At 44.5% G+C, this 57,671-nt stretch carries 47 protein-coding genes and 1 pseudogene (1 of these 48 running past the window's edge); 24 read left to right on the top strand and 24 right to left on the bottom strand.

What is annotated here, in order from left to right; all coding sequences use genetic code 11:
* Nucleotides 1-566, top strand: the 3' portion of a protein-coding gene (locus ACBR23_RS10735; RefSeq protein ID WP_371114536.1) for a caspase domain-containing protein. It extends 1,606 nt beyond the left edge of the window; 566 of the gene's 2,172 nt are visible here — the last part of the coding sequence; its start codon lies off the left edge, out of view; it ends in the stop codon at nucleotides 564-566.
* Nucleotides 567-914: 348 nt separating this feature from the next.
* Entirely contained in the window at nucleotides 915-2,186 is a 1,272-nt protein-coding gene (locus ACBR23_RS10730) for an FAD-dependent hydroxylase (protein WP_371119487.1), read from the top strand.
* A 335-nt stretch (nucleotides 2,187-2,521) separates the two neighbouring features.
* Here ACBR23_RS10730 and ACBR23_RS10725 read toward each other — a convergent pair whose 3' ends face one another.
* Both ACBR23_RS10725 and ACBR23_RS10720 read right to left on the bottom strand, forming a co-directional pair.
* Nucleotides 2,522-2,677 (bottom strand): hypothetical protein, encoded by a 156-nt coding sequence (locus ACBR23_RS10725; RefSeq protein WP_341736815.1) that lies wholly within the window; start codon nucleotides 2,675-2,677, stop codon nucleotides 2,522-2,524.
* 270 nt (nucleotides 2,678-2,947) lie between these two features.
* Nucleotides 2,948-3,607: an SDR family NAD(P)-dependent oxidoreductase gene (locus ACBR23_RS10720; RefSeq protein WP_371114538.1), complete on the bottom strand. Its 660-nt coding sequence runs from the start codon at nucleotides 3,605-3,607 to the stop codon at nucleotides 2,948-2,950.
* Nucleotides 3,608-3,703: 96 nt separating this feature from the next.
* Here ACBR23_RS10720 and ACBR23_RS10715 point away from each other — a divergent pair, with 96 nt between their 5' ends.
* Together ACBR23_RS10715 and ACBR23_RS10710 are read left to right on the top strand one after the other, a co-directional pair.
* Entirely contained in the window at nucleotides 3,704-5,044 is a 1,341-nt protein-coding gene (locus ACBR23_RS10715; protein ID WP_371119486.1) for a hypothetical protein, read from the top strand.
* Nucleotides 5,045-5,222: 178 nt separating this feature from the next.
* Nucleotides 5,223-6,059 carry a dienelactone hydrolase family protein gene (locus ACBR23_RS10710; protein ID WP_371119485.1) on the top strand — a complete coding sequence of 279 codons (837 nt, stop codon included), beginning with the start codon at nucleotides 5,223-5,225 and terminating at the stop codon, nucleotides 6,057-6,059.
* A gap of 67 nt (nucleotides 6,060-6,126) precedes the next feature.
* On the opposite strand, the gene ACBR23_RS10705 is transcribed toward ACBR23_RS10710, so the two are convergent.
* Nucleotides 6,127-7,332 carry a glycosyltransferase family 87 protein gene (locus ACBR23_RS10705; RefSeq protein WP_371119484.1) on the bottom strand — a complete coding sequence of 402 codons (1,206 nt, stop codon included), beginning with the start codon at nucleotides 7,330-7,332 and terminating at the stop codon, nucleotides 6,127-6,129.
* Between the two features lie 281 nt (nucleotides 7,333-7,613).
* Here ACBR23_RS10705 and ACBR23_RS10700 point away from each other — a divergent pair, with 281 nt between their 5' ends.
* Nucleotides 7,614-8,096, top strand: a complete 483-nt coding sequence (locus ACBR23_RS10700) for a flavin reductase family protein (protein WP_340525592.1) — start codon at nucleotides 7,614-7,616, stop codon at nucleotides 8,094-8,096.
* A gap of 507 nt (nucleotides 8,097-8,603) precedes the next feature.
* On the opposite strand, the gene ACBR23_RS10695 is transcribed toward ACBR23_RS10700, so the two are convergent.
* Nucleotides 8,604-9,119: a peptidase C15 gene (locus tag ACBR23_RS10695; protein WP_371114542.1), complete on the bottom strand. Its 516-nt coding sequence runs from the start codon at nucleotides 9,117-9,119 to the stop codon at nucleotides 8,604-8,606.
* A 50-nt stretch (nucleotides 9,120-9,169) separates the two neighbouring features.
* On the opposite strand from ACBR23_RS10695, the gene hisH reads away from it, so the two are divergent.
* Complete coding sequence (gene hisH, locus ACBR23_RS10690; protein ID WP_341736809.1) at nucleotides 9,170-9,802, top strand: imidazole glycerol phosphate synthase subunit HisH; 633 nt, start codon at nucleotides 9,170-9,172, stop codon at nucleotides 9,800-9,802.
* A 72-nt stretch (nucleotides 9,803-9,874) separates the two neighbouring features.
* Here hisH and glgX read toward each other — a convergent pair whose 3' ends face one another.
* Together glgX and ACBR23_RS10680 are read right to left on the bottom strand one after the other, a co-directional pair.
* Entirely contained in the window at nucleotides 9,875-12,091 is a 2,217-nt protein-coding gene (gene glgX / locus ACBR23_RS10685; RefSeq protein WP_371114543.1) for a glycogen debranching protein GlgX, read from the bottom strand.
* Nucleotides 11,988-12,203, bottom strand: a pseudogene (locus ACBR23_RS10680) (hypothetical protein); the annotation flags it as partial. The pseudogene ACBR23_RS10680 and the gene glgX, both read right to left, overlap by 104 nt.
* A gap of 372 nt (nucleotides 12,204-12,575) precedes the next feature.
* Here ACBR23_RS10680 and rsmD point away from each other — a divergent pair.
* From rsmD to hpsO, 4 genes are all read left to right on the top strand, one after another.
* A complete protein-coding gene (rsmD, locus tag ACBR23_RS10675) occupies nucleotides 12,576-13,118 on the top strand; it encodes a 16S rRNA (guanine(966)-N(2))-methyltransferase RsmD (RefSeq protein WP_371114544.1) in 543 nt (180 codons plus the stop codon).
* Nucleotides 13,119-13,366: 248 nt separating this feature from the next.
* The gene (gene glmM / locus ACBR23_RS10670; RefSeq protein ID WP_371114545.1) at nucleotides 13,367-14,830 is read left to right on the top strand and encodes a phosphoglucosamine mutase; all 1,464 of its coding nucleotides are present in this window, start codon (nucleotides 13,367-13,369) and stop codon (nucleotides 14,828-14,830) included.
* A gap of 127 nt (nucleotides 14,831-14,957) precedes the next feature.
* The gene (gene hpsN / locus ACBR23_RS10665) at nucleotides 14,958-15,932 is read left to right on the top strand and encodes a hormogonium polysaccharide biosynthesis glycosyltransferase HpsN (RefSeq protein ID WP_371114546.1); all 975 of its coding nucleotides are present in this window, start codon (nucleotides 14,958-14,960) and stop codon (nucleotides 15,930-15,932) included.
* A gap of 87 nt (nucleotides 15,933-16,019) precedes the next feature.
* Complete coding sequence (gene hpsO / locus ACBR23_RS10660; RefSeq protein WP_371114547.1) at nucleotides 16,020-17,198, top strand: hormogonium polysaccharide biosynthesis glycosyltransferase HpsO; 1,179 nt, start codon at nucleotides 16,020-16,022, stop codon at nucleotides 17,196-17,198.
* A gap of 28 nt (nucleotides 17,199-17,226) precedes the next feature.
* On the opposite strand, the gene ACBR23_RS10655 is transcribed toward hpsO, so the two are convergent.
* From ACBR23_RS10655 to ACBR23_RS10610, 10 genes are all read right to left on the bottom strand, one after another.
* Nucleotides 17,227-20,874 carry a PAS domain S-box protein gene (locus ACBR23_RS10655; protein ID WP_371114548.1) on the bottom strand — a complete coding sequence of 1,216 codons (3,648 nt, stop codon included), beginning with the start codon at nucleotides 20,872-20,874 and terminating at the stop codon, nucleotides 17,227-17,229.
* Between the two features lie 397 nt (nucleotides 20,875-21,271).
* Nucleotides 21,272-23,317, bottom strand: a complete 2,046-nt coding sequence (locus ACBR23_RS10650) for an ABC transporter ATP-binding protein (RefSeq protein ID WP_371114549.1) — start codon at nucleotides 23,315-23,317, stop codon at nucleotides 21,272-21,274.
* A gap of 129 nt (nucleotides 23,318-23,446) precedes the next feature.
* Entirely contained in the window at nucleotides 23,447-23,653 is a 207-nt protein-coding gene (locus tag ACBR23_RS10645) for a hypothetical protein (protein WP_371119483.1), read from the bottom strand.
* 155 nt (nucleotides 23,654-23,808) lie between these two features.
* A complete protein-coding gene (locus tag ACBR23_RS10640; RefSeq protein WP_371119482.1) occupies nucleotides 23,809-24,246 on the bottom strand; it encodes a DUF3574 domain-containing protein in 438 nt (145 codons plus the stop codon).
* Between the two features lie 95 nt (nucleotides 24,247-24,341).
* The gene (locus ACBR23_RS10635) at nucleotides 24,342-25,421 is read right to left on the bottom strand and encodes an ABC transporter ATP-binding protein (protein ID WP_371119493.1); all 1,080 of its coding nucleotides are present in this window, start codon (nucleotides 25,419-25,421) and stop codon (nucleotides 24,342-24,344) included.
* Nucleotides 25,422-25,523: 102 nt separating this feature from the next.
* Nucleotides 25,524-26,387, bottom strand: coding sequence for a carbohydrate ABC transporter permease (locus ACBR23_RS10630; protein ID WP_341736801.1), 864 nt, complete (start codon nucleotides 26,385-26,387; stop codon nucleotides 25,524-25,526).
* Nucleotides 26,388-26,390: 3 nt separating this feature from the next.
* Nucleotides 26,391-27,299 (bottom strand): carbohydrate ABC transporter permease, encoded by a 909-nt coding sequence (locus tag ACBR23_RS10625; RefSeq protein WP_371119481.1) that lies wholly within the window; start codon nucleotides 27,297-27,299, stop codon nucleotides 26,391-26,393.
* A gap of 168 nt (nucleotides 27,300-27,467) precedes the next feature.
* Nucleotides 27,468-28,781: an ABC transporter substrate-binding protein gene (locus ACBR23_RS10620; RefSeq protein WP_371119480.1), complete on the bottom strand. Its 1,314-nt coding sequence runs from the start codon at nucleotides 28,779-28,781 to the stop codon at nucleotides 27,468-27,470.
* A 386-nt stretch (nucleotides 28,782-29,167) separates the two neighbouring features.
* Nucleotides 29,168-30,547, bottom strand: a complete 1,380-nt coding sequence (locus tag ACBR23_RS10615) for a DUF4912 domain-containing protein (protein ID WP_371119479.1) — start codon at nucleotides 30,545-30,547, stop codon at nucleotides 29,168-29,170.
* 156 nt (nucleotides 30,548-30,703) lie between these two features.
* On the bottom strand, nucleotides 30,704-30,910 hold the full coding sequence (locus ACBR23_RS10610) for a hypothetical protein (protein WP_341736797.1): 207 nt from the start codon (nucleotides 30,908-30,910) through the stop codon (nucleotides 30,704-30,706).
* A gap of 378 nt (nucleotides 30,911-31,288) precedes the next feature.
* On the opposite strand from ACBR23_RS10610, the gene ACBR23_RS10605 reads away from it, so the two are divergent.
* The 4 genes from ACBR23_RS10605 to ACBR23_RS10590 all read left to right on the top strand — a co-directional run bounded on the left by ACBR23_RS10605 (nucleotide 31,289) and on the right by ACBR23_RS10590 (nucleotide 32,664).
* A complete protein-coding gene (locus tag ACBR23_RS10605) occupies nucleotides 31,289-31,498 on the top strand; it encodes a hypothetical protein (protein ID WP_371119478.1) in 210 nt (69 codons plus the stop codon).
* On the top strand, nucleotides 31,488-31,700 hold the full coding sequence (locus tag ACBR23_RS10600) for a hypothetical protein (protein WP_341736795.1): 213 nt from the start codon (nucleotides 31,488-31,490) through the stop codon (nucleotides 31,698-31,700). Before ACBR23_RS10605 ends, ACBR23_RS10600 begins: the two co-directional genes overlap by 11 nt.
* On the top strand, nucleotides 31,690-32,067 hold the full coding sequence (locus tag ACBR23_RS10595; protein ID WP_341736794.1) for a hypothetical protein: 378 nt from the start codon (nucleotides 31,690-31,692) through the stop codon (nucleotides 32,065-32,067). The genes ACBR23_RS10600 and ACBR23_RS10595 overlap by 11 nt, the downstream gene beginning before the upstream one ends.
* 228 nt (nucleotides 32,068-32,295) lie before the next feature.
* Complete coding sequence (locus ACBR23_RS10590) at nucleotides 32,296-32,664, top strand: hypothetical protein (RefSeq protein WP_371119477.1); 369 nt, start codon at nucleotides 32,296-32,298, stop codon at nucleotides 32,662-32,664.
* On the opposite strand, the gene ACBR23_RS10585 is transcribed toward ACBR23_RS10590, so the two are convergent.
* The gene (locus ACBR23_RS10585) at nucleotides 32,661-36,230 is read right to left on the bottom strand and encodes a CHAT domain-containing protein (RefSeq protein ID WP_371119476.1); all 3,570 of its coding nucleotides are present in this window, start codon (nucleotides 36,228-36,230) and stop codon (nucleotides 32,661-32,663) included. The genes ACBR23_RS10590 and ACBR23_RS10585 overlap by 4 nt on opposite strands.
* Nucleotides 36,231-36,388: 158 nt before the next feature.
* Here ACBR23_RS10585 and ACBR23_RS10580 point away from each other — a divergent pair, with 158 nt between their 5' ends.
* Nucleotides 36,389-36,829, top strand: a complete 441-nt coding sequence (locus tag ACBR23_RS10580; protein ID WP_371119492.1) for an element excision factor XisH family protein — start codon at nucleotides 36,389-36,391, stop codon at nucleotides 36,827-36,829.
* Nucleotides 36,817-37,158 (top strand): XisI protein, encoded by a 342-nt coding sequence (locus tag ACBR23_RS10575; RefSeq protein ID WP_371119475.1) that lies wholly within the window; start codon nucleotides 36,817-36,819, stop codon nucleotides 37,156-37,158. The genes ACBR23_RS10580 and ACBR23_RS10575 overlap by 13 nt, the downstream gene beginning before the upstream one ends.
* 31 nt (nucleotides 37,159-37,189) lie before the next feature.
* On the opposite strand, the gene ACBR23_RS10570 is transcribed toward ACBR23_RS10575, so the two are convergent.
* On the bottom strand, nucleotides 37,190-37,474 hold the full coding sequence (locus ACBR23_RS10570; protein ID WP_333361938.1) for a type II toxin-antitoxin system Phd/YefM family antitoxin: 285 nt from the start codon (nucleotides 37,472-37,474) through the stop codon (nucleotides 37,190-37,192).
* 131 nt (nucleotides 37,475-37,605) lie between these two features.
* On the opposite strand from ACBR23_RS10570, the gene ACBR23_RS10565 reads away from it, so the two are divergent.
* The gene (locus ACBR23_RS10565; protein WP_371119474.1) at nucleotides 37,606-38,181 is read left to right on the top strand and encodes a Uma2 family endonuclease; all 576 of its coding nucleotides are present in this window, start codon (nucleotides 37,606-37,608) and stop codon (nucleotides 38,179-38,181) included.
* Between the two features lie 142 nt (nucleotides 38,182-38,323).
* On the opposite strand, the gene ACBR23_RS10560 is transcribed toward ACBR23_RS10565, so the two are convergent.
* The 3 genes from ACBR23_RS10560 to ACBR23_RS10550 all read right to left on the bottom strand — a co-directional run bounded on the left by ACBR23_RS10560 (nucleotide 38,324) and on the right by ACBR23_RS10550 (nucleotide 43,001).
* A complete protein-coding gene (locus tag ACBR23_RS10560) occupies nucleotides 38,324-40,204 on the bottom strand; it encodes a TolC family protein (RefSeq protein WP_371119473.1) in 1,881 nt (626 codons plus the stop codon).
* Between the two features lie 53 nt (nucleotides 40,205-40,257).
* A complete protein-coding gene (locus tag ACBR23_RS10555; RefSeq protein ID WP_371119472.1) occupies nucleotides 40,258-41,430 on the bottom strand; it encodes an ABC transporter permease in 1,173 nt (390 codons plus the stop codon).
* Between the two features lie 77 nt (nucleotides 41,431-41,507).
* Complete coding sequence (locus ACBR23_RS10550; RefSeq protein WP_371119471.1) at nucleotides 41,508-43,001, bottom strand: efflux RND transporter periplasmic adaptor subunit; 1,494 nt, start codon at nucleotides 42,999-43,001, stop codon at nucleotides 41,508-41,510.
* A 466-nt stretch (nucleotides 43,002-43,467) separates the two neighbouring features.
* Here ACBR23_RS10550 and cysS point away from each other — a divergent pair, with 466 nt between their 5' ends.
* Nucleotides 43,468-45,051 carry a cysteine--tRNA ligase gene (gene cysS / locus ACBR23_RS10545; protein ID WP_371119470.1) on the top strand — a complete coding sequence of 528 codons (1,584 nt, stop codon included), beginning with the start codon at nucleotides 43,468-43,470 and terminating at the stop codon, nucleotides 45,049-45,051.
* A 9-nt stretch (nucleotides 45,052-45,060) separates the two neighbouring features.
* Here cysS and ACBR23_RS10540 read toward each other — a convergent pair whose 3' ends face one another.
* From ACBR23_RS10540 to ACBR23_RS10530, 3 genes are read right to left on the bottom strand one after another with little or no spacing between them, the layout of a single operon-like run.
* Nucleotides 45,061-45,393 carry a DUF5615 family PIN-like protein gene (locus tag ACBR23_RS10540; RefSeq protein ID WP_371119469.1) on the bottom strand — a complete coding sequence of 111 codons (333 nt, stop codon included), beginning with the start codon at nucleotides 45,391-45,393 and terminating at the stop codon, nucleotides 45,061-45,063.
* An 11-nt stretch (nucleotides 45,394-45,404) separates the two neighbouring features.
* Nucleotides 45,405-45,635, bottom strand: coding sequence for a DUF433 domain-containing protein (locus tag ACBR23_RS10535; RefSeq protein ID WP_341736785.1), 231 nt, complete (start codon nucleotides 45,633-45,635; stop codon nucleotides 45,405-45,407).
* Nucleotides 45,636-45,669: 34 nt separating this feature from the next.
* A complete protein-coding gene (locus ACBR23_RS10530; RefSeq protein ID WP_371119468.1) occupies nucleotides 45,670-46,629 on the bottom strand; it encodes an alpha/beta fold hydrolase in 960 nt (319 codons plus the stop codon).
* 126 nt (nucleotides 46,630-46,755) lie between these two features.
* Between ACBR23_RS10530 and ACBR23_RS10525 the strand changes: the two genes are divergently transcribed.
* The 6 genes from ACBR23_RS10525 to ACBR23_RS10500 all read left to right on the top strand — a co-directional run bounded on the left by ACBR23_RS10525 (nucleotide 46,756) and on the right by ACBR23_RS10500 (nucleotide 57,491).
* Nucleotides 46,756-47,868 (top strand): AI-2E family transporter, encoded by a 1,113-nt coding sequence (locus ACBR23_RS10525; RefSeq protein ID WP_341736783.1) that lies wholly within the window; start codon nucleotides 46,756-46,758, stop codon nucleotides 47,866-47,868.
* 201 nt (nucleotides 47,869-48,069) lie between these two features.
* Nucleotides 48,070-50,565, top strand: coding sequence for an MASE1 domain-containing protein (locus tag ACBR23_RS10520; RefSeq protein WP_371119467.1), 2,496 nt, complete (start codon nucleotides 48,070-48,072; stop codon nucleotides 50,563-50,565).
* A gap of 83 nt (nucleotides 50,566-50,648) precedes the next feature.
* Nucleotides 50,649-54,356: a response regulator gene (locus tag ACBR23_RS10515; RefSeq protein WP_371119466.1), complete on the top strand. Its 3,708-nt coding sequence runs from the start codon at nucleotides 50,649-50,651 to the stop codon at nucleotides 54,354-54,356.
* Nucleotides 54,349-54,723 (top strand): response regulator, encoded by a 375-nt coding sequence (locus ACBR23_RS10510; RefSeq protein ID WP_341736780.1) that lies wholly within the window; start codon nucleotides 54,349-54,351, stop codon nucleotides 54,721-54,723. Before ACBR23_RS10515 ends, ACBR23_RS10510 begins: the two co-directional genes overlap by 8 nt.
* On the top strand, nucleotides 54,720-55,778 hold the full coding sequence (locus ACBR23_RS10505; RefSeq protein ID WP_341736779.1) for an adenylate/guanylate cyclase domain-containing protein: 1,059 nt from the start codon (nucleotides 54,720-54,722) through the stop codon (nucleotides 55,776-55,778). Before ACBR23_RS10510 ends, ACBR23_RS10505 begins: the two co-directional genes overlap by 4 nt.
* 231 nt (nucleotides 55,779-56,009) lie before the next feature.
* The gene (locus tag ACBR23_RS10500) at nucleotides 56,010-57,491 is read left to right on the top strand and encodes a hypothetical protein (RefSeq protein ID WP_371119465.1); all 1,482 of its coding nucleotides are present in this window, start codon (nucleotides 56,010-56,012) and stop codon (nucleotides 57,489-57,491) included.
* The last annotated feature ends 180 nt before the right edge of the window (nucleotides 57,492-57,671 follow it).

The following is a 57,671-nucleotide window of genomic DNA, read 5'->3' as shown; positions in this document are numbered from 1 at the left end:
GGCGATCGCCCGTGCGAGGTGTCAGTGACGATGCACTATCATCGCTGAGGGGGGAAAGTGAGAAATCTGAAAGCTTAGGTATATTAAGTGTGAATTATGGGAGCCGGATTCAGTATCGATTGTATAACAATGGCGATCGCCCAGTTTACTTTATGGTATTTGGCTCGGATAGTTCAAGACGGCTGCTAGTATTCAATTCTGATGGGGAAACCAATGTGCCAAGACCGGTGCAGGCGATCGCCCCTGGTGCAAATTTGAGTGTACCCCAGGCAGGGGCGATCGGGTGGGAAGTATCTAGGGCGATCGGGCTTGCGGAAACCTTAATTATATTTAGTGAGAGTCCCTTCGATCGCACTTTGACCGCGTTGCAAGGAGGAATGCAGCAAGCCAGGGATGCCTCGCCAATTCGAGTGTTGTTAAATCCTTTAAATGTGGCCAGGGCTGTCTTGGAAGATTTGCACGCGGCCAGCATGGCTGGGGTGCAGCAGGTGGGGATATCCACCGATGATATAGCTTTGGATGTGAATGTGTGGGCAACTCTGAGTTTTGTTTATCGGGTAGTTTAATGATTGCTGTTGATGCCATCAATTCATGGCCATTCCCATGACTCTTCCTCTGCCTCCCTTTCTCAATGCCCCCTAATTGCCCCAAACCGCAATAATTATTTACAATTAAAAAGACTATTCTCTCCCTCTGTGTCCTCTGCGCTCTCTGCGGTTAAATCATTCCGATGTAGCCGGAAACGATATTACCCAAAGTCCCCCTTAAGAAGGCGGGGACAAGAACTTACTCAAAGTCCCTCTTCGATCGGGGGATTTAGAGACTTGTCGTAAAACCCATATTTCCCAAACGTTTGGGCCTTAAGTTGACACCAATACCCAATGCCCTTTAACTTAAAAAACATCCCTTAAAAAATGGCTGTAAACCAACTTTCTGCAACCCCATCCCCCCTCCAAACAGCGGAATTAGACTATGATATCGCGATCGTCGGAGGTGGCATAGTCGGTGCAACCTTAGCCTGCGCCCTCAAAGATTCAGGCTTAAAAATAGCCATCATCGAAACCCAACTCCCCGCAGCCGCAGCAGCCAAAAAACAAGCTTACGCAGTCACCTTGCTGTCAGGAATGATTTTAGAAGGCATGGGCGTGTGGGAGAAAATATTGCCGCAAATCACCACCTTCGAGCAAATTAGCCTCTGCGACGGCGACTATCCCGGAATTGTAGAATTCCACCGCCCAGACTTGGGAAATACAGGCAAATTACCCGTACCAAAAGCCGCTTTAGGCTATGTGGGCGAGCACCGAGTCATGCTGTCAGCTTTGCAGGAATCCTTGGCAAAAAATCCGAATTTCAGTTGGGTTTGTCCGGCGGAAGTAGTGGAGGTCAAATATTTAACTAATTGTGCCGAAATTGCCATCAAACAAAACAGTGAAACTCGCACTGTTCGTACTAAATTATTAGTTGCTGCTGATGGTTCTAAATCTCGCATCCGCACAGCAGCCAACATCGGCACTCGCGGCTGGAAATACTGGCAATCCTGCGTTGCTATTACTATTAAAGCAGAAAAACCGCACAACGATATCGCCTTTGAGCGCTTTTGGCCCAGTGGCCCGATGGGAGTCTTACCATTACCAGGGAACCGTTGTCAAGTAGTTTGGACTGCACCCCATGGGGAGGCGAAAGCTTTGCAACAAATGGATGAAACAGAGTTTTTAGCTTTGTTGAAACAGCGCACGGGCGGAGTTTTGGGAAATTTGGAATTGGAGAGCGATCGCTTTTTGTTTCCGGTACAGTTAATGCAGAGCGATCGCTACGTATTGCCCAGATTAGCATTAATTGGCGACGCGGCGCACTGTTGCCATCCTGTGGGCGGCCAGGGACTAAATATGGGCATTCGAGATGCAGGGGCGATCGCCCAAATCTTGCAACAAGCCCACCAAAAAGGCGAAGACATCGGCGATTTGCGAGTATTGAAAAGGTATCACAACTGGCGCAAACAAGAAAATTTAATCGTGTTAGGATTTACCGATTTCTTAGATAGGTTATTTTCTAATACTTGGCTGCCAATTGTCGCATTTCGCCGCTTCGGATTGTGGTGTTTGCGAACAATTCCCCCAGTTAGGTTTTTAGCATTGCGCTTAATGACGGGCTTAATGGGGCGGCCGCCGGAATTATCGCAAAACTAAAATAAACCGGGTTTTTACGATTTTTTCCGACACTAACGAAATATTCTCAAAAAAACCCGGTTTCTGGGCACTGACTAACTTGTAGTAAAATTGGTTTGCAGGTTGTTTCACCCTCTAGAATCGATCAGTTTGTCCTCAAGCCCGCCGGGGATTTAAATCCCCGTCTCATAGCGCAAGTCGGTTGAAACCGACTGAATAAAATCATGAGAATTTTGATTAAAAAATAGATGCTTCAGTCCTCTTTTAGAGGACTTACGCTCTCTCGACGGGGGTTTTCAACCCCCGGCGGACTCGTGGGTGAGCGTGGAAATTGTGGCGCGGATAATAGCATTGAATTATTGCAGATTTAGCAACGATCGATCGCCATTGTGGGAAAATTGAAAAAACGGTCGATCGCACTTTTGCACAATCTCAGAAACCGGGTTTTTTCCCATCTCTTCGCCTGTCACCAAATATGCTCGCAAAAACCCGGTTTCTGGCCACTCGCGCACAATCTTTAGAAACCGGGTTTTTCCCCATCTCTTCGCCTGTTACCAAATATGCTCGCAAAAACCCGGTTTCTGGCCACTCGCGCACAATCTTTAGAAACCGGGTTTTTTCCCATCTCTTCGCCTGTTACCAAATATGCTCGCAAAAACCCGGTTTCTTTGGGCTAGTTTGTTTGTCCGCGAGTTCAACAGGGGTTGAAACCCCTGTCTCATAGCTAAAGTCGGTTGAAACCGACTGAATAATGCTACAAAATACTCGCATATTTGTTGATTTCATCTGTTTTTCAGTCCTCTTTTAGAGCATCCCACGGGCGTCGCACGCCCGTTATGAATTGATGCTAGTGATTTTGGGAATTCAGCTACTGCAAAAAAGTCCGATTCTGTCGGTCCTGGACAAAGGCACAATACTCGTATTCCTAAATCTTTGTTTTCCGCCCACAGTGATTCAGTGAAACTCAGAACAAAGGCTTTGGTTGCTGCGTAAATTGATAGGTATGGCATCGGTTGAAATGCTGCTATTGATGCTACATTGATGATACTTCCTGATTTTTTTTGACGCATTTGCTGCAAAAATAAGTGCGAAAGCTCAACTAATGCTAGAATATTTAGTTGCACCATGGCTAGTTGTTTGTCAAGGGGGCGATCGGCAAAAACACCGTAATCTCCAAAACCCGCATTGTTGACTAACAAATCTACGGTCAAATCTGTTTGATTGACGGCCTCAAATACTTTGGTTCCAGCACCAGGTTCCGTCAAATCTTGCACGATTACTTCGGCTCGAATATGGAATTTTTCTTGGAGTGTAGCAGCGAGTTGGTGCAATTTGTCTGCGGAACGAGCCACTAAAATTAGATTGTGCTGGTCTTGGGCTAATTCGGTGGCAAAAGCTGCACCAATTCCGCTAGAAGCTCCGGTGATTAAAGCAGTTGGCATGAAATTATGTCTGATATTTGATGGGGAATTTATATATTTTAACAATTATTTTGAGTGGCCACCTGTAAAATAATTAAAAGGGAATAGGTGAGTTTTATGGCGCGTCTTACCGATCGAGCTTTTGAAATTTTAAAGTCAGAAGTTGACAAATGTGCAGCGGCTGACGCTATAGCTGGCAATGTCTACAGGAGTATGGTAATCAAGCAGTTGGAGAAAATGCGATCGGAAAATGGCAGTTTCGCATCCATAGAAGAAATCCGCGCTACTTTCAAAAATGAATTTCCCAACTTCAGCGAAAAAGCACTCAAAGCCGCCGTCAAAGCCAACAAGCCGCCCGGATTGTTTGGCAAAATTATCTGGGTGGGGGTTTTTTTGGGTGCGGGGGCGGGGATAATTTGGCTAGCAAACCTACCTGTGCCCATCATTCGCAAGCCTATAGCAGATAAATTGCCCATATTATTAATGCCGAGTTTTAGCAGCATGGATTACAATTATCGGCAGGCGATCGCCCTCGTGGAACAATCGGATCAATTGGTAAATAAGGCAACTGCTGTGGCTGATTTCGACTTGGGCGACACCAAAGCAAAACAAGCGCAAAAACACCTCGATGCCTTGCCGGTTTGGTTTTTAGGTTATTATCCAGAAACCTACTGCTCTTTTTTTGGCTGTACTTGGCGCTTTAGTGTTGATGAATTTCAAGCAGCCCGCAAAAGTATCGGGCGTATGGAAGCCCAGATTTTCCAACAAAAAAATGCTTTTACTCAGCTTGGGGAAGTGGAACAAAACCTGAATACGGCAAAACAGCAGTACCAGCAAGCCAAAAATGCGGCAGATAGACAAAAAGCTAGCATAAATTGGCAAAGTGCGATCGACCAACTCAATCAAATTCCCCCAGAAACCCTAGCCGGAGAAACTGCTAGGAAAAAACTGCAAGCAGCAGAGAGAGATTTTCAAGCAATGGGCGGTGTCGCTACCGGTTCAGTGCGCGCGGACAACTTAATCGAAGCAGCCAAAGAATTTGCCTTTAGTGCCGCCTCCGCATCGCAGAAACCGCCACATTCAGCCGAAACTTGGCAAAAAATAGCTGATTTGTGGCAACAATCTATTGAACGACTCAGCCAAATTCCCTTTGATAATCCGGGCTATCTTGATGCTCAAACAAAATTAGCTGAATATCAAAATAATTTAGGCACTACACAGATTCGACTTCAAACTGAAAAAGAGTCAGTGGAAGCTTTAAATCAGGCTAAAAACTTGTTTGCTAAGTTCCAAACTAACCTAAATTCTATTAATCAAAATCCTGGTTACGCCCTGGGTTACTTGCAGGAAATTATCAACACTTTAGAATCTGTAAAACCGGGAACGACTGTTTATCCAGAAGCCCAAAAATGGCTGCAATCAGCTCGCAAAAAACAGAAAGAATGGCAACAAAAATAAAGCTGGGGAATATTGACTTTTTTCAGAAATGGGATTAGAGTCAGCATATGTATTTTTGTTGAGCGATCGCTAAAAATCTTATCAGATAGCGCGATCGCTTTTACTTTTGGCGATCGGAGCCGAGAATGAAACAGCCCTGGGGGTTGCCCGACTCCCGATGTCCTATTACCTATTACCAATGAAAGACTTAACTCGTAGACAATTTATCGCTGTCACTGCCTTAAGCGCCGGATTTGCCCTAGCAGTTCATCCTATTGCTGCGGCCGTTATCACCACTGATGCTAGCGGTTTAATCGCAGGTGAAGTCAAGATTCCCGTCAAAGATGGCGAAATTCCAGCCTACAGAGCAATGCCTGCTAATGGTAGCAATTTTCCCGTGGTAATCGTGATTCAGGAAATCTTCGGAGTTCATGCTCATATTCAAGACATTTGTCGCCGTTTTGCTAAATTAGGTTATTTAGCGATCGCCCCAGAAATGTTTGCCCGTCAAGGTGATGTTTCTAAAATGACCGACATTCAAGAAATCATCAGCAAAGTAGTTTCTAAAGTCCCCGATGCTCAAGTTATGTCGGATTTGGATGCTACGGTAGATTGGGCACAAAAGTCAGGAAAAGGCAATATTAATAAGTTGGGAATTACAGGATTTTGCTGGGGAGGCAGAATAGTGTGGCTCTACGCCGCCCACAACCCCAAAGTTAAAGCAGGAGTGGCTTGGTACGGGCGTGTGGTTGGCGATGCTACGGCTTTGACTCCAAAACAGCCGATCGACATTGCACCAACTTTGAAAGTGCCAGTATTGGGGCTTTACGGTGCCAAAGACGAGTCAATTCCCACCGATACAGTGGAGAAAATGCGCCAAGTTCTCAAAACAGGCAGTAGCGGTTCAGAAATTGTGATTTATCCAGATACACCCCACGGATTTAACGCCGACTATCGCCCCACTTACCGCGAAAAAGAAGCTAAGGATGGTTGGAAGCGGTTGCAAGATTGGTTTAAGAAGTCGGGGGTTGCATAAGAGTTGTGAGTAGTGAGTTGTGAGTGGCAGTTTAAAATTATCTTCGTCCCTCCCAACTCACTCCAAATCAAGCAATTTCTGGCTGAAACCTTTGATGGGATTTAGCTTTGATGCTGAAGAACAAAACACTAATCAAAAGTATCAAAACCACAATTGTTCTCCAGTGAACTAAAAAAGGCAGACCCGCAGCCAAAAATATGCGTCTCGGAAAAAACAGCAGAAATACTAGACCTATCATGCCGAGAGAAGCTTTTTGATTGCCGTAGCAATACAGCCACAGAGATGTTAGTATGGGGAGCAAACCAACGTAATCGTAAACATGAGTATATCCTAAAAATGTAAACGATATACCCATCAGTACAGCAAAAATATCTTCTGTGTTGATTCTATTGCGGAATACCCACAACAAAGCAGTTAAAATCAACCCCAAAATTTTGATTCCTGGTAGATTCCAGCCAAAAAAAGCCAACAGACTTTCCATGCCGACTTTATCTTGAAACCCCGGCTTATTGAAAGTTACAACTAGGTAACTATCTTGAATTCCTTGATGCCATGCTTCCAGGGTGCCAATGGGCCCGCCGTAGAATACCAAGGGATAAGCACTCATAACTACCACGGTTAGCAGGGATACAGCTAATATTTTCCAGTTGCGTTCTAACAAAAACCAAAAACCGAGCAATAAGCAGATTTGTGGCTTAAAGCTAGCTAAACCCAAACAGATCCCCGCTAATACATATTTTTGTCTTTGGCTGAAAAACCAAGCACCCATTGTAGCAGCAAAAGATATCAAAGAAGTTTGACCCATCCACACCACATGAGTGGTGAATGGGTTGCCAATAATGATGGCTGCCATTACCCAACGGCCGAGTTGATGTCCACGATGATTTGGGGATCTATTTATCGTCTCCAGTGTCATCACCACGATAGCTGCGATCGAGATCAAGTTGAGTCCTACCCAGACGAACTTGGCAACTGAGTAATCAAAGAGACCTACAAACAGACAAAATATTGCGGCTTGAGGAGGATAAAAGAAACCGCCATCCTCAAAGCCAGGAATTTCCTTGATTCCGGCTACACTTTTATTCAAAAGATCGAGCTTGTAGGGATTCAAACCCATCAACCAAGCACGTCCAGCAGCGTAAATCGTGGCACCGTCAAAATTGAGCGGGCTGTTGATATCTCTGCCAATCCCTATTATCCCAAAACAAATTAGAGATAATACGCTTAATCCGACTATACCTAAACCAAAGTTCCGCTTAAATGATTCTGTCATCAGCATATCTCCGAATTGGTTTAAAGTTTGAAGATGGAAAAAAAATACAAATTTTAACTTGATAATCTTGCAATTAAGTATATACTTAGGTTCATGTGTTATGCAAATTAATGAAAGTTAATCAAATAAATAGGGATGTAGCAGAAAATTTTGTATCAAAAAAAGCAATATTGGCAGTCTCAGCATTCGTGTCGCTCCGATCGCCCTTGAGACAGTTGGTTTGTTGGGTCTCCAAAAGTTAAACTTGGCGGTGTAGAGTTATCGATCGAACAGGTAAGCCCGTGCTAGACGAACAAGCGAAAAAGACCATCCTCCGCAAAATCCCTCATGGACTATACATCTGCGGTGTCAAAGACGGTGAAGAAGTCAACGGCTTCACCGCTAGCTGGGTGATGCAATCTTCCTTTACTCCTCCCTTAGTGGTGAACTGCGTCAAGCAAGACTCCAAATCCCACGCCATGATTAAAGCTAGTGGTGTCTTTGCTTTGAGTTTCCTGGAAGCAGGACAAAAAGAGTTAGCCCAAAAATTCTTTAAGCCCCAGCGCCGGGTAGGTAATAAATTTGAGGATGTAGAATTTTATGCCGGGGCCGAAACTGGTTGTCCGATTATTTCGGATTCTCTGGGTTATCTGGAGTGCAAGGTTGTGGGCGCTGTGGAACACGGCGATCATACGGTGTATGTGGGTGAAGTTGTGGCTGCGGGGGTTCACCGGGAGGGCGAACCGTTGCTGCTAGAAAGCACTGGCTGGAATTACGGCGGCTAGAAATTTGACAATTGGCAATTGACAATTGCCAGTTGTCAGTTGTCAGTTGTCAGTTGTCAGTTGTCAGTTGCCAGTTGCCAGTTGTTAGTTGTCAGTTGTTAGTTGTTAGTTGTCAGTTGTCAGTTGTTAGTTGTTAGTTGTCAGTTGTTAGTTGTTAGTTGTTAGTTGTTAGTTGTTAGTTGTTAGTTGTTAGTTGTCAGTTGTCAGTTGTTAGTTGTCAGTTGTTAGTTGTTAGTTGTTAGTTGTCAGTTGTTAGTTGTTAGTTGTTATAGCAATCCTAAATCATTCATGAGGATTTGTAGGGGTAGTGCCCCCGTGCCTACCCCAGCATCTAGGGGCAACCACGGGGGGATTGCCCCTACAACAATTACACAACTGATTTAGGATTGCTATAGTTGTCAGTTGTTAGTTGTTAGTTGTTAGTTAGTTGTTAGTTGTCAGTTGTTAGTTGTTAGTTGTCAGTTGTTAGTTGTCAGTTGTCAGTTGTTAGTTGTTGTTTGTTTAGGGTCATTTGTCTGTTGTGAGGCGAGTTAAAATCAATGAAAAATCGGCGACAATTTTGTCTGTATTTTTTAGTGTTAATATGGGGACGTGTACGAAAACACATTGGGTGTTCAGTTGAGAGTCAGCAAGGTGTTTTAATACTGCATAATAAAGGGCTTCACAAACAAATCTTCCGGCGTTATGACTAATTTTGATGGTGGGTAAATCACCAATTAAATCTTCAAGATTGACTGTTGTTTTCATAATTTCTTGGTCGGAGCAAGCGCAGGATTCTAGGGTTAATGTTTGGGAAATTTCTGCCATGCCACAGCAGACGATTAGATCTGGTTGGAGTTGGTTGATTTTGGCGATCGCCAAATTGGGCGCTTCCTGGAAATCTACTGGCAGTTTTCTCAAGAAACTCAGGGAGTAAGGCAAAGATTTAATCAGCGAAATTCTGCCTAATAAGTCGTCAGAAGAGTTGGATTTTTGATGAGGTTGCCAAGTGTCGAAGGATGTTAGCAAAATTTTGGTATTCATCAATAATTTTGGTAATATAGTTCCATTGATAATATAAGGCAAGTAAGTCAATGTCTGTCATTGCAGTAGTGGACTATGACATGGGCAATCTGCACTCGGTCTGTAAAGGCTTGGAAAATGTGGGTGCAGTGCCAAAAATTACGGACGATCCGGCTATGATTGACCAGGCTGATGCCGTAGTTTTACCGGGTGTGGGTTCCTTCGATCCGGCAATGCAGAATTTAAGAACCCGCGGATTGATAGAACCGATAATCAGTGCGATCGCATCGGGAAAACCTTTTTTAGGCATCTGTTTGGGTTTGCAAATCCTGTTTGAAAGTTCCGAAGAAGGTTTAGAACCGGGTTTGGGAGTGATTTCGGGAACTGTGCGACGGTTTAGTTCAGAGCCTGGGTTGACAATTCCGCACATGGGATGGAATCAATTGCAATTTGCTCAGGATTTGTCGCTGTGGCAAAATTTGCCTGCTGAACCTTGGGTTTATTTTGTGCATTCTTATTATGTCGATCCAGTCGATCCGAAAGTGCGATCGGCAATGGTGACTCACGGTAGTCAAAATGTGACGGCGGCGATCGCCAAAGATAATCTGATGGCTGTACAATTTCACCCGGAAAAGTCTTCGAGTACGGGATTGCAAATTTTGTCAAATTTTGTGATGCAGGTGAGGGAAAAAGTAGCTGCTTAAAGTCGATTAAAAACCCGGTTTCTTGAAGAAACCGGGTTTTTAGGAAAGCTGTACATTCTGAAGAATGGGAGTCTATAGTGACCGGGGGTGTCCATTTAGACATTTTAAAATCACTATCGATCGCGCTGTCACAGGAATATTTTTCCGCTTTGTATAAATGATCCCTTGAGATTCCACAAATTTCGGTTCGGCGGTGTCGAGAATGGCAATCCACTGCAAGCCCTGAAAGCGGGGAGGAATCACGAAATCGATCGCCTCCCAATAAGCATTGAAAAACAGCAAAAAACTATCATCAATAATCCGTTCGCCACGAGCATTTGGATAGGGAAGTTCTTCACCGTTGAGGAAAATTCCGATCGCCTTGGCGTGCCCTACTTTCCACTGTTCATCAGTCATTTCCCCGCCGTCGGGGTTGAACCAGGTAATATCGCTAACTTGAGAACCGTGAATCGCACGTCCTTGGAACCACTTACGGCGACGAAATATGGGATGTTCGCGCCGCAAGCCGGTTAACTGGCGCGTAAATTCGAGCAAGTCAGCATTTTTGTGCTGCAATCCCCAATCCACCCAAGAGATTTCGTTATCCTGACAATAGGCGTTGTTATTGCCGCCTTGACTTCGCCCCATTTCATCTCCAGCCACCAGCATGGGAACACCTTGAGACAACAGTAACGAAGTCAGGAAATTCCGCTGTTGGCGTTCTCGCAGCAACTGGACTTGGGGATCGTCGGTGTCGCCATCCCCAGCACAGGGGTCAAAACAGGGTGCAGATGCTCCTGCTTCTAGAGCTTGGGTGGCTGCAAATTCGATCGCCGTGCAGTTCCAGGCTCGATTGTAGTTTTCCCCATCCCGACTGTTTTCGCCATTGGCTTCGTTATGTTTGTGGTTGTAACTGACGAGATCCTTGAGCGTAAATCCATCGTGGGCGGTGATAAAGTTGATACTGGCATGGGGTCGCCGTCCGTTACTTTCGTAGAGGTCGGAACTCCCAGTAAAGCTATAGGCAAACTGAGACAGAGTTTCGTTGGTTCCCCGCCAAAAGTCCCGCATGGTATCGCGGTAGCGGCCGTTCCACTCGGACCACAGCAAGGGAAATTGACCAACTTGATAGCCACCCTCGCCGATATCCCAGGGTTCAGCGATTAACTTGACCTCGCACAAAACGGGGTCTTGGTGGATGATGTCAAAAAAGGCGGCAAAGGTATCGACGCGATCGGTTTCCCGCGCTAAAACCGTCGCCAAATCGAAGCGGAACCCATCGACGTGCATCTCCAACACCCAATAGCGCAAGCTGTCCATAATCAGCTTCAACACTTGGGGATGACAGACATTCAGGGAGTTGCCACAGCCACTATAATCCATATAGTAGCGGGGAGCGCCTTCGACGAGGCGGTAGTAAGCGGCATTGTCAAGGCCACGAAATGAGAGGGTTGGGCCCATGTGGTTGCCCTCTCCTGTGTGGTTGTAGACCACATCGATAATCACCTCAATTCCAGCAGCGTGTAAGGCTTTGACCATCTCCTTAAACTCATTCACCTGTTGACCGGTGTTGCCACTGGCGCTGTAGCCGGAGTAAGGCGCGAGATAGTTGATCGAATCGTAGCCCCAGTAGTTTCGCAATCCCTTGGCTTCGAGAAAGCCCGGACAGCCGATGAAGTGATGGACGGGGAGGAGTTCGACGGCGGTAATCCCCAAGGATTTAAGGTGGTCGATGGCGGCGGGATGGGCGAGTCCGGCGTAGGTTCCCTGCAAAGCTTCTGGAATGTCGGGATGGAGTTTAGTAAAGCCTTTGACGTGCATCTCGTAGATGACGGTTTTGTGCCACGCCAGTTGGGGGTGAGTGTCACCTTCCCAATCGAAGGATTCATCGATGACAACGGCTTTGGGGACTAAGTGAGAATCGTCTAAGGCACTATAGGATAGGTCTTCCTTTTCGTCGTCCCAGTCATAGCCGAAGATTTCCCGTCCGTGAACCACGTCTCCTGCGATCGCTTTAGCGTAGGGGTCGATCAACAGTTTGGCAGGGTTGAAGCGATGTCCCGCTGAGGGGTTGTAGGGGCCGTGAACGCGAAACCCGTACAATTGACCGGGTTTGATGCCAGGAATGTAGCAGTGCCAGATGAAGTTGTAGACTTCAGTCAGTGGCAGTCGAGTTTCCCAACCTTGTTCATCGAACAAGCACAATTCAACCCCTGTGGCATTTTCTGAAAACAGGCCAAAATTTGTGCCTTCGCCATCCCATTTTGAACCCAAGGGATAGGGTTTTCCGGGCCAAAGTTTTAAATCCATAGAATCCAAATCGTAATCCTCTCATACCACAATTAGAGCAATCTTGAGATGTGTAGTTGGGCGCAACGGCTGCAACTGCCCGATCCCAGATTTGTGCGTAGTAGTCCAGCTCTAGAGTGAATTTATATTTACTAGCATCATATCACTAACCTCCCGATGTTTACCTCGATCGCTCAAGGACTCAACTGCATGAATCTCAGACTTGTGACCAGTTCAGATGAGACTATCAAAATGTTTTGGGTGCGCTCAAATCAAATCAGCCAACCAATCCGCCAGCAGCATATCCCAAAATCTCTACCCCCATAATGCCATGAATTTTTGCCGATTTTTCGCGGAGATTATTGCTTGATGATTCTTGTTTTTGCTTCAAAAACTAGCGGAATATAGTTGAGATTCAACGCTTATGTGCTATAATTAAACTTACATTCAAACTTCTGTTTTCCCATCTAAAAAAACAGAATCTACTTTAAGATCGGAATTTTAAATGAGCTTGAGAATCTGTGGCAATCGCCAACTAAAAACCCTGCCCGGACTCGCAACTCGCCCCACACCTGCGCGAGTCAGAGAAGCTTTATTTAATATTTGGCAAGGGACGATCGCCGATTGCAGATGGCTTGATATTTGTACCGGTAGTGGCTCCATGGGTGCAGAAGCTTTGTGTCGCGGGGCTTTGAGTGTCACTGGGATTGAACAGTCGGCGAAAGCTTGTGCGATTATTCAGCAAAATTGGCAGCAAGTGGCAAAGTCATCCCAAGAATTTCACATCTTGCGGGGAAGTGCGACTGCGAAATTGGCGACTCTAGCCCGACACCAGTTCGATCGCATTTACTTCGATCCGCCCTACGCCAGCAACTTGTACGAGCCTGTCTTGAATGCGATCGCCAGCCAAGAAATGTTAGCACCCCATGGTGAAATAGCGATCGAACACAGTCGCCAGCGCGAGGCTGTCCCCATTTCCGGTCTCGAAATTTGTCGCCAAAAATTCTACGGCAATACAGCCTTAACCTTCTACACTCACAGTTGTTGAGCCATGCCAAGGGTAACTGTTGGTCTGGCGACACCGCTGGAGTGCAACTAAACTGGTATCCTAGAACCGGCCGAGCAACCTGAAAGTTTAATTAGATGGCGTATATTCACAAATAATCAAACTTTTGTCAGGGTAGTCAGGTTGCTGGAGCCATCCCAGAAATAAATCGACTTAACGCTGAAAAAAAAGACTTTCAGTTGTACCATAAACTGCAAAGTGTGAGTGTGAATATTCCTAAAGGAGTGAATATGGTTCAGACACCTTCGCGCCATCGCGGCAGCGAATTTCAGGCTGCTAACTCAGTACAGCCAGCCAAACGCCCAGAGACTATTTTGGTGGGAAACAACCTCCCCCTGCCAAATACCAAACTATTCGGCACAGACGGCATTCGTGGCAAAGTAGGAGAATTGCTGAATGCACCGCTAGCAATGCAAATTGGCTTCTGGGCAGGACAAGTTTTACGCCAAAATTCCCCCAACCAAGGCCCGGTGATTTTGGGCCAAGACAGCAGAAATTCCAGCGATATGCTGGCAATGGCACTGTCGGCGGGTTTGACAGCCGCTGGTTTAGAAGTCTGGAATTTGGGCCTGTGCCCTACTCCCTGCGTTGCCTATCTGGCAAGTGTTACCGAGTCCATGGGCGGAGTGATGATTTCCGCTTCCCACAATCCCCCAGAAGATAACGGTATTAAGTTTTTCGGTGCCAGTGGCACGAAGCTGTCTCAGCAGTTGCAAGAACAAATCGAAGCGGGCATCCGAGGGGCCAAGGTTCCCATTGCTAGCTTGACTTCCGGCTATCACCACCACCGCCCAGAGTTAGTTAAAGATTATGCCACTTCCTTGGAAGGTTCACTGCAAGGAGTGAATTTGCGCGGAATGCGGATCGTGTTGGATTTGGCTTGGGGGGCGGCCGCGCGCTTGGGTGAGGCGGTGTTCGCGCAAATGGGGGCCGATGTTATCTGTTTACACAACTCTCCTGATGGCGATCGCATTAATGTTAACTGCGGTTCTACTCATCTCGACAGTTTGCAAGCTGCTGTTTTAGAGCACAATGCTGATTTGGGATTTGCTTTTGATGGCGATGCCGATCGAGTTTTGGGTGTTGACAACCAAGGTCGATCGATTGATGGCGATTACATTCTTTATCTGTGGGGCAAGAATTTGCGGCAGCGCGAACAATTGCCAGAAAATTTAATTATTTCTACTGTAATGGCTAACCTCGGCTTTGAGCGAGCTTGGGAAGAATTGGGGGGCAAATTAATTAGAACTGCGGTGGGAGATCAGCACGTTCATGCTGAAATGGAGCGCACCGGTGCGATGTTGGGCGGCGAACAGTCGGGACACATTCTTTGCCCTCATTACGGTATCGGCGGCGATGGTTTGTTGACGGCTTTGCACATGGCTTCCCTGGTGCGGGAGTCTGGGGAATCCTTGGCACAATTGGTGGATGGCAGCTTTGAAACTTATCCCCAATTGTTGCGCAATGTCCGTGTGGACGATCGGGAAAAACGCCTGAAATGGCAGGAATGCGAGGCTTTGCAAGGAGCGATCGCCCGTGCTAAAACTGCAATGGGAGAAGAAGGACGGGTGCTCGTCCGCGCTTCTGGCACTGAACCTTTGATCCGAGTCATGGTGGAAGCTTCCAGCGCAGAATTGGCTAATTTTTGGACTGAAAATTTAGTTTTAGCAGTTCAGAAATACCACACTATTTGATGAAAATTGGGCATGGGGAATAGGGCATGGGGAATTGGTAATTGCTAATAATGTTCCTCTTCCCAGTGTACTTTCCCCATTTCTGATTTACATCAAATCGGTTAAATGATTCATAAAAAAACTTAAAATGATCATTTCTGTTGCCATCCCCACCTACAACCGCGAGCAAAGCCTGCGAGAGACGCTGGCTGATTTGATGGGGCAAGATTATCACAGTTTTGAAGTCTTAGTAATCGATCAAACTCCCATCCATGAATCCGAAACTCAAGTTTATTTAGAACAATTGGCTAATGCTGGTAGGATTCGCTGGTTTCGGGTAAATTGGGCTAATTTGCCTGGTGCTCGTAATTATGCGGTGCGGCGCGCCGTTGGAGATATTATTTTATTTATTGATGATGATGTACAGTTGCCGAAGGGTTTTTTGGCTGCTCATGCTAGTAACTATTTAGCCCAACCGGATATCGGATGTGTGGCGGGTAGGGTTTTTGACAGAATGAAATTGGGTGATTCTGGGGGTGATTTGGCGATCGAATATTTGCCACCAGAAGCGATGGATGCAGCGATTGGTTGGTATTTTATCGACTTGGTACATACTATACAACCACAGCAAGTGCTCTCGGCTAGAGGTTGCAATATGTCATTTCGCAGGGGGGTTTTTGCCGAGTGCGGTTTGAGCTTCGATGAACGGTTTGCAGGTAGTGCGGTGCGGGAAGAGTCGGATTTTTGCTTGAGATTGCGATCGACTGGTTTTAAAATTTGGTACGATCCCAATGCTTGTTTAGTTCATTTGGGAGAAGAAAGCGGCGGGTGTCACGACATAAGTACGCGATCGCTCGAATATCAAGTCACATTTTATCACAACCACTTCCTGATGGGATTGAAAAATTTAACAGTATTTCAATGCCTAAGATTTTTTGCCAAACTGTTTGACTGTCACGTTTTTGGCAATCCACCTTGCTATAAAAGTCGATCGCCCCTTAAAATCCTCAGCAGATTTGCATTTTACATTCTGGGTTTTCTCAGCGCTATCAACACGCTAATTCAGTCGATCGCCAGAGACGGACAAATCTACACCCATCAAGATAACATCAACGCTAAATAATTTTTATTCCCAATTCCCCAATTCGCCAATTCGCCAATTCCCCAATTCGCCAATTCCCCAATTCCCCAATTCCCCAATTCCCAATAAATGAGAATCCTCGTTGCCAGCCACACCTATATTGTTGACATCAATCGGGCAAAATTCAAGATTTTAGCAAACCTTGAACCTGCCATCGAAGTAACAGTTATAGTACCGCAACGCTGGAAACCAGGAGGCGTACAAAATAAAACCATAGAAAGTGAATTTTATCAAGAAGGTTCATTTAAAGTAGTACCAATTTATAACTTTAGTCAAAACAATCAAGGCTTACTCACATTTGGCAAAGATTTAATTAAGGTTTTACAGGAATTTAAACCGCAGATTATCCAAGTCGAACAAGGTTCAAAATCCCTAGCCTATGCCCAGTTAATATTACTAAATAATTTGCTCAATCTCAAAGCAAAAAATATCTTATTTACCTGGTGGAACTTATCCTATGAATTGAAATGGCCTATTTCCCTGTTAGAAAATTGCAATCTGCAAAACACCGATGGAATTATTGCCGGCAACCTAGACGGGGCTAAAATATTGCGCCAGCGGGGCTACACAGGTGCACTGCAAGTAATGCCACAACTGGGAGTAGATGAAACTTTTTTTTATCCCACTTCTAAAGATGCTGATTTATCGCGAAAATTAGGGATTCAACCTACAGATTTTGTTGTAGGCTATGTAGGGCGGTTTGTCGAAGAAAAAGGATTGTTAACGTTGGCGACAGCTTTAGCAGGCTTGAAAAAATACCCTTGGAAATGGCTGTTAGTAGGGCAAGGAAAATTGCGATCGCAAATTACCGAAAAATCTCTTGAATTGGGCATCAGCGACAAAATAATCTGGGTAGAAAGCGTTTCCCATGAAGCTGTACCCCCATACATTAACTTGATGGATTGTTTAGTATTGCCATCCCAAACAAGTTATAAATTCAAAACTTTAACAACAGTAGGTTGGAAAGAACAATTTGGCCATGTTTTAATCGAAGCCATGGCTTGTCAAGTTCCGGTAATCGGTTCCGACTGCGGCGAAATTCCCCACGTTATGGGAGATGCAGGCTTAGTATTTCCTGAAGGAAATGTAGAGAAATTGCAAGAGTGTTTGCATCAATTAATGGAGCAGCCGGAGTTGCTTGCAGATTTGGCTAAACGCGGTTACGATCGAGTCATGAATAGTTATACAAACAAAGCTTTAGCTCAACATTTATTAGATTTTTACCAAAAGTTAGTTACCTCAGATTAAAGAATAACTAACAACTAATAACCAATAACTAATGACTAACAATTGGAATTTTAATGATAAATTCAGTTCCTTTGCCGAGAGCGGAAATACAATTGATTTCACCTTGGTGTTTTTCTACAATAATTGAATGGGAAATCGCCAAACCCATCCCAGTCCCAGAACCGATCGCCTTTGTAGTATAGAATGGGTCAAATATCCGCTGCTTGACTCTATCTGTCATCCCTACACCGTTGTCAGCAATTGCGATCTCCACCAAATTACCTTCTACCTGTGTACAAATGTGGATGATTCCCGGATTTTGGCTCTGTTCTTCTACAGCATCGATCGCATTAGCTATTATATTCATAAACACCTGATTTAACAATCCGGCGTAGCAATCTACCAGCGGTAATTCTCCGTATTGTTTAATAACTTGAATTATAGGGCGATGGTACTCCCTACCCGCTACGCTAACGGGCTGAGCTTTCAGTCGGTGTTCCAAAATCATCAAAGTGCTGTCGATGCCTTCGTGCAGGTTGACACTTTTCATGTCAGATTCATCGAGACGAGAGAAATTCCGCAAGCTGCGCACAATATCCCGAATGCGAGTCGCTCCTACCTTCATCGAAGATAGCATTTTCGGCAAGTCTTCTAGCAAAAAATCTAGTTCTAAACTATCGATTTGATCCTGAATCGCTGGCGGTGGTTCAGGAAATTCCTCTCGATACATTTGCAGTAGTCTCATGAGATTTGTGGTGTATTCTTCTGTGTAGGTAAGATTGCCAAAAATAAAACTGATCGGGTTATTTATTTCGTGAGCAATGCCTGCTACCATTTGACCCAGACTTGACATTTTTTCGGCTTGAATGAGCTGAGTTTGAGCTTGCTGGAGTTTGTACAAAGCCCTTTCTATTTTAGTTGCTTGTTCTCGCGCAATTCGCGCTGAATCGAGACTTTGAGTGTAAAGTTCTGCTTGGTTAATCGCAATAGTTAATTGATTCCCGACTGCGACTAACAGTTCCACTTCCTCGTCACTCCAGCACCGCGTGATACCCGAAGTAGCGCAGCAAATTAGACCAATTCGACTCGAAGGTGTCTGAATCGGAATGTCTAACAGAGAATTGAATCCGATAGACAGGAAAAAATCCCGTTCTACCCCATCATTAACAGCCTCAAAATCGTCGATGCGAATAATTTCCAAATTGGCAATTAGTGCCGCGTGAGAACCTGTCATCGCAGTAGGATATAAACCTAACAGCGAGGGCAAATCAGGATTTTTGGCCTCGTATGTTACATTCCAAACAGGCTGTTCTGCGTCCGGCTGATACCAAATAAATAGACATCTATCGACTTGCAGCAAATCGCGAATCTGGTGTACTGTTGTTCCTAAAATAGTATCTAAATCCAGAGAAGCACGAATTTGACTCGCTAGTTGATTCACCAGTTTTTCCTGCTCAGCTAATTTGCGGAATCTCGCTTCTGACTCTTGCAATTTTCTTTGATATTCTTTTTGTTCCGTAACATCCAAACCCAAGCCAATCAACCCGATCGCACTGCCGGTGTCATCTTTTATTTTAGTTTTGATTATCTCTAAATGGTGTAATTCTCCATCAGCCAGTTGCAAAATTTCTTCACAATAAAATGAACAATCTTGACTCCATGCTTGCACATCAGATGCCATGCAGTTAGCCGATTCCTCTACTCCCAAAACTTCGGAATAGTGAGATGCAGCCAAAAATTTTGATTCAGGAATAGCCACATCTTCACAGAACGTTTTGTTAACTAACAACATCCGGCCGCTAGTATTCGTCATCCATACCCAGATGGGAGCATTATCAATAATTCCCCTCAAAGTTTGCTGTTGTTTCCCTAGAGCCACTTCGGTTTGTTTGCGTTTAATTCCCAGGGCGATGGTATCGGCTATGGATGGTAAAGCAATCTGCGTTGATTCCTTCAATTGTTGGCGACAAAACATCGCAATTACTCCTACTAATTGATTGTCAACAATCAGCGGATATCCGGCAAAAGCGACCAGTCCCTCTCGCGAAGCCCATTCTTTGTCCATGATATGGGGATGGGGATCTTCTAAAACAGCATTAGTCAGGTGGGGTTTTAGCTCTTGGGCTATTAAACCAATCTTAAATTCCCCCACAGGAATGCGACTGTGAGCACCATCTATGTGAGTATAAATCCCCCCACTTGCTTGTAGTTCCAATATATTATCATCTGGATTTAAAGTCCAAATCCGAGCAAAAGCAGCATCCAAATGGTCTACAACTGCATCGCAGCACTTTTGCAAGGTTGCAGCCAAAGTGGGATTTTGAGTGAGAGCAATTCCTACCTCTGCTGTGAATACAGACAGTTTTAATTGTGCTTCTAAAGATTGTTCTGCTTTTTTGCGATCGCTAATATCGGTGCAACTACCTACAATGCGATAAATTTGCCCCGATTTGTCCCGCAGCGGAGTCAGGTTTGTCATCAAACACACTTCTTTACCCTCGAAATTAGCGATCGCTTCGTAGGAAATTGAACTCTGTTTTTGGAGACATTCTCTGAGTTTTGTCCGAAAAAACGTTCCTATAGCTGTTCCAAACAGTTCTTGTGGAGTTTTACCCCACGCTTCCTCGGTGCTGATTCCACCCAGTAACTCGGCTGCTGGATTTAATCCGACGTAGCGAAACTCTCCGTCTTCCCCGACATCTACTACGAAAATGATGTAGTCCACACCGTCGTAAATGCTACGCAAAAATTCTGCTTTCTGTCGTAGTTGTTCTTCTGCAGTTTTGCGATCGGTAATAGGGCGAGTAACTCCTAGGATACCAATTATATTTCCTTCTTGGTCTCGCCACGGACTTTTAGTTGCTAGATATGTCTCCAGGTTCCCGTGAATGTCTTCTACTACTTCTTCGACGGTTTCCTCAATACCAGATTGGATAACTCGTCGGTCTATCTCTAAAAGTTTAGTAACTATTTTTTCGGAAAATAAATCAGTATCTTTTTTGCCTAGAATCTCTGTTTTTGACTTGCCAAAAAAAGCAGCAGTTTTCGAGTTAATCGAGACATACTCACCCTGAGTATCCTTGACAAAAATCAAGTCTTCCGTCCTGTCAAGTATACTTTCTAAAATAGAATTTCCTAGGGATTGGCATCCGGTAATGTCACGACCGACAGCATAGATTAATTCCTCTTCTCTAACAGAATTAATAGTCCAGGATATCGACTTATAAGAACCATCTTTGCATCTATAGCGGTTTTCCAATTTCTGAGAACTATTACTATCAGCTAGACTAGCAATTTTTTGACAAGTAATTTTTAGTTCTTTTGGATGTACAAACTCAATGAATTCTTTAGCTAAAAGTTCTGATTCGGAATAGCCTAGTAAGTTGGTCGTTGTGGCATTAACGAGTTTAAAATAACCGTCGAAACCAATCACGCATAGCATATCTAACGAAAAGTTAAAAAAGCGATTTTTGGCATTTATTTCATTTAACACGCGCTTTTCTTTCAGATTTTCTGTAGGAGTTAGTCCCCCTGAATCCGCCGAAAAGAACATCTTAGCTGCGGCGGACACTGCTAAAAAATGAATTGCTAGTTTACTTTGATAGAAGTTATGCAGGTTGGCTGTTATGCTAAACAATTTTGATAATAATTGTAGAATTATCCCCATTGAAAATAAACTAGGAATGCTATTTTTCATACTATTCCTCTAAATTTAGGTTAGTTATTGTGGATTGATAAACGTTTAAATCTAGATCTAAAATTACAATTCAGCAATTACCTGTTATTTATTATCTCCACCCAAGGAGTACCTCATGTTACTGACAAAAGCTATCTATCAAAATTTAATTCCTTTTTTATAATGGCACTAACTCTAGGAGATCTGCATTAGACATTTGGCGTAATATTGGCGTAATGTTGGCCTAATTCTTGTAATCAGTGGGATTGAATTAGATTGAATTAATGCTATTCACAAAAAATGAAGAAAAAATGAAGGTGTGGTTATGATTTATGAAGAAACAATGAAGAAGGACAATCTCAGGCTTTTATATATTAAGACTTGTCACAAATCTGCTGTGCAACTCCCATGTTATAAATCAGGGGTTTTGAGAATCATCGGTTGACGAGAAAGAGGAAGAAGCAGTAGCAGACAAAGCAGCCTTGCGCCCTAATTGCTGTTCCCGAATTCGCTCCAAATTTCCCGTCGGAATAGCAGCAATCAGTTGGCGGGTGTAAACTTGCTGCGGCTGGCGGTAAATGCGCTCTGCTGTGCCAATTTCTTCGATTTTACCCTTGTTCATGACGATCGCCCGATCGCTCATAAACTTTACAACACTTAAATCATGAGAAATAAAAATATAAGTTAATCCAAACTCTGTCTGTAACTCCTTCAATAAATTTAAAACTTGGGCTTGTACCGAAACATCCAAGGCCGAAACCGACTCATCACAAATAATAAACTTAGGATTTAAAGCCAAAGCCCTAGCAATACAAATACGCTGGCGTTGACCCCCAGAAAACTCGTGGGGATAGCGCCCCATGAAATTAGGATTCAAACCAACTCTCTCTAATAAATAAGCGGCGCGATCGCGCTGTTCCTGCTGATTTTTACCAACGCTATGAATCACCATCGGTTCCATCACCGCCGCCCCAACATTCAGCCGCGGATCGAGAGAACTAAAAGGGTCTTGAAAAATAATTTGCAAATCCCTGCGCAACCAGCGCAACTTGCGGGCATACTCTTTCTGTATCCGATAATTAGCCATCCATCGCCATTGAGAAATATTGTAAGCAGGAGGCGTAATTTCTTGACCTTCAAAAAAAACTTGACCGCTAGAAATCGGAATTAATTGTAACAAAGCTCTAGCCAAAGTAGATTTTCCACAACCAGATTCGCCTACTAAACCCAAAGTTTCCCCTGGATAAACCTCAAAAGAAATATCATTCACCGCCATAAACAAGCGCTTAGTTTCCCCAAATATACCAGGCACGGGGAAACCCACTTTCAAGTTATTTACAGTCAATAAAGGAGCGCTAAGATTAGGTAGCCGTGGTGCTTTTCCCGTGGCAAAAGCGGACAATCCGCCGCTGCTATCACCATCTAAATCGATATTTTTTTCCACAATTACTAACTCACCGCTAGCGTTAGTGGTGACATCCATAAAATCCGAAACTGTGGGTAAACGGCGCAATTGCTTTTCCAGAGTTGGGCGACAAGCTAATAGACCTTTTGTGTAAGGATGTTGGGGATTGCTAAAAATTTGTTCGATCGCCTCGCATTCCACAATTTTACCTCGATACATCACCGCCACCACATCAGCAATTTCAGCAATGACGCTCAAGTCGTGGGTAATAAAAATCATGGCCATACCTCTAGAGTCGCGCAACTCCCGCAGCAAAGCCAAGATAGTTGCTTGTACGGTGACATCTAAAGCGGTGGTAGGTTCATCTGCAATTAATAAAGTGGGATTGCAAGAAATCCCCATTGCAATCATCACCCGCTGGATTTGGCCTCCCGATAGTTCGTGGGGATAGCGATCGAGCATAGCCTGTTTTTGAGCGTTGATGAGCTGCATCAAATCGCGGCCTCCCGTCATTCCCTCTGGCCCCTCTGGGGAGGAATCCTGCTGTCTCCTGGCCAAACATTGCTGCTTGAGTTCCCCATCATCGGGTAGTAGCTTCACCTCTTGCAGCAGAGAAGCGGCCTTGCGTCGTGCGACGATTGGAGATAGCTGTTGGTGCAGACAAATCGCTTCCGTCAGTTGAAACCCGATGGTGTAAACGGGGTTGAGCGAACTCATTGGTTCTTGAAAAATGGTCGCAATTTGGCTGCCGCGGTATATTTGTTTTTCCTGGGAGTGCATTTCCAGTAGATTCACTGGCTGTTTCTGAGTGCCGTCTGTGCTTGAAGAGAACCAAATTTCCCCCGAAATTTGAGTTGATACATTGGGCAGTAAACCCATAATAGCTAGGGAAGTGACGGATTTTCCTGACCCGGATTCTCCCACGATTCCCAAGGTTTGGCCTCGCTTCACGTCAAAGGAAATGCCGTCAACTGCTTTGACTGTTGCAGGCCCATCGCCTGCATCGGCAGAGTCAAATTCAACCCGCAGGTTGCGAACTTCTAGGACGGTTTCACTCATGGGTGTATGGCAAGAGTTCAGGGGATGTTAGGTGGATTGTAGCAGAATCTTAGGTTTGTTAAATCTCGATCGCAGGTTTTCGGGCCTGTTCGACAAACAAGGAATTTAGGCGATCGCCTTAACTATGTGTCATTTATTACTTTCAGTATCGCGATCTACTTGTTCTTTCTGAGATTCCGGCGCTGGTTTTTGTTTATTTTGCGATTTTTTAGTTTTCTCTAAGGCCTCGGCGTAGGACCAAGCCATGCTTACCAAAAAAGCTTTGGCCATACCGTCCACATTGTTTAAATCCCGGTTTTCCGGCGATTCAGCTTTATCATTGCCATCCTTGGTCATATTTTTGTCAGCTCCTGGGAAAGTTTTGCTAGGGACTTTTTGCTGCGTGCGATCGAACCAAACAACTTGTAATTTTTATTACTTTTGCTGGCTAATTATTTTTAAGAGTAATACCCGAACTCATCATATCATAAACTGGTTTAGCGATCGATAAATTAGAAAGAAACTTGAACTTGGCTAGTTACCCGTAGCACGGACTCCTGTTGAAAATTGTCCTTATAGGTTTTAATGATTTTCTGGATATAACGCTCTTTTTCAGGAATATTTTCATAAATCAAAATAACTATTTTCGATTTTTCTCGAATCAGAATTCCCGAACTATTGAGAAACTGCCCATCAGCGTTTAATACGGTTAGTCCTTCCCGAAAGTGAGGGGTGATAACTACATTGACAAACTCTTGCCATTCTGATTCAGAAATCATCTCTCCTCCGGGTTTAGTTAAGCCAAAATATAATTCATCTTTGAGCAGAGTGGTTGGCTTGGCACTAGCATCCGCCGTTTTGGAGAGTTGAGCACGGGTAATTGTCGGGGAAACAATAGGAAAAATGAACAGCAGGGAAGCTAGGAAAATAAGGGGGAAATTTTTCTTCATAAATCTTCATATTTGTTAAACTAATAGGAATCGATCGCCCCAAAAGACTCTATGGGGAACAGGCTAGATTTGAATTTAAAATGATTTGGCAAAATTCAAAAATCAGGAAGTCTATTCCCAGTCTTGACATCAAACCAATGTATCAACCGAGGCGGAAAAACTAGCTCCACCATATTAGAAGACCACTGACGGTCTCCCGGTAGCAAAGCGCGCACTGTCAATGACTCCAAACCTTTCACTCGAATGCTAATTAGGTTTTGCATTCCCAAGTTTTCCACTAAATAAACCTCACCTTTAATAGTTGTCTCTCCAGAGTCAGTCCCATCCACAAAACAGACATTTTCGGGGCGAATTCCCAACACAATTTCAGGAGGCACTGTCGGCAAATCCGGCAAAGTAACTCCAACATCACCAAATATAGCAAAATTGCCTTGACATTTAAGCACAAACAAATTCATTTGTGGGCTACCCACAAAACCCGCTACAAATTGATTGGCGGGACGAGTATAAATCAGGTGTGGTGGGTCTAATTGCTGGATGCTACCCTTGTGGACAACTGCGACTTTGGTAGAAAGCGTCATCGCTTCTGTTTGGTCATGAGTAACATAAACTACAGGAGCTTTTTGGGAAGCAAATAATTGTTTAAGTTCCGCCCTGACTTTTTCGCGCAATAAAGCATCGAGATTGCTTAAAGGTTCGTCTAGCAAAAACACCGCCGGCTGGCGGACTAAAGCGCGTCCCAGGGCGACTCGCTGTCGCTGTCCTCCTGATAGTTTACCTGGTTTGCGATCGAGTAATTCTGTCAATCCCAGGGATGCTGCAACTTCCGTCACTAATCTGTGGATTTCGGTAGAGGAGGTTTTACGAATTTTGAGGCTCGATGCCATATTTTCGTATACTGTCATGTGCGGGTACAGCGCGTAACTTTGAAATACCATGGCAATATCCCGATCGCCTGGTCTAAGATAAGTGACATTGCGATCGCCAATTCTAATCTCGCCCCTAGTCGGCTGTTCCAATCCTGCAATTAACCGCAAAGTCGTGGATTTTCCGCACCCCGAAGGCCCAAGTAATGTCAGAAATTCTCCTTCGCTGACATCTAAACTAATGTCTTTGACGGGAACAACTTGAGGGCTGTAGGTTTTATTGAGGTTTTTTAGTTGGAGTTTTGCCATCATTTTTAATTGATATACGAACCGCGAAGGCGCGAAGGACGCGAAGGAAGAAGGAAGAAGTAAGAGTTGATAAGTGATTTGAGCCTAATTCAAAGTTCAAAACTATCCTTTTACTGCACCGGCTGTTAAACCTTGAACGATGCGCCTCTGGAACACTAAAACTAGGATAACTAAGGGTAAAGTACCCAAAACAGTAGCGGCGGCGATCGGACCATAGGGAATCTCAAATACCGAGACACCACTGAGTTGAGCCGTTGCTACAGGAATAGTTTTCAGAGATTCGCGAGTCATAAATGTTAGTGCAAAAATAAACTCATTCCAAGCAGAAATAAACGTCAAAATTCCCGTGGTTACTAAAGCGGGAAAAGTCATCGGCAGCACAATCTGCCACAGCATTTCAACGGTATTGTATCCATCCACCTTAGCTGCATCTTCCAAATCTTTTGGTAACTGCTGAAAAAAACTTCGCATCACTAAGATAGTCAGGGGTAAATTGAGCGCTGTGTAAGGAATAATTAATGCTAAATAATTATTTCCCAAATTTAACGCCTTCACAATTTCCAACAGTCCCAAAAATAGCAAAACCGCAGGAAATAGCGTCACTATCGTAATAGTCGCCAGCATAATTCTCTCGCCCCACAGTCGCAATCTTGCCAAAGCATAAGCGGCAGGTGCTCCTACAGCCAAGCACAAGAGTGTAGAAGTAATGGACACAAAAGCGCTATTTAAAATGTAAAGTCCAAAAGGTCGGCGGCGGAATAAAGACAGGTAATGCTCGAAGGTAATTCGCTTGGGAATGTAGACATTGGGAATAGCAGAAATATCTGCATTTACCTTGAAAGAAGTCAGCACCTGCCAGATAATCGGTGCGAGAAAATATGCCGCAATTAACAGCGCTGATATGGGGACAATTAATTGCTGGATGTGAAAAGGTTTTTGGGTAGGTTGTTCGCGGGCTATGGACATAATTTAATTTCCTCCGGCTGCATTGACACGGGATCTCGATAACCAGTAAACTGCGATCGCAACTGCTGCTACTAACAACAAAAAAGTACACACCACCAACGCCGCCCCATAACCAAAGTCTAAATACCTCATTACCGTGCTGTAAATGTAGATAGAAACGGTTTCAGTTCCCCCGGCTGGCCCTCCTCCCGTCATCACCTGAATCAAGTCAAAAATGCCGAAAGACTGAGCAAATCGAAACAACAAAGCAATCACAATTTGGGGCATCAGCAGCGGCAAGGTAACTTGACGAAAACTCTGCCAGCTACTAGCACCATCAATGGCATGAGCTTCATACAAATCCGCCGGAATTGATTGCAATCCAGCTAATAAAAGCAAACTGACAAACGGCGTAGTTTTCCAGACATCTGCTGTAATCACTGCCATCATTGCTAAAGTTGGATCTCCCAGCCAACTAATGCTTGTTTGAATCAATCCCAAACGGATCAAAAAGTCGTTAACTACGCCGTATTGATCGTTAAAAACCCATGCCCAAGCTACTCCCATTAACGCCGTAGGCAGTGCCCAAGGTAGCAGAGAAATTGTGCGCACAATTCCGCGCCCAGGGAAAGATTGATTTAATACTAAGGCAATGCCCATACCCAGAATTAATTCCACCACTACAGAAACAACAGTAAATACTGTGGTGTTGCTCAAAGTTTGCCAAAAACGTCCATCGCCTAACATACGATGGTAATTAGCAAAACCGGAAAAAACCAGTTTGAGTTCAGTACCGAGGTTTTGGGTGAATAAACTTAACCAAAAAGCGCGTAATATTGGGTAAGCAAATACTAGCAGCAAAATTATTAAAGCTGGTGCTACTAATATCCATCCGGTTCTTTGTTCGCGCTGTCGCATTATGTCTGATTTCATGTTGTTTATTTTTAATTGATTTTTGGGCCCGCTATCGGCCAGGGAAGTAACTTCTTCCTGAATTCCCGCCTTGGGGAGGCGACGTCTTCCTGAATTCCCCCCTTGGGGGGGGTAGGGGGGGGTAGGGGTCTAGGGCCCGCTATCGGCCAGGGAAGTAACTTCTTCCTTCTACTGAGCTTGTTTAAAACTGCCTAATAAATTGCGAGTTTCACTAGCAGCAGTTGTCATCGCTTTTTCTGAAGTCATTTTTCCGGTAAAAGCTGCACTCAAATATCTTTGCAAAATATCTGAAGCTTGAGCATATTGAGCGATAGCAGGACGCAAAGCTGATTTTTCTACTACTTTTAAAAGCTGCGGGTAGTGGGGATATTGGGTGACAATTTTTGGATCTAAAAACAGAGATTTGTAACTGGGAACTAACCCGGTTTCTAAAATAAATTTGCGCTGGGTTTCCTCGCTAGTAAGGTATTGAATGGCTCTCCATGCTTGCTGTGGATGTTTTGAGGTCTTGGCTATTCCCCAGCCCCAGCCACCCAAACAGGAACCGCCTTGTTTACCGACACTGCTGAGCATTGGTGCGATCGCAATTTTGTCTTTAACTTTCGATCCTGCCGTATTCGCTAGCCTCCAAACATAGGGCCAGTTTCGCAAGAAAAGCGATTTACCGCTTTGAAACAATAGCCTGGTTTCTTCTTCGCCGTAGGTGCTGACACCAGCAGGAGAAATCCCAGAGGCGATCGTACTTTTGAGAAATTCAACAGCTTTAATTGCCTCCGGTTTATCTAGCCCCACTTCAAAGGTGTCAGGGTTGGCCCAGAAGCCGCCAAAGCCAGCGAGTACCTCGACAAACATCGCAGATACTCCCTCATATTGTTTGCCTTGCCACAGATAACCCCAGGTGGTTTTTCCCTGTTTTTGCAAGTTTTGAGAGATACTAAACATCTCTTCAAAAGTTTGGGGCGGTTTAATTCCAGCGTGTTCTAAAATGTCTTTGCGGTAATAGAACATTCCGGCATCGGAAGCGTGGGGAATCCGGTAAAGTTTGCCTCGATACCGCCCGCCTTCGACGTTACCTTTGATAAATTTTGAAAGTTGTTGGGGAGAAATTTTGTTTGTTAAATCGAGCATCCATCCGGCGGCGGCAAATTTGGGAACCCAGACAATATCCATGTTGATGATGTCGTAGGGCGAATCGCCTAACAAAAAGGCAGATGTGTAAAGATTTTCTACGAGGTTGCTATCAAATGGCCCTTCGATGAGGTTGATGCGAATGTCGGGGTTTTTTTGTTCAAATTCTTGGATGAAGGGTTTCCAGTTCACAATGTCTTGCCCCTGCATTAACATTGTCAGCACTACTGGCTGCTGGGTGCGGGCTGGGAGGATAAATAGGAACAAGACGGCGGCTAGGGCGATCGCGAATAATGCTAAAAAAGCCGATCGCTTTTGTCGCCGAAACGAAGGGGGAGAGTTGATTTTTTGCATGAGGTTTTGAAAAATAGAATTGGGCGATTCCTATTTCTCTCATAACTCGCTTTCTCTTGTTTCGCGGGATTTAGCGAATTTGTGTAATAAAAATTTAAGTTAACTTAAGCTTACTTAATAATGCAGCATTGCAGAGTGCAAAATAGGATTTAAGTAGCTGTTTTGGGAGTTAAATTGACATCTATCTACAGATAGATATTGAAATAATTGTCATAGCCTTTCTAAATACAAAAAACACCGCTCCTCTAAATGGGAGAACGGTGCATAGGGGGTGTTATGGGTTGTTGTCTGGGATTAACCCTAACAAATCAGTTTTGTCCTCTGGCAAGGCCTTGTGATGGTTCAGAAATTGGCACAAACCTGTGCGATCGCCCCATCGATCGTGGTTATTGACCCAACCACTCAACCACAGCATCTTCCTTGGTATTGGTGTTCCGTTGAGGGGTTTCGCGCTCGAATTTCATGTGGACGGCGCGGTTTTGTTCGCCATCGGCGGCTACTGCAAAAATCGGATAGTCGATCGAGCCATCTTGGAAAGACATCTGGAAGCGGAAAGTGCCATCAGCATTCAGCTTGATCTGTTGTCCGCCAATGTATACAGTCGCGTCAGGTTCCGTAGCACCATAGACGATCAGTTCCGCATCAGCAACCAACCAGAACTGACGGGGGCGCATCGGTGCTGCGAAGCCAACTCCAGACATACCAGCACCGGACATGGTGAGGCCAGACATACCCACACCGGACATGGTGAGGCCAGACATACCAGCACCGGACATGGTGAGGCCAGACATACCAGCACCGGACATGGTGAGAGCCGACATACCAGCACCGGACATGGTGAGAGCGGACATGGCCGGGGCTGCCCACATACCCACACCGGAGGGGAAAACGTAGGAACTTAAAGCTTGTTCGTGGATGCCCACTTGCTGAACCGAACCTGCGACGTGCTGCATCGATCCGAAGACAGAACCTGCGACGCGCAAGGATTCCGCCGATTCTGCCATACCAAAGATTTGCTGGTAAATGCCGTTACCGTTGCTGTAAGCGGCGGCTGTTGCTGTGGCCATTTTCTTGGCCGGAGGAACCAGTTCGGCGAAGGTTTTGCCGCGCAAGTCTTCTTCCCAGTCCAGGGTGATGAATTGGTCTTCGATCCAGTCACTCGGATAGACTGGCGGGACGCGGACTTGGGCCGATCGCGCTAATACCAACCAACGGCCGTCGGCGCAGCGGTAGCCGATGTCGATCGCATAATCCCGATCGCTAACGGGGATTGGGACGTACCATTCGCGGGCTAGTTCGTCGCAAGGATATTCTTGGATGCTGTGCGGGCTTTGAGTTTCGAGGTTAACATCTGTGACGTCGTAGATCCGCAGGGCCAGTTGCTGTCCACCTAGACGCCGCATTTCTTGTTTGCGATCGTTGGAAATATCCCAGTAGGTATAAGCCCATTCGGGGTCTCGTGGCATCAAAACAACCCGACTTTCGCCGTACCCGTTGGGCAAATCTGCTAAACCTTCATCGACAGAGGAAAGAGAACCACCTGTCCGATCTTCTTGACCTAGTTCAAATTTTGTTGCTTCCACTGCTTCTTGCGCCTCTAATTTACGAGATGGACTGTATGAAAATTTGGTACGCTGAATTTCTTGAATTGATGCCAGAAGTTGCGATTTCCGCATCCGGCTGTAGCGGGAGACTCCACATTCGCTAGCTACTTTGCGTAGTTGCCGCAAAGTCATCTCTTCTAATGGTGGGCGTTCTTTTGCCATAAATTTTTTCTCCACTAATTTTGGATGGCGGGTTAGGTTTTCCGGTAACATACAATAAATATGTTGACTTTTTGAGGTAGAAACTCTTGATAACAGCAAATATGCTTGAGCTTCCAAACCTCTCCAACCTTTGAAGCCTTGCTTGTTTTCACTTAGTTAAGTCGCCCATATGGAGGCTATAACTTGTTGGCTTCCGCGCGCTACATCCGGTCTAGCTAAAGGTTTTCCCTCGATTTTTACTCGACAAAATCGATGAGAGTGAGTGCGATCGATGCTACTACCAATGCTATTGATCGCAGCTCGGACGCTCTTTGACTCGCAGAAATGGTTATTCACAGCATTTCTTTGGGATCGCTTTGTCATGGTTTAATAATGCAGACAATTTACGGTCTGGTCAAGGGGTTGTTCGCTTCAATCATGGGTACTTATACGCATTTTCGTGATTTTGGGGATCAATATGTCATGAAATCTTGACATACTTTAGTTTAGGGGATCGGTCTTGAGGTAAATGTTAGGATTTGACGACATATTTGTGGTTGGGGGCGATCGGGTGGCCAGAAACCGGGTTTTTTTCCAGAACATTTCGTTAGAGTCCACAAAAACCGCAAAAACCCGGTTTCTTTAGTAACGATTATTGAGTTTTGTCAGCGTTGGCAAATTCTTGAATTATTCGTTGGCTTGCTCATACTATATGCTACTATAGTATATAGTAGCATGATTAAATCAAAGGTAGAAGATACAATGTCTATAGAATTAAAAGAAAAAGACATCGTGGGTGGAAAACGCAAGCGGGAGTTGATAGCGGTATACATCCCCAAAGAAAAGAAAGTCGCTTTAGAGGCGTGGGCCACCTCAGAAGAGCGATCGGTTTCTTGGATAGTCGCCAAGCTGATCGATCAAGCACTTGACTCCCGTCAACAGCAGCAGGAAGGTTCGGACAATGACAAATAACCCACTTAACTATCTCGAAGATCCTGAAGATGAAATCCAGCGTATGGGGAACCCTCAAACCGAATCCGTTATAGCAGGAACCAGAAAAAAAGCAGTTGAACGTTGCTTAGAAGAAGCAAAAGGACGGAATTTACTCGCAGTTCAACACTTTCAGAAAAACATTTGGCAGTGTATTTTCCCAGGAGGCGAAGATGAAAACTAAAGGTACAATTGTTTGGGACTATAAACAAGGTTGGAATTCTCCAGAACTAGAAGTTCCAGCAACAGGTAAAATTGCTATTTTTGTCGATTACCCAGATGACGACTTAAGTATGCCCATCATCGAACTCGAAGTAGAGGAACTTTTGTCAAGTTTAGGCTATGTTGGTGAGGGTCGCTACATTGGAGAAAACGATCGCCTCAAACCCTGCGATACAAAAACTGTCACTTATGTAGAAACATTCTCTATTGAAGAGTTGAGCCATCATCTCAGAATACTGAATCAAACCATCATTCCGAGGGAATGGTTTTATATCTTAAATTCAGAGGGAAATATTATTCATCTTCAAAAGGCGATCGTTCCAGCATAACCGCTCCGCTTGGGAATTACGCACGAGTGGCCAGAAACCTGGTTTTTGCGAGAAAACTTCGTCATAACACGCAGAAACGCATAAAAACCCGGTTTCTTTGGTCTGAGTGGGTAAGTCCTGAGAATGGATATGTCTTTGGGAAAATGATAAACTTGAAAACATCCGGCTGAGGCTGTCGGAGGACTGAAGGTGAAAAGCATTAATCACATTTTACGGAGTCAGACTTAAATGATCGTACTTACATCAGAACAAATTGCACAATATCGCTCTGAATTGGCGAGTGATCCAGAGGCATTAGCTGCGCTTGATGAAGTAGAAGCTTGTGATAACAGTTTAGAAGATGCAGCAGAAGTGTTAGCCATTAAGTCTGGATACACAAGATCCACTCTAGCAGAGTCAGACCAAAGTTATTTAGACAAGTTAACCGAGAAAGCGCGAAAAGTTATCTGTAATAAATACACAGGTGATTTACTGGAATTATGTAAGGATTTGAGAGAATTTATCCCGTTTCCTGGTAATTTAGCCACGTTAGTTGCGATCAAAGTGACTCAAATAAGTGTCGATAAGTTTTGCGAGTCGTCTGAGTCTGAAGCTTAGATTCCTGTAGCTGTGAAAGCTGCCCAATCGGAAGGGTGAGCAAAAGGATATGCTTGAGATAGGCGATATGTTATTGATGCCTCAGCTTTCCTACGCTCTACTTTTGGTAGTTTACTAAGGATTTCATCAATTAGAGGCTTGTATTGAACCAGGTGTTTTTTAAATTCGTCAACAGTTAAATCCCGTAGTCGCTTCTGTGATAGGTTGAGGGAGATCGCAATATCTCCCTCTTTTAACTGTTTATATTTTCTGAGGTTTTCATAAAACTCAATCATCAGAAAAGCAGCAGACAGTTGATCTACCTCCCAAAGGGTACTGACGACGCTAGGACTACCTGCAAACAGGAAACCACTTGGTAAACCGATATACTCATCGCTGATGCTGTTAAAATCTGTCATCCCAGTTTCACAAGCTGAGAGAATAACTAGGCGGCATTGATTTAAGTCTAGAGCAAAGATTTCTCCCAGCGTCAGATGTCCATCCGCCAAAATTAGAGCTGATTTTTCAAAGTTAAATGTAGCATGACCGAAAAAGTGGAAGCAGTGGGCAGAGCGTAGTTGTTCTGATTGAATGAGGTTAGCTTTTATTGCTTGGTCTCCAGGGAGAACATAGTCATTCGGCTGAAAATGAGGACGGATAGCTTCAACTCCAAAATCGACATAGGGACGGTCTTTAGTAGGATTTTGGATGGCAAATAAGTTGTTAAAATTTGGGCGTTGTCGTTTTTGTGCTTGTTGCAATAGCTGACAACTCGGTGCATAGCTGACACCTTTGGGGAATTTGTCGCATAAGAATTCACCATCGGCTAAAGGGAGTGCGTGGAGGGGAAATAGATGCAAAGCGCGATGGGGAATGAGGATGAGGCGTAAACACTTTTTAATCTCCTCACGATCTATAATCTCCTCAATATGTAGGATATCAGCCAAATTTTTGAGGCTAGAAGCTAGGCTCTTTCCCCAATCTTCTTTATCGCCATAATATTTTTTTAGATACTCATTCCCCCAATCTTCTAAAACTTGCAAGCTCTCAGCGGAAGTCTTTAACGTAAGCCGTTGGATAGCACTACTAGTAATAACAAATGTTTCTAATCCTATATTGGTAATGTACCACTCTACAATGGCTGTATTATTATCTAGCGTTGCTTGAAATTCTCTAAACTTGAAGCCATAACCAACTGGCATATATTTATCTTGTAATTCATTTTTATGCTGTCGTAATTGTTTCAGATGTTGCGCTACGTCTCTATAATTTTCTGCTTTACCCTTTTGGATTTTATATTGGTAATAAGAGATTTCATCTCGCAGTTTTTCTAATGAAATGACTACTTTTTCGGGAAATAGGCTTTTGAGGTCACGGGTGAGGATATTTTCTGTCAAGTTACGAGTTTTGCTCCGTTCAGCGTATTCAATCGCGGTAGTTACTTTGCCCAAAGCAAGACAAATCTCTACCATATTCAGATATATGCGATGCCATTCTTCAGCTAGTTTCTGTTTGGTCTCATTCCCTGAAATGATTTCCTCTCGGAGAGATTCTACAGTATCAATGGCAGCGTAAAAAACATCATAGGCATCTTGGAATCGTTGAGCTTGTTTATAAGCAAAACCTAAGCCAAATGAAGTAGCGATGTAGCTTTGAGGAAAATCTTCACGGGTGCGGACTTCTCGTGCATCTTGATAGTATCTAATTGCTGCTTCTAAATTTTTAGATCTGTCCCCTCGAATGCGCTTGATGCAAGCTATGCCAAGATTATCTTGGAGCATTGCCCAGTCCACACGGAACTTTTCACGGGAGGATACTGATAGTGCATTCTGATAGAATTTGATAGCTGCTTCTAAATTTTTAGCTTTATCCCCTTCGATCCGATCGCCATAGACATTCCCAAGATTATTTTGGGTATTTGCCCACTCCACAGGAAAAGCTCGGCGCTTGTAAACTATTAGGGCAGCCCGATAACACGCGATCGCGTCTTCTAAGTTTGTGGATTTATCTGCTAGGATACGGTGTCTGTAGGTTGTACCAAGATTATTTTGCGTCATTGCCCAATCTTGGCGTGAGGTTTGTGGACTGTAGACATCTAGCGCATAACCATAGCATTTTATTGCTTCTTCTATATTCGTGGCTTTATCCTCTCTGATGCGTACACTATAGGCTGTACCAAGATTATTATTAATCCTTGCCCACTCTATACGTGAGCTTTTATGGGTATAGGCTGTTAATGCACGCTTATATGAGGTGATCGCTTCTTCCAAATTCTCGGCTCTATCTCCCAGAATGCGATCGCTATAGGCTGCAGCAAGATTGCTTTGTAAAGTTGCCCATTGTAGAGGAAAGTTTTCAAAAGTACGAACTTCTAATGCTGCACAATAGCACTCAATTGAAAGTTCTAAATTATCAGCTTTATCCCCTTCAATCCGATTAGTATAGGCTAAACCAAGATTATTTTGAGTAGCTGCCCAGTCTACCTTATAATTCTCACGAGTACGAACTTCTAATGCTGCACGGTAACACTCAATTGAAAGTTCTAAATTATCAGCTTTATCCCCTTCGATCCGATTAGTGTAGGCTAAACCAAGATTATTTTGAGTAGCGGCCCAGTCTACCTCGTAATTGTCACGAGTGCGGACTTCCAGTGCTGCACGATAACACTCAATTGAAAGTTCTAAATTTTCGTATTTCTTTCCCTGGATGCGCTCACTGTAAGCTGTGCCAAGATTATTTTGAGTAGCTGACCAATCTACCTCGTAATTCTCACGAGTGCGGACTTCTAATGCTGCACGATAACAGGCAATCGCTAATTCCATATTGTCAGCTTTATCCCCTTCGATGCGTTCGCTATAGACAGCACCAAGATTGTTTTGGAGAGTTGCCCAATTCACAGGAAAAGCTTCACGGGTACGAACTTCTAGTGCCGCACAATAGCACTCAATTGAAAGTTCCAAATTTTCAGCTTTATCCTCCCTTATGCGGTATAGATAAGCTTTACCAAGATTATTTTGGAGAGTTGCCCACTGTAGACGAAAGGCTTCACGAGTAAAAACTGAGAGTGATACTCTATAACCAACTATAGCAATTTCTAAATTATCTGCCTGGTTGCCTGAAGAAAAATTGCTCATCAGGTTACTGAATTCGCCAATATCTAACGCAATCCATTGTGTTTCGGCTGGCGCATGTGGTAGTCTTGCCGTTGCCCAATTTTGCAAGACAGTAGCAAAGTTCTCATCAAGTTTATCTAAGTTTTTCCGCAGCAATGAGTACACTATTTGCCGATTGCCGTCGGTGTTGTGGATTTCCTGTAATACTTCCTCCAAGAAGTCACGTTGAGATTTTGGTGTTGATCTTCTCAATCCCAGTCCCTCCTCTAGCTGATAGGCAATATCGGTTAAAAAATTGGCAAAATTACTGTTTCCCCTCTGTTCAAGTTCCTCCGACTCTTGTAGCATTATCTGCGCCAACCCAGCATCAACCAACTCTAAGTTATCATTCAAAATCTCTTCTGCTTCCCCACTCGGACAATTGAGTAGCTGATTAATCAGATCCAGATAGGCTTCGCGGCGGCTTTCATCCATTTTCGGCTATATTCGGAGTAGTGATGTTACTTTCTTCATCAGCAATCCCACTGATTCCGGGCAGTCGCTACAGGCGGACTTAGCTGCTGCTACTACGCATCCAGAAACTGGACTTCTTCCAGAAGTCGGGTTTCTCAGGAATCCTGTATAATTGATCGATAAGCTCGATCGCCCAAACCAAATATCCTGCCAAGGATCTCTACCACGATGCTGTCAAACAAGCACTCATCAAAGAAGGTAGGACAATTACAGCCGATCCTTATACAGGTGAATACGAAGAGTTTAAAGTATTTGTCGATCTAGCTGCCGAATGGTCACTAGCTGCCGAACGAGGAAGTCAAAAAATAGCAGTTGAGATTAAAACTTTTCTCCGTCCCTCATTCGTTCGAGAATTAGAAAATGCTTTGGGTCAATACATTCTCTACCGCAATCTAATTTCTGTAACAGATCCAGAACGAGAATTATATCTAGCTGTTAGCGATCGCATTTATAATAATTTTTTCCTGAAGAAGGCTAGTCAATTTATTGTAAATCAAAATCAAATTTCAATTCTAGTTGTTGAAATTCAATCGGAGGTAATTAGTCAATGGATAAAATAGAGAACTATCGCACTCTAATCAAAAAGATTTTGAGCGAGTACGATCGCCTAATCGCCAACCAAACCACAGTCAACACAGAGATGCTACTAGCCTTTGACGAAAATCACGATCAATATCTTTGGTTTCAGGTAGGATGGCAACAAAATAAAAGAGTCAGAGAAATTACAGTTCACATCCAGATTAAAAATGATAAAATTTGGATAGAAGAAGATTGGACAGAAGAAGGAATCGCCAACGAACTATTAAAAGAAGGAGTTTCTCAAAGTGATATAGTGCTGGCTTTTCACCATCCAGACGATCGTCCTTTGACCGATTTTGCCGTAGCTTAGAAAGTAAGCTTGAGTTATTTCTGATTCATGGCTAACTGTCTAACTTGTCAAACAGTTGATTGAAAAAATCTTCCGCTTTTTTTCCTTCTCCTCGATCCATTTGTTCCAAACCCAGCTTAATTCCCTTTAAAGTCTCCAATAACTCAACCGCATCTAAAAGTTTCTGATAAGATTCGGCATCTTGAACAACTAACTCTGCTTTCCCGTTAACAGTTAGAACTAAAGGATGTTTTGTTTGCTTCAGCCGCTGCACAAACTCAGTCGTATTACGTTTGAAATCGGTGAGAGAATGTATATCTCTTGAAAGGTTTATCATAATAATGGCATTAAATTAGCATTTAATTAAATGTTACACGGTATCTGCGGAGTTTGTCAATCAAATTGTGATAGTAAAAAAAGACTGTGACAGAATAGAATAGGTAATAGCCGATCGCGAGGCCGCCCAGTATGCTCCAAACCACCATTACCATTCCCCAAACCTTCAAAGTAACTGACGAACAGTTCCAGCAAATTGCTGCCGTCAACCGTGACTTAAGGCTAGAGAGAACTGCTACAGGAGAATTAATCATTATGGCACCCACAGGAAGCGAGACAGGCAATCGAAACCTAGATATTGAAGGACAACTCTGGCTGTGGAATCGCCAAACCAAGCTGGGAGTAGCATTTAACTCTTCTAGCGGTTTTAAACTGCCCAATGGTGCCGATCGCTCCCCAGACGCTTCCTGGGTTAAATTAGAACGGTGGCAAACTCTCACACCCAAAGAACGAGAAGGCTTCGCTCCCCTCTGTCCAGACTTTGTAGTAGAATTGCGCTCTAAATCTGACAACATGGAACCATTGCGAGAAAAAATGCGAGAATATATCGCAAATGGAGCTCGTTTGGGTTGGTTAATCGATCGCAAAAACCAGAAAGTTGAGATATACAGGCAAAATCAGGATGTGGAAATATTAGATAATCCCAGGACTTTATCCGGGGAAGATGTATTACCGGGATTTGTCTTAGATTTAACAGATGTTTGGTAGTCATACTAAATCCCAGTTTGATAATTATCTCTTAGTCTGCGGAGGCAGACTTCGTTTGAAAAGATGCGGTTTCAACCGCCGATTGATACTCGTATTTGGTAATAATATCAATTTAATAACAACTAACAACGAACTAAGATCATTATTCATTTTCAATCCTCACCTGCCAAGTCTCCAAAGTAGTACCTATTATTTTATCAAGATTTGTCAAAGCATTAAAATAGGCAATTCTCGCATTAAGTTCTGCATCCTTAGCCACTATTAAAGCATTCTGATAATTCACAATATCGATACTCCGAGAATTTCCAAAACCCAATCTTAGCTTGTCTTGCTCTATTTCTAATAGCTTTTCGGCTAACTCCCGCGACTTTTTGGCCAGTTCCATTTGCTTACGATTGAAATTGATCTCTCTAATTGCATTTGTCACCTCTACTTCCAGTTTTTGGTTTATCTCCTTTAAATTATTCTCAGCTTTCAAGAGATTAACACGACTGCGCTGAAAATCTCGCTCGATTCCTCTATTTCCGAATTCACGAGTCAAAACCAGTCCCGCTCTCAAATCTGAGTTGCCATCTGAACGATTACTAGCATTATTAGTATAACTTGCATTTACGCTTAAATCCCAGCGCCGCTTATTTTCCGCTAGTAATAAGTCATATTTAACGCTTTCTAGTTGTAGCTGTGTTTGTAAATATTCAGGATTATTTGACATAGCTAATTGTATATTTTTATTAAAGTCCAAAGAATTAGATTCCTCTGGAGGAGGTTCTACTGCAATAATATTGATATTGCGGTCAATGTCTAAAATTTGCAGCAGTGCTAATCTTGCCGTCTTTAGTTGATTCTCAATATTTAACACTGCCAATTCTTGATCTGCAACAGCTTTTTTACTTATAAAAATATCAACTTTGGCTTTTCTTCCGGCCTGAATTAAAGCCTGAACTATCTGAAATTGCAGACAGGCAATTTCCAGAGAACCTTTTGAAATTTTAACTCTTTCCTGAGCCTGAATCAAGTTTCGATAGGCTGAAATAGCTGAATTGATTGTGTTAATTAACGTCGATTTCAAAGCCAGGAGATTTATTTTTTCCCTCAGCCGAGCAATCTCAATTGGTGCTCTAGTGACAGCAACTCCAGCTCCCTTTAACAGAGGTTGATTGAAATTCAACGTTAGATTTTGGCTCAAAGAATCTTGGGTTTGATTCCCAACCCAGGCAAAACTTATATCTCCTCCAGTGGGAATTTTGACACTCACCTTAGCTGATAACTTGGCTTCCTCATTAATGTTGGCTCTTCCCCCATTCCTTGAAGGAATTGATGACACGGACAGTTGCGGTGTAAAAATAGGGACAAATAGGCGTTCTGCTACGGCTAAATCTTGTTTTTGCACTATGCGATCGAGGTATTTATTTTTGATATCTCTGTTGTTTTCCAAACCTAAAAATACAACTTCCTGTAGTGTCAATTCAACCCCTGGTTCATCCTCTATAGATTGCTGTTGAATAGTTGGATTTGGGCTATTTTCAGGTGTTGGTTCTGCTGTTTTTTCTGGATTTGGTAGAGCTTCAGAAATTACCATTAATTCTGGTTGAACTGGAGGTTTTTTTTGAGTAGAAGTTGTTAATACTTGGGAATCTGGACTGGGAGATTGGGAATTAGGAATTGGTGAGTCTTTGATTTTATTTGTTGGATTTTCGCCTGGGGATTGAGTAATAACTATTCCCTGGTTTGCTGTTACCGTTTCTCTCTGATTTGGGGGTTTGACGATCGCCTGATTTTGCGGTATGTTTTGGATGTGTGGGAGATGTTTTTCAGTGGGAAGTGGCAGGATTTTGGGCGCGATCGCAGATTTAGAGCTAACATCAGTTTTGACTGTAGAATTGAACTTAAAAGCAACAGCAACTATCGCCAATAGCCCACAGGTTGCAAGCATAACTAGGCTAAAACGAAATATCCAAGGAATATCGTAGCGAGGAGGGGAATCGCTATTTTGGAGATAATCTTCGTGCGGTTGCTCAGTCATGCTAACTCCAGTTATTTTTGCAAGTAATGCTCTGGCGATTTCCTACGGGATGACTACCCTTGACGCAGCGCTTTAACAGGATCGAGTTGACTAGCTCGCAGAGCCGGGAGAAATCCAGCTCCCACACCCACCGCTAATGCCGATCCTAGAGCCAAAGCTGCTGTGTTGCTCTCAAATTTATAAGGCAACTTAAAAACATCCGCAACCACCACCGTTAACCCGTGTACTGTCACAATAGCAGCAATTCCCCCCGCTAAACTCATAATTACTGCTTCTAGAATAAACTGCAACAATATATCTCTCTGAGTAGCCCCGATCGCACGTCTCAAACCAATTTCTGGGGTGCGTTCTATCACCGCCGCGATCGTAATATTAGCAATACCCACTCCTCCCACCAGCAGCGAAATTACCCCCACTGCTAAAAGTCCCTGTGAAGTGAGTTTCAGAGTTTCCTGCTGCTCCAAAATTTCCTTAACATTGTTCCTAGTATAAACCTCTGCCTTGGGAAAGCGCTGCTTCAAAACCTTTTTTGCCTGCTTTTCCATCCCTGTAATATCTTTAAGATTGTAAGGGCGCACGTAAATTCCCCCAATTCTCTGGCTACCTGTTATCGCTTTGGCAACCGACATCGACACCAGTATTAAATTTGTTGGTTTTTCCGAAAAATCTTGCTTACTCTCCATCACGCCAATCACAATATAAGGTCTGCGGTTAACATAAATGCGCTGACCTACAGGTTTGATGCCACCTTTAAAAAGTTGTGTCGCCAGCAATTTATCGATTACCACTACAGGTCGATAGTTAGCAAAATCACTAGGGGAAAAAAAACGCCCCGCCCTTAATCGCCGCCCCGATGTCAGCAAGTAGTCTTGAGAAACAGCGCGCCCGCTAGATTCCGCTTTTTCAGCCTGAAATATAACTTTATTATTAATATCAAACCCATTTGCTGCGCTAATCGCCTGAACTCCTTTCAGTCGATGCCGCAAAAATTCCATATCTTCTAATTTCAAGCCTCTGTCACCCGACATAGAGATTCCCACTCGAGGCGCTGTTCGCTCAGCTAATTGCTTGGCAATCACGGCGCGGCTAATGTTGCCAACTTGCAGCGTTGCGCTGACCGCAGCTACACCCATAAAAACTCCAACGGTAGTTAGGACAGAACGCAAAAGATTGCCACTTAGGGAAAGGCAAGTAAGGCGGAGGAGGTCAACAGGAGAAAGGCTCATAAGTAATTATATAGCGGTTTTCAGTTGCCGGAGAACAGGTAATTGGTGATTGGTGATTGGTTGATAGTCTTTAATTGTTATTTTCGATCGTCACCCTCTTGTTTTTCTTCTTGAATAGGAGTTCCTGGCTTTAAGGAAGGTTCAGAAGGGGGTATCACAGCACTGTCACCTGGCCGCAAACCGGAAGTAACCTCTACCTGAGTTGACTCTTCTAAACCTAATGTAACTGGCCGTTTCTGGGCTTTACCTTGACTGTCACGAATCCACACAAAAGGCTGAGACTCCGATCGCACAATTACCTCTGTACTTAAAACTACTACCTTCTGGCGCTGCTGCAAAATTATCTCCACACTGACTTGACTCCCTGGAATCAAAGTCCGGGTTGGAGCATCGAGTCTTACCGTTGCAGGAACCGTTGCTTGACTGCCTTGATTAGAGTCGTCATTTCCTTTACTATTACCACTTTGAGCAAGAGTAGACACGCTTTCTACTCTTCCTGAAAACTGCTTAGAATTGGGACCAATAATGCTGATGCGAACGGACTGCTTGGGTCTAACTTTAGCAGCATTGAGCGTAGAAAGCTGTAGTTTTACCAGTTCTTGTGAAGGGTCGCCTAATGTCAAAAGCTCTGTTCCCCGCAGCACTCCGTCGCCATTTTTAACTTGAATATTAAGTACCTTGCCATCAATAGATGCAGTCACCATATTGTTTTTTAGTTCCTGTTCTTTTTTTCGGTACTCAAGCTGAGAGCTTTGGAGTTTGGGGCTATTTGTACCAACATCTAACTGAGCTTGTCGCACTCCTAACTCAGCGGCGATCGCTTTTTCTTGAAGTTCTTGCTCTTTATCTTGTCGCTTAATTTGCCCACTTTTGAGTTCGAGCAGATTGGTGTTGATTTTAAACTGTGCGTCTCGTAAACTGGCTTTAGCAATGCGAACTACTTCCTCTTGGGATCGCAAGTCATTTCCGGCAATATAACCTCTTTCAAATAATGCTTTTTGATCGGTAAGTTTCAGCTCAGCAGCAGCCAAAACCACCTCAGCTTCAACAACGTTCTTGCGATTATTTGCTAAGATAATTTCCTGTTTTTGAATTTCTAATAAGTCGTCATTTTGCCCTGATTTATAATTTTGAAGTTTCCCTTGGGCGATACTGAGCGTTTCCTGGGCTGCGACAACTTTTTGGCGGAAACTTTCTAGAGTGAGTTTTGCTTCTTGAATCGTCAACTTTTGCTGGCTGAGAATTGTTTGTTTTTCGGCGTTGCGAAGAGTGATTAAGTTCTGACCAGATGTGATTTTTTGCCCGATTTTTACTAACACTTCATCAACAGTAGCATCAACGGGAGATTTAAGAGTTTGTTGACCACCGAATTCAACAATACCGGTTTCGTTAATTGGAATTTCAATATCGCCAAGTTTGACGGGTATCAAGCGCACTCCTATGGGTTCGGGGGGTCGATTTTGATATAACCCGTAGGCAAATAAGCCGCCGCCGATGCCTAGAGTGAGAAAACTAGACCACAGTAGCCATTTGACTCCTGTTTTGAAACTATTTTTTTCTTGATATTTCACTGTCAACTCCCCCCCTGCAAACTGTAAATATCAGGACTTAGGCACTAACTACGATTTGCTGTCATTGCAACCGAAGCGAGGCAATCTCCAACCCTAATTTATCCCGATCGGTGCGTAAATCCTAAATATCTGAAATCCAGTGCTCTATTTTACGGGAGCATCCCGATTTTATCGTACTTTACCACCATCTATGCTAACTTGTGCGATCGGCAGTTTCGCTCCCCAAGCACTTTGCTTGTTTTTGTGTGATTTTGAGCTGTACAATTAATTGGGGGTAGTAACATTAAATCCTAGCTAGTTGGATAATTATTTCTTAGTCTGCGGAGGCAGACTTCGTTTGTATAGAAGCGGTTTCAACCGCCGATTGATACAGTTGCAAACTCGTATTTGGTAATAACAGCGAAAGATTCACCAACCGCAATATAATAAATTACAGCCCTGACATCAATCCCAAATCTCAAATCCCATGCCCCTAACGCTTTACAACAGCTTGACTCGTCGCGAATCACCTTTTGACCCGATCGAACCAAAAAAGGTGCGGATGTACTGCTGCGGCGTTACGGTGTACGATTACTGCCATGTCGGCCACGCCCGCGCTTACATCGTGTGGGACATGGTGCGCCGCTATCTGATGTGGCGCGGATACGATGTTCGCTACGTCCAGAATTTTACCGATATTGATGACAAAATTCTCAACCGCGCCCGCGAAACAAATTCCACAATGGAAGCCGTCGCCCAACGCTTCATCGATGAATATTTTGCCGATATGGACAAATTGAATATTCTCAGGGCAGATGAATATCCCCGCGCCACTCACTCGATGGATGGCATAAAACGGCTGATTCACGAATTAGAAAATAAAGGCTATGCCTATGCCTCTGGCGGTGACGTTTACTACAATGTCAGGCAGTTTGCCGATTACGGAAAGCTTTCGGGCCGCAAGTTAGAAGAAATGCAGGCTGGGGCTAGCGGTAGATTGGAAACAGAAGAAATAGAAGCTCAAAAAAAGCAAAACTCGTCTGATTTTGCCCTGTGGAAAAGCGCTAAACCGGGAGAACCTGCTTGGGATTCTTCTTGGGGAAAAGGCCGCCCTGGATGGCACATTGAATGTTCGGCGATGGTGCGCGATTGCTTGGGCGAAACTATTGATATTCACTGCGGCGGTTCCGATTTAATTTTTCCGCACCACGAAAACGAAATTGCTCAATCAGAAGCGGTGACGGGGAAGTCACTTGCTAAATATTGGATGCACAATGCTTTTGTGACTGTCAATGGCAAAAAGATGTCTAAGTCGTTGCACAATTTTATTACAATTCGCGATTTGTTGGAGGGGAATTGGTCTGGTGATTTGGAATCTGACCCCCCCCAGCCCCCCCTTGGTAAGGGGGGGAGTAAGAATGATGCGAAAGCGGTTGAACCGATGGCGGTGAGGTTGTTTGTATTTATGGCGCAGTACCGCAGTCAAATTGATTTTACTGAAGAGGCGATCGCCTCTGCAAAAAATGGCTGGCACACTCTTAAAGAAAGCCTACTTTTTGGTGATTTGCACGGTTCCCAATTGGGCTGGGATTCAGAAAAAACTCTGAAATTGCCCATAATGGAGAGTGAAGCTGTACAGCAATTTAGAGCAGCGATGGATGATGATTTCAATACTCCTAATGCTTTAGCTGTTATGTTTGAATTGGCGAAGGAATTGCGGCGCGAAAGGAATATAATTGTACATGGGGGAAAAACAGAAATGCCTTCGGAAGTGTTGCAACAAAAGTGGCAGACTCTGGTTAAGTTAGCCGAAGTTTTAGGATTTAAAAAACCCAATCTCGTCCCGCGAAATGCGACTATCAATATCCCTTCCGCATCTTTCAGTATTAATAAATTTGAAATCATTAGCGGATTAACTGATGAGGAGATTGAGGTGAAGATTCAGCAGCGGAAAGATGCCCGGAAGGCTAAGAATTTTGCTGAGGGCGATCGCCTTCGTGATGAACTGAAGGATAATGGGGTTACTCTAATCGATCAAAAGGATGGTACAACAATCTGGCACCGCGGTTAAAAAATCCCATTAGTACAGTTCAAGACAATCTAATGCGCTGTTTTCCATAAATTCTTGAATTGTTTCAACTCCACACCGAAAGATTGCTTCCACGCTACTTGTCGGTGCATTACCGCATCGCAGCCAAATCACTTTTGGAGGTGATCCGTAAAGACGGCTTCGTTCAGCAAAATCTGCATCCTGCGTTACAATACAAAAGCCTTTAGCCTTTGCAAACTCCCAAATCTCGCTATCATCTATTTCGGTTAGATTATGGAACTGAACATGACTAGATTCAGGAAAAATATCAGCAAGTAGAGTTACGAGTTTCCGGCTTAAGTTTTGGTCAAATAGAAGTTTCATAAACAGCAGTTTCAGACGCCACCTACCACAGCAATCAGACAACGTTCTCTGTCAGCAGCAAATTCTAAACACGCTCGAATGTCGAGCTCCGTCAACTCTGGAAAGTCGTCGATAATCTCTCCATGAGACATTCCCGCAGCCAGCCAACCCAACACATCATATACCGTAATTCGCATTCGCCTGATGCAAGGCTTTCCACCGCGTTTACCTGGTTCAATCGTAATGATGTTCCGATAACTCATAACAAAACCGAGTTGAGTACACTTTTATTTAAGTTTAGCCTAGATTATTTAACTTCTTCACAAACTTCGCCACAGCACCCACAAATTCTGCGGTAGACTCATAAGGCAAAACATTGCGCCCCGGCATTAATAAACCTTCCGCACTGGGAAAATTAGCTAAATATTGCGCTAATCTTTCCTCTGGTTTTTCTTCCTTACCAGCTTGACTGATGCTTGAAGCTTGTTCTCCCATGATGACGAGTGTAGACCGATCGCACTTTTGGATAGTGCTACTATAATCCTGCCGCCAAAAACCCGCTAAAAACGAGAAAACCGCATGACGGCTGTCAGGATTAGCCGCCCCAGCCTGCAAAGCATCCAGCCATTCGCTGTCAACTTTTGCCGCATCCCCAAACAGTTGTTTAATGGAAAAAGAGCGCAGAAATTCGGCGCGTCTGGCGTAGCGGTAAAACGCATTTCCCAAGGGAGAATCTAACAAATTCCACACAATTCTTTGCTGCTGTGCGGTAGAATGTTTGTTCATCACCCCCCAAGCCGGAGGTCCAGCCAGCACTAGCCCCTGCATTAAATTCAAACTGCTTTCCTGCTCAATTTTTGCTAAAGCTAAGGCTACTGATAATAAAGCACCTTGCACCAGGACGATCGCAGGTTTTTTGACTACAGTCTCCAAGAAAAACTGCAACTGTGCCGCCCAATCGTCGGGATAGCAGGCTACAGCAGGCATTTCGCATTCCCCACAACCCAAAAGATCGGGATTGTAAATCGGATTGCTCTGGCCTGCTTGGTTCCAACTTTCGCAAAATCTATGCCAAAAGACCCTTGACAAACCAACTCCTATAGGATGAATTAATAACAAAGGAATGCTATCTTCAGTGGCAGTAGTTGGGCGGTAAACTTCATAAGCACAGCGATAATTTTGCCACTCATAAAACAGCGTTGGTGATTTTATCGACAAAATGGCTGACACATCTTGAGTTGAAGATTGCGGTTGCATATTATTTTTTTGTGCAGAAGTTAGTTTTTATTATAGTATAAGTAGGGGCGGCTTTCACCCTAACAATTTTGGGTAAAAGAAGAGATAGATAAACCCACCCTCTTAGACTACATTTATTATTTAATTATGTCAGAACAGCGGATAACTATTTCTTTACCTAACTTGCTGCTCATCATAGCATCTTCCTTGCTGTTATTGCTGCTGTGGCAATTGCGGAGCCTGTTAGTAATTATCATGATCTCAGTCGTGCTTGCGGCTTCCATCGTACCCATAGTCAATTGGGCCGAAACCAGGCGGATTCCCCGCTGGCTGGCAGTGATTATGGTTTATTTAGCTCTCATCGGCGGATTTAGTGGCACTGTAGTATTAATTGGCCCCACAGTCATCGAACAAATAGAATTACTGCTGCGACAGTTACCAGTTTATGCCGAAAGTCTAGAAACCGCCGCCACCAGCTTAGCAAGTCGCTTGACTGACGATGCACCAAGCTTGGTGGGACAATTGTTGGATACTCAATCTTTGACTAATTGGCTGATTCGATCGAGTCAACAACTGGTTTTGCGATCCTATAGTTTAACCAGAGGCATTCTCGGCGGTTTCTTCAGTTTAGTTTTAGCCTTATTTATTTCAGGTTACATGGTAGCCGACAGCGAAACCTTAATTAACAGTTTAGTGCAGTTTTTCCCCAAGCCTTGGGATGAAAGATTAGCAGCCCAAGCTACACCGATTGGTCAAAGAATGGGAAGTTACATTCGCGGGCGATTTTTAGTTTCCGGGATTTTAGGCCTATTCATTACCACGGGTTTGAGCATTTTGGGAATGCCGGAATTTTCTTTAGGCTTAGGTGCGATCGCAGGCGTGACCAACCTAATTCCCTTCATCGGCCCGGTATTGGGAGCAGTGCCAGCATTAATCGTAGCATTAGCTAAAGGTGGTTGGGTACTTTTATGGGTATTGCTATTATTTGCGATCGTCCAAAACTTAGAAACTTACGTCCTCGATCCTTTATTGGTCGGTTCCTCCGTAGGAGTTCATCCTTTGTATCAATTATTATCGGTTTTAGGAGGGGTTCAAGTATTGGGAATTATCGGGGCGGTGATTGTGCCACCTTGGTTTGCAGGAGTTGCTGCTTTGATTGAAAACTTGTATTTAAAACCCAAGCTTAGGGGCGAACATAGGTCAGCATTAACTCAGGCTAAAAAAAATTCGGACTTACCACCTGTGACACCTTCGATGTGACAGCAATTAACCACAATAGGTCTAGGGTCAAGGGTTAGAATTTGGAGAATACACTCTTGCTGAAGGATGCCAAACAGCCTGGGCTTTGGGAATAAGTCAGCGTAGCTACAAAAATAGACTACCCAGATACCTGACAAATTCTGCGAACTCGAGTATCCGAAGTGATACCCCAACGACTCTCCACCTGTTCCCCCAACGACAATGCAGAAAAAGTTCCTTCACACAATCAAAGGACATTCCTGGCGGTACTTCCTCTCAGTAGGGGCGATCGCCCTCATCTACTTTTTGGCGTCCAAATTCGCCATTTCCACACTCACACTGAGTTCAGAAGTATCCCCCATGTGGCCAGCAGCAGGAATTGCCCAAGTTGCACTCCTGCTATTCGGGCGTCAACTGTGGCCAGGCGTCGCCATCGGCGGCTTCCTGTTTAGCATGAGCGACCCTTCAACTAACATCGCCAGCGCCTTCATCTCCGCCAGCGGCAGAGCTTTGCAAGCATGGACAGGAACTTACCTGCTGCAACGGCTTCACTTCAGCGCCGGACTCGATCGACTCAAAGACATCTTAGGAATAGTCGGACTAGCAGCCTTCGGCTCTACCCTGATCAACTCCACCATCGGCAGCCTCGTCCAATGTCTCACAGGCTTATCTAGCTGGAGCAATTTTGGCAGAATTTGGGCGACTTGGTGGGTGGGAGACGCCATGGGAATTTTGCTCATCGCCCCCCTGATCCTGACTTGGCGTGAATTACCCTCCATCAAAGCCGATCGCCAGCAGATTGTCGAACGCGCTATTTGGCTGCTGCTACTGCTAGCAGTTGGCTGGCTAGTCTTCTGCTCCCGCACCCGTGCCGCCTACGCCCGCTATCCCCTCGAATACCTACCCTTTCCCCTAGTAGTTTGGGCCGCCTTTCGATTTGGTCAGCGCTACACCGCCCTCTCCAACTTCATCCTGTGCGGCTTCGCCATCTGGGGCATAGCCAGAGGTAGCGGCCCTTTTCTCAAACACGCTAGCAGCATCCCCCAAGCACTTTTATCCCTGCAAGCATTCATTGCAGTCATCGCCGTTACAGGCTTAGTCTTAGCCGCCACCGTAGCCGAACGTCGCCTCGCAGAAACCTTCCTGCGAGCTAGCGAAGCCAGCCTCGCCAATGCCCAGCGCATCGCCCAGTTGGGCAACTGGGACCTAGACCGCATTACCACACAACTGCGCTGGTCTGATGAAATTTACCGCATCCTGGGACAACCGCCCAGAAGCTTTGAACCCAGTCTCGAAGCTTTCTGGGAATATGTACATCCAGACGATCGAGAATTAGTCAAGACATCGATTGAAGCTGCTTTATTTCAAAAACAGCCCTATAGCATCGACTACCGACTATTACTCCCCGACGGCTGCCAGCGTACCGTCTGCGAACAAGCCGCCGTCAACTCTACCTATATCAGCAGCACTGTCCAAGACATCACAGACCGCAAGCGAGCCGAAGCAGCCCTCCGTTCCTCCGAAGAGAGATTTTCCAAGGCTTTTCACGCATCACCAGTCGGCATCAGCATCTGCACCCTCACAGACGGCTGTTTTCTAGATGCCAATGAAAGCTTTTTGCGCCAGCTAGGCTGGGAACGCAGCGACTTCCTCGGCCACAATGCCGACGAGTTGAAAATGTGGGTCAACCCAGAAGACGGACCGCGACTGGCCCAGACTTTGCAATCGCAAAATTCCATCAGCAATGAAGAAGTATTAATTCGCACTAAAACAGGCGAAGAACGCGACTGGCTGCTGTCGGTGGAACTGATTTACCTGGGCAGCACCCAGTGCGTTTTAATCATGACCAGCGACATCACCGAACGCAAACGAGCCGAAGAATTCCGCCGCGACAAAGAAGCAGCCGAAGCGGCAAATCGCTCCAAAAGTGAATTTCTCGCCAACATGAGCCACGAACTGAGAACCCCGCTGAATGCGATTATTGGCTACAGCGAACTTCTACAAGAAGATGCCCAAGACCTTGGTGCCGAAGAGTTTGTCGATGACCTCAAGAGAATTAGCACCGCAGGTCAACACTTGCTAGCAATTATTAAAGATATTCTTGACTTTTCTAAGATTGAAGCTGGTCGCATGAAACTAGACCTGGAAAATTTCAGTATCTTAAGTTTGGTTGAGGATGTGGCTGCTATGATTGCCCTGCAAGCAGACAAAAATTCTAATATTTTAGACATACAATGTGATGACGATATTGGCGATATGTATACAGATTTGACTAAACTCCGCGAGTGCTTGCTGAATCTTCTGAGCAATGCCTCTAAATTTACTTTCTCTGGGGTGGTGACTTTCGCCATTACCCGCCAACAAGTCCAAACTACCGAAGAGTCTACAGTATCAGAGCCTGTTGATGGAGGACAAGAAAATAATGCACCTGCGATATTTCTCCAGTCTACATTTCAAGACTGGATCGTTTTCACTGTCAAAGATACTGGCATCGGTATGACTCACGAGCAATTAGCCAGAGTGTTCGAGCCATTTACCCAAGGCGATTCTTCCAGCACCAAAAAGTATGGTGGAACAGGTTTGGGACTGACAATTACCAAAAAATACTGCAAAATGATGGGCGGAGATGTTACAGCTATCAGCGAGTTGAATCAAGGCTCTATTTTTACAATTAGGCTTCCAGCCAAGTTCAGCGAAACTTCGACAATTGATTTTTAATGTTAGATTTGGGCTGAAAATTTAGAGTAATTGACACTCGACTACCTATACTTAAGAAAGTTGCTTACAAAGCACGATAAATTATGCATCCTCACCTCCAGCGCCAACTCGCACAACTTAATTTAACCGACCATTCTACCCTTCCGACTGCCGAGCAGTGGGAGCGATTTTTAGAAGAGATCGGTCAAAGCTATCACAGCAATGACCAGCGGGTGTTGGTGAAACCAGCTTCAGAAAACTCGGAGCCAGAAGCGCTACAGTCTGCTCCAGACGCTCCCAAGGTTTCCGAAATCGATCGACTGCGGGCCACTGTCAACAACTTAGGTGCAGGACTTTTTATCCTGGATGCTGAGGGAATTGTGATTGGTGTTAACCCAGAAGCCGAACGCCTGTTGGGATGGCGAGAGTCGGAACTCGCAGGGGTGGTGCTGGCTTCGCGCATCGCCTCCAAACAGAGGAAAGGCAAAAAATCAAAGGTTGTAAGTTCCCAGCCACAGGAAGCAAACAAGAGCCAACAGTCACCGATCGCCACTAAACTATCTTTACAAGAGGCGATCGCCTCTGGTCAACCTTACAGTAATTCAGAAGACCAATTTCTCTGCCACGATGGGAAAATTTTACCTGTTTCCTATTTTTTCAATCCCGCCGATGGTGGCGCTAACATCTCCGTCGTAGTATTTTTTGACATCGGCGAACAAAAGCGAGTTGCTAGAGAAAAAGAGCGATCGCTCTCTATGCTACAATCAGTTTTAGAATCCACGGATGCGGGTATTATTGCTGTTGACAATAATGGTAACGTGTGTAACTACAATCAAAATTTTCTCGAAATGTGGGGTTTGTCGGAAGCACAGCAATTAAGTCGATCGACTGTCGGCACTCTGCAAAAACCCACTAAAACCAGCTTTCCCTTTGCCCTGCGCCAATTAAAATATCCCCAAGGATTTCTCAAAAATGTGATGAAAGTGTCGGCCCATCCAGATACTCAAATAGACGACTTATTAGAATTTAAAGATGGGAAAATTCTAGAATTAAATTCCATGCCCTCAAAGGTAGGCTCAAAAATAGTAGGCAGAGTCTGGAGTTTTCGAGATGTTACCGAACGTAAAAGAGTAGAAAAAGCTTTGCAAGAGCGAGTTGAGTTCGACCAATTAATTACCAGTTTATCAACACATTTTATCAGCCAGTCAGTATCAGAAATAGAGCGAGGTATCGTTCAAGCCCTAGAAGCGATCGCCATAAAAACCAGCTTCGATCGCAGTTACATCTACCTGTTATCCCCAGACAAAAATAAATTTAAAAACAGCTACGAATGGTGTCAAACAGGGAGACAGTCCCTGAAAGAAAAAAGACCAGAAATATCAGTTGAACAAATCCCTTGGCTAGCCGAAAAGATAGCTAGTTTTGAAAGCATATACATTCCAGAAGTCAACGAAATAGAGGAAATAAAAATATTAGAAGTAGCATATTTTGACGAAAATGAAGCAGCGGAATCAAGCCACAAATACCAATTTAAAAATCCTAATAATAACTCCCTGAAATCCTTGGCAGCCCTGGGAGAATCCCTGCAAAAGTTTCCAATTAAAGAAGCTATCAAAAGCCTGCGGTCATTGATAATTATTCCCCTAGTTTGCAGTAAAGAATTAATCGGATTTATAGGATTCGATAGCCAAAAAGAAACAACAAGTCGATCGCCTGAAATATGCACCCAGCTCAAAATAGTAGGAGAAATGCTCGCCAATGCCCTAGAGCGCCAGCGAGCAGAATCCGCCCTGAGACAAGCCGAAACAAAATACCGCAGCATCTTTGAAAACGCAGTGGAAGGCATATTCCAAATCACCCCAGACGGGCGTTACATTAGTGCCAACACCGCACTAGCCCGCATCTACGGTTACGACTCCTGCACCCAAATGCAAAACGAACTGGCAGATGTCAACAGCCAATTTTACAGCGCCCCCCACCGACGGGCAGACTTGATTGCAGTCCTGAGCGATGTCGGTGAAATATCCAAATTTGAATCGCAAGTATACCGCCGAGATGGTACCCAAATCTGGATTGCTGAAAACGCCCGCAGCATCTGCGACGACAACGGCAACGTTCTATACTACGAAGGTACTGTAGAAGACATCACCGATCGCAAACAAGCTGAATCAGCCCTCCACCAGGCTCTAGAAGCAGCAGAATCAGCAAACCGTGCCAAAAGTACATTTCTGGCCAACATGAGCCACGAACTCCGTACACCCCTCAACGCGATCATCGGCTACAGCGAAATGCTTCAAGAAGAAGCCGAAGACTCTGGGAACGAGGCATCAGTCCCGGATCTAGAAAAAATCCGCACCGCCGGCAAACACCTGCTATCCCTGATCGACGACATCTTAGATATCTCTAAAATTGAAGCCGGGAGAATGGAACTGTACCTAGAAACCTTTGACATCCCATCCCTCATACAGAGTGCGGTGGCTACCGCACTCCCACTGATCGAAAAAAACGGCAACATCCTAGAAATTTACTGCCCTGACAATCTCGACACCATGCACGCAGACATGACAAAAGTGCGACAGGTACTACTGAACCTGCTGAGTAATGCCGCTAAATTTACCCAAAATGGAAAGATTGCGATCGGAGTCGAAAAAATTAAAAATGAAGAGTTAAGAATTAAAAATCAAGAGGAATCTGGTCAAATTTTAATTTCCAATTCGGAATTTTTAAGTTTCCGTGTCGCCGACACCGGAATCGGCATGAATCCAGAACAATTGCAGCGAGTTTTCCTACCTTTCACCCAAGCTGATGCTTCAACAACCCGTAAGTACGGGGGCACAGGTTTAGGATTGGCTATCAGCCAGCGCTTCTGTCAGATGATGGGTGGCACCATAGAAGCCAACAGCAAATTAGGTATCGGCAGCGCTTTCACCGTCATCCTACCCAGCCAAATCAAACTGCCGGAAATACCAGAAAACACCGTCCCAGACAGCAGCAGCCCCCTGGGTTCAAATACGATAGGGACTATTCTAGTCGTTGACGATGACGCGATTTCGCGGGATTTGATCCAACGCGCTCTGACTCGCCAAGGACTACACATAGAACTCGCCACCAACGGGGAGCAAGCCTTAGCCCTCGCCAAGGAACTGCACCCGGATGCCATTACTCTCGACGTGATGATGCCGGGAATGGACGGCTGGGCAGTGCTCTCAGCCCTGAAGGCAGATCCAGACCTTGCAGAAATTCCCGTAATCCTGCTATCCTTTGTTGGCAACAAAAGCCTCGGCTTTGCATTGGGTGCATCGGACTATCTCACCAAGCCAGTGGACGGCAAAAGGCTGGCTACTTTGTTGAGGAAGTACCGACGCCACCAAGACAACCGGGCAAATAACAATTTGAGCTGTCAGATCCTAATTGTGGAAGATGATGTTGCCACCCGCAGAATACTGCGACGCATACTAGAAAAACAGGGCTGGGCAGTAACCGAAGCCGATAGTGGGCGCGCTGCTCTCGATCGCCTAGACGTTTCCCGACCCAACCTGATCCTACTGGATTTGATGTTGCCAGAAATGGATGGCTTTGAGTTGATTACCGAAGTTCGCAAATTGAACTCTGGAGATCCAATACCGATTATTGTGATCACGGGTAAAGATTTGACACCAGCCGAAAGCCAACAGCTAAATGGTTGTGTCGATCGCGTGCTATTTAAGGGAGTCTACAGTTGCGATACTTTGCTGCGCGACGTTCGTTCTATAGTGAATGACAGATTCGATCGCAGGTACGGCTCGAAAGACAAGGAGGGAACCAATGGCTAAAATCCTGTTGGTCGAAGATAACGAAATGAACAGAGATATGCTGTCAAGACGCCTAGCTCGCAAGGGACACGAGGTGTTTATTGCAGTGGACGGTGCCGAGGGAGTGTCGATGGCGATTGCCAAAGTACCGGATTTGATTCTCATGGATATGAGTTTGCCAGTGCTCGATGGATGGCAAGCAACCAGGCAAATTAAGGCGGCTCCAGAAACTAGCAGGATTCCGGTGATTGCCCTGACGGCTCATGCTATGGCAGGCGATCGAGAAAAGTGTTTAGATGCTGGTTGTGACGACTACGACACCAAACCTGTGGAATTTCCGCGACTTTTGGGTAAGATTGAACTGCTTCTGAAAGAGGCTATGACATGAAAGGTGATGAGAGCAGAGTTCTAGTTGTTGACGACAATGAAGTAAACCGCGATTTACTGGCCCGCAGACTTCAGCGTCAAGGCCACGCGGTGACAGTTGCTGAAGATGGTGTCCAAGCTCTAGAATTGATGCGCTCTGCGCCTTTTGATTTGGTTCTGCTTGACATTATGATGCCCCAAATGAACGGGTATCAAGTCCTGGAAAACCTGAAGGCGGATGAGAGATTGCGCTACATCCCAGTGATTATGATTTCGGCGGTGGACGATATTGACAGTATCGTCCGTTGTATCGAGTTGGGGGCGGAAGATTATCTTTCTAAACCCTTTAATCCGGTGCTATTGAAGGCCAGGATTAGTGCTTGTCTGGAAAAAAAACGGCTGCGCGATCATGAGCAAGCTTATTTACAGGAGTTAGCCGAGGAACAGGGGAAGTCCGAGCGTTTGCTGCTGAATATCTTACCCCAGGCGATCGCCGAACGCCTCAAACAGGGAGAAATTACGATCGCCGACAGTTTCTCTGACGTGACTGTGATGTTTGCGGATTTGGTTGGTTTTACTAAGCTTTCGACTCACTTATCCCCCGCGGAGTTGGTGGAATTGCTCAACCAGATTTTCTCGAAATTTGATGAGTTGGCCGATCGCTACGGACTTGAGAAAATTAAGACCATCGGCGATGCTTATATGGTAGTTGGTGGTTTGCCCACACCCAGTGACAATCATGCTGAGGCGATCGCCTCTATGGCGATCGACATTCTAGCAGCCATTAGCAAGATGCGAACCAAAGGCGATCGACCACTGAGCATCCGCATCGGTATCAATACTGGCCCAGTGGAAGCTGGGGTAATTGGTACTAAAAAGTTTACCTATGATTTATGGGGAGATACAGTAAATATCGCTTCTCGGATGGAATCTCAAGGTGTACCCGGAGGGATTCAGGTGACAGTTGCTACCTACGAACGGCTACGGGATAAGTACATTTTCCAGAATCAAGGCGTGCTTCATGTGAAGGGCAAAGGAGATATGATTACTTATCTGCTGTTGGGTCCAAAGGGTTAACAGCAGTTGACATTTTACCTAGATTTACCTAGGTTTTAGTTACTAAATTCTCGGTAAATTGACGAACAGACTAATTAGCGTTGATGATTTCGATCAAAAGAGAAGGTGTAACCTTTGAAAAAGACCTCGCCAGCGACGTTTCGGAAATAAAAGAAACTCATTGAAAAACTTGCAAATCCTGCGCGAAGCGATTAATATACTAGGATGCAACCACATTGAGAGGTCGAATCAATGGCTACCTTAACTTATTGTAAAGGCTTGCCCACGCCAGCAGATGAACTCAACGAACTTGGATTTACAGATTTCGAGATGTTCTTAGAAGCTTACGCCCCAATTTTCAGGGCTGCAAGTATTGAAACAGTCAACCACTTACTTTTAAGTACACAATTCAAGAAGTCCGACTGGAACACACACTTACAGCAAACCTACGGCATCAATAAGCGCCTGGGAAATGGCGTAATTAGTGCGGCCTCATGTCGTGTAGCCGGCGCTAAAGAACACAGAGTTTTACACATAAAGACTCTTGAAATCAAGATTAAATCCATTAGTGCATGGCTCAAGAAAGCCGAACGTAAGTTGGCATTAGCCCGTAAATTTTATGCCAAAAAAAAATGGCATAATTCAAAGACAGGTTGTAATTTTCCCATAGCTTGCTCGCTCCAATACAAATCTACCAATTGGCAGAGTTTACGCTTTCAAATACACAATAAAAAGCGTAGACTGACCCTGTTAACGAATAGGATCGAACACTTAAGAGTCAAGCCAATCAAAGTCGTCGTCCCTCACGGTGATATTTTTGTCGTCGGCTCTAAAGACGAGTCTTTTGGCAATCAAGTCTCCCAGTGGAATGGGAGCGAAATAACTTTTAGAGTCCCCAAATGCTTAGAGTCACGATTCGGGAAAGCTGTATCTTCCGAGGTTGGTGATTTCAATCGCAACATAAATAGACTACCAGAATGCGGGGCTAAGACCTGGCACTTCTACCGTAAAAACGGAAAGTGGGTGATTGCCGTGCAATTTACTCCCAAGCCTGTGAATCAAGTTTCTAGAAATAGGATGTACGGTTGCATTGGTATCGATATGAATCCTGGTTCTATTGGGTGGGCGTATGTTGATACTGAAGGAAATCTCAAAGCCAAAGGGCAGATTCCCTTGCAGATGGGCTTACCAAATGGCAAACAGCAGGCTCAGATTGTTAATGCCTGCCTGCAACTAGCAGTAAGAGCCACGGAATTGGAATGTCCCGTAGTTTGCGAAGAACTAGATTTCTCAACAAAAAAGCAATCTCTAGGGGAGGAAAGTAGAAAGTATGCGCGGATGTTATCGGGCTGGGCATATAGTGAGTTCTACAAACAACTCAGTTCTATTTTGTCGAATCGCGGAATTGAGCTAATTGCAGTCAACCCAGCTTACTCAAGCATTATCGGCTTGGTGAAATACTTAAAAATGTATGGCTTAGCCAGCGACGAATCGGCTGCACTGGTGATTGCTCGCAGGGCCATGAATAAGAGTGAAAAAATACCTCGCTCCTTAACCGCCTATTCCGAGATGAACCCGGAAAAGCACGTTTGGAGCGAGTGGAACCAACTGAATAAAAAGATCAAACGTTCGGCTGTAATATCACGTCGCTGTGATTATTATAGCGTTTCTAACTGGAGTTTCTTGGTCAACCTCGACACCGAGGAAGCGCAAGCACTAAGAAAGAACGTTTAAAGCTTATACCGCAGAGCTTACCCTGGTTTACCTAGGTTTTTATAAGCGGTTAATTAGCTAAACAGACGGGAATCCCCACACTATACCGCCTCGGTTAGTGTGGGATGAAAGGCGTGTGAGGCGAGGATTCCGCCCACTTGCAATCTAACAATCAAAGATGTTAGCAGTAAGCGGGCGGAT

This window comes from Microcoleus sp., assembly GCF_041354475.1.
Classification (GTDB): domain Bacteria; phylum Cyanobacteriota; class Cyanobacteriia; order Cyanobacteriales; family Microcoleaceae; genus Microcoleus.
This window is presented reverse-complemented; position numbering and strand designations above follow the sequence as displayed.

What these genes read in the sequence shown, in the direction of transcription:
- ACBR23_RS10730 (WP_371119487.1), top strand. Translation starts at nt 915, where the DNA reads ATGGCTGTAAACCAACTTTCTGCAACCCCATCCCCCCTCCAAACAGCG.
- ACBR23_RS10720 (WP_371114538.1), bottom strand. Translation starts at nt 3,607, where the DNA reads ATGCCAACTGCTTTAATCACCGGAGCTTCTAGCGGAATTGGTGCAGCT.
- ACBR23_RS10715 (WP_371119486.1), top strand. Translation starts at nt 3,704, where the DNA reads ATGGCGCGTCTTACCGATCGAGCTTTTGAAATTTTAAAGTCAGAAGTT.
- ACBR23_RS10710 (WP_371119485.1), top strand. Translation starts at nt 5,223, where the DNA reads ATGAAAGACTTAACTCGTAGACAATTTATCGCTGTCACTGCCTTAAGC.
- ACBR23_RS10705 (WP_371119484.1), bottom strand. Translation starts at nt 7,332, where the DNA reads ATGACAGAATCATTTAAGCGGAACTTTGGTTTAGGTATAGTCGGATTA.
- ACBR23_RS10695 (WP_371114542.1), bottom strand. Translation starts at nt 9,119, where the DNA reads ATGAATACCAAAATTTTGCTAACATCCTTCGACACTTGGCAACCTCAT.
- hisH (WP_341736809.1), top strand. Translation starts at nt 9,170, where the DNA reads ATGTCTGTCATTGCAGTAGTGGACTATGACATGGGCAATCTGCACTCG.
- glgX (WP_371114543.1), bottom strand. Translation starts at nt 12,091, where the DNA reads ATGGATTTAAAACTTTGGCCCGGAAAACCCTATCCCTTGGGTTCAAAA.
- rsmD (WP_371114544.1), top strand. Translation starts at nt 12,576, where the DNA reads ATGAGCTTGAGAATCTGTGGCAATCGCCAACTAAAAACCCTGCCCGGA.
- glmM (WP_371114545.1), top strand. Translation starts at nt 13,367, where the DNA reads ATGGTTCAGACACCTTCGCGCCATCGCGGCAGCGAATTTCAGGCTGCT.
- hpsN (WP_371114546.1), top strand. Translation starts at nt 14,958, where the DNA reads ATGATCATTTCTGTTGCCATCCCCACCTACAACCGCGAGCAAAGCCTG.
- hpsO (WP_371114547.1), top strand. Translation starts at nt 16,020, where the DNA reads ATGAGAATCCTCGTTGCCAGCCACACCTATATTGTTGACATCAATCGG.
- ACBR23_RS10655 (WP_371114548.1), bottom strand. Translation starts at nt 20,874, where the DNA reads ATGAAAAATAGCATTCCTAGTTTATTTTCAATGGGGATAATTCTACAA.
- ACBR23_RS10650 (WP_371114549.1), bottom strand. Translation starts at nt 23,317, where the DNA reads ATGAGTGAAACCGTCCTAGAAGTTCGCAACCTGCGGGTTGAATTTGAC.
- ACBR23_RS10645 (WP_371119483.1), bottom strand. Translation starts at nt 23,653, where the DNA reads ATGACCAAGGATGGCAATGATAAAGCTGAATCGCCGGAAAACCGGGAT.
- ACBR23_RS10640 (WP_371119482.1), bottom strand. Translation starts at nt 24,246, where the DNA reads ATGAAGAAAAATTTCCCCCTTATTTTCCTAGCTTCCCTGCTGTTCATT.
- ACBR23_RS10635 (WP_371119493.1), bottom strand. Translation starts at nt 25,421, where the DNA reads ATGGCAAAACTCCAACTAAAAAACCTCAATAAAACCTACAGCCCTCAA.
- ACBR23_RS10630 (WP_341736801.1), bottom strand. Translation starts at nt 26,387, where the DNA reads ATGTCCATAGCCCGCGAACAACCTACCCAAAAACCTTTTCACATCCAG.
- ACBR23_RS10625 (WP_371119481.1), bottom strand. Translation starts at nt 27,299, where the DNA reads ATGAAATCAGACATAATGCGACAGCGCGAACAAAGAACCGGATGGATA.
- ACBR23_RS10620 (WP_371119480.1), bottom strand. Translation starts at nt 28,781, where the DNA reads ATGCAAAAAATCAACTCTCCCCCTTCGTTTCGGCGACAAAAGCGATCG.
- ACBR23_RS10615 (WP_371119479.1), bottom strand. Translation starts at nt 30,547, where the DNA reads ATGGCAAAAGAACGCCCACCATTAGAAGAGATGACTTTGCGGCAACTA.
- ACBR23_RS10610 (WP_341736797.1), bottom strand. Translation starts at nt 30,910, where the DNA reads ATGACAAAGCGATCCCAAAGAAATGCTGTGAATAACCATTTCTGCGAG.
- ACBR23_RS10605 (WP_371119478.1), top strand. Translation starts at nt 31,289, where the DNA reads ATGTCTATAGAATTAAAAGAAAAAGACATCGTGGGTGGAAAACGCAAG.
- ACBR23_RS10600 (WP_341736795.1), top strand. Translation starts at nt 31,488, where the DNA reads ATGACAAATAACCCACTTAACTATCTCGAAGATCCTGAAGATGAAATC.
- ACBR23_RS10595 (WP_341736794.1), top strand. Translation starts at nt 31,690, where the DNA reads ATGAAAACTAAAGGTACAATTGTTTGGGACTATAAACAAGGTTGGAAT.
- ACBR23_RS10590 (WP_371119477.1), top strand. Translation starts at nt 32,296, where the DNA reads ATGATCGTACTTACATCAGAACAAATTGCACAATATCGCTCTGAATTG.
- ACBR23_RS10585 (WP_371119476.1), bottom strand. Translation starts at nt 36,230, where the DNA reads ATGGATGAAAGCCGCCGCGAAGCCTATCTGGATCTGATTAATCAGCTA.
- ACBR23_RS10575 (WP_371119475.1), top strand. Translation starts at nt 36,817, where the DNA reads ATGGATAAAATAGAGAACTATCGCACTCTAATCAAAAAGATTTTGAGC.
- ACBR23_RS10570 (WP_333361938.1), bottom strand. Translation starts at nt 37,474, where the DNA reads ATGATAAACCTTTCAAGAGATATACATTCTCTCACCGATTTCAAACGT.
- ACBR23_RS10565 (WP_371119474.1), top strand. Translation starts at nt 37,606, where the DNA reads ATGCTCCAAACCACCATTACCATTCCCCAAACCTTCAAAGTAACTGAC.
- ACBR23_RS10560 (WP_371119473.1), bottom strand. Translation starts at nt 40,204, where the DNA reads ATGACTGAGCAACCGCACGAAGATTATCTCCAAAATAGCGATTCCCCT.
- ACBR23_RS10555 (WP_371119472.1), bottom strand. Translation starts at nt 41,430, where the DNA reads ATGAGCCTTTCTCCTGTTGACCTCCTCCGCCTTACTTGCCTTTCCCTA.
- cysS (WP_371119470.1), top strand. Translation starts at nt 43,468, where the DNA reads ATGCCCCTAACGCTTTACAACAGCTTGACTCGTCGCGAATCACCTTTT.
- ACBR23_RS10540 (WP_371119469.1), bottom strand. Translation starts at nt 45,393, where the DNA reads ATGAAACTTCTATTTGACCAAAACTTAAGCCGGAAACTCGTAACTCTA.
- ACBR23_RS10535 (WP_341736785.1), bottom strand. Translation starts at nt 45,635, where the DNA reads ATGAGTTATCGGAACATCATTACGATTGAACCAGGTAAACGCGGTGGA.
- ACBR23_RS10530 (WP_371119468.1), bottom strand. Translation starts at nt 46,629, where the DNA reads ATGCAACCGCAATCTTCAACTCAAGATGTGTCAGCCATTTTGTCGATA.
- ACBR23_RS10525 (WP_341736783.1), top strand. Translation starts at nt 46,756, where the DNA reads ATGTCAGAACAGCGGATAACTATTTCTTTACCTAACTTGCTGCTCATC.
- ACBR23_RS10520 (WP_371119467.1), top strand. Translation starts at nt 48,070, where the DNA reads ATGCAGAAAAAGTTCCTTCACACAATCAAAGGACATTCCTGGCGGTAC.
- ACBR23_RS10515 (WP_371119466.1), top strand. Translation starts at nt 50,649, where the DNA reads ATGCATCCTCACCTCCAGCGCCAACTCGCACAACTTAATTTAACCGAC.
- ACBR23_RS10510 (WP_341736780.1), top strand. Translation starts at nt 54,349, where the DNA reads ATGGCTAAAATCCTGTTGGTCGAAGATAACGAAATGAACAGAGATATG.
- ACBR23_RS10505 (WP_341736779.1), top strand. Translation starts at nt 54,720, where the DNA reads ATGAAAGGTGATGAGAGCAGAGTTCTAGTTGTTGACGACAATGAAGTA.
- ACBR23_RS10500 (WP_371119465.1), top strand. Translation starts at nt 56,010, where the DNA reads ATGGCTACCTTAACTTATTGTAAAGGCTTGCCCACGCCAGCAGATGAA.